The organism is Eisenbergiella tayi (assembly GCF_001881565.1).
GTDB classification, from domain to species: domain Bacteria; phylum Bacillota; class Clostridia; order Lachnospirales; family Lachnospiraceae; genus Eisenbergiella; species Eisenbergiella tayi.
The window spans coordinates 1-57,671 of sequence record NZ_MPDJ01000003.1; the positions used below are offsets into that span (position 1 = coordinate 1).

At 47.9% G+C, this 57,671-nt stretch carries 46 protein-coding genes (1 of these 46 running past the window's edge); 31 read left to right on the forward strand and 15 right to left on the reverse strand.

All coding sequences use genetic code 11. The annotated features are described in order from the left end of the window. The first annotated feature begins 210 nt into the window (after positions 1-210). The 3 genes from BLA28_RS11340 to BLA28_RS11350 all read left to right on the forward strand — a co-directional run bounded on the left by BLA28_RS11340 (position 211) and on the right by BLA28_RS11350 (position 3,309). Positions 211-432: a FeoA family protein gene (locus BLA28_RS11340; protein ID WP_044969534.1), complete on the forward strand. Its 222-nt coding sequence runs from the start codon at positions 211-213 to the stop codon at positions 430-432. A gap of 99 nt (positions 433-531) precedes the next feature. Beyond that, the gene (feoB, locus tag BLA28_RS11345) at positions 532-2,742 is read left to right on the forward strand and encodes a ferrous iron transport protein B (RefSeq protein ID WP_069158851.1); all 2,211 of its coding nucleotides are present in this window, start codon (positions 532-534) and stop codon (positions 2,740-2,742) included. Between the two features lie 60 nt (positions 2,743-2,802). Further along, positions 2,803-3,309 carry a transcriptional repressor gene (locus BLA28_RS11350; protein ID WP_081330172.1) on the forward strand — a complete coding sequence of 169 codons (507 nt, stop codon included), beginning with the start codon at positions 2,803-2,805 and terminating at the stop codon, positions 3,307-3,309. A gap of 73 nt (positions 3,310-3,382) precedes the next feature. On the opposite strand, the gene BLA28_RS11355 is transcribed toward BLA28_RS11350, so the two are convergent. Further along, positions 3,383-4,516 carry a GntR family transcriptional regulator gene (locus tag BLA28_RS11355; protein ID WP_069158852.1) on the reverse strand — a complete coding sequence of 378 codons (1,134 nt, stop codon included), beginning with the start codon at positions 4,514-4,516 and terminating at the stop codon, positions 3,383-3,385. Between the two features lie 322 nt (positions 4,517-4,838). Here BLA28_RS11355 and BLA28_RS11360 point away from each other — a divergent pair, with 322 nt between their 5' ends. The 9 genes from BLA28_RS11360 (at position 4,839) to BLA28_RS11400 (ending at position 21,614) form a co-directional block, all read left to right on the forward strand. Further along, entirely contained in the window at positions 4,839-5,798 is a 960-nt protein-coding gene (locus BLA28_RS11360) for an ABC transporter permease (RefSeq protein ID WP_044972621.1), read from the forward strand. A 13-nt stretch (positions 5,799-5,811) separates the two neighbouring features. Then, positions 5,812-6,696, forward strand: a complete 885-nt coding sequence (locus BLA28_RS11365; RefSeq protein WP_009250980.1) for a carbohydrate ABC transporter permease — start codon at positions 5,812-5,814, stop codon at positions 6,694-6,696. Between the two features lie 82 nt (positions 6,697-6,778). Then, positions 6,779-8,569: a type 2 periplasmic-binding domain-containing protein gene (locus BLA28_RS11370; RefSeq protein ID WP_069158853.1), complete on the forward strand. Its 1,791-nt coding sequence runs from the start codon at positions 6,779-6,781 to the stop codon at positions 8,567-8,569. Between the two features lie 101 nt (positions 8,570-8,670). After that, positions 8,671-10,947: a hypothetical protein gene (locus tag BLA28_RS11375; protein ID WP_069158854.1), complete on the forward strand. Its 2,277-nt coding sequence runs from the start codon at positions 8,671-8,673 to the stop codon at positions 10,945-10,947. Positions 10,948-10,962: 15 nt separating this feature from the next. Continuing rightward, a complete protein-coding gene (locus BLA28_RS11380; RefSeq protein WP_069158855.1) occupies positions 10,963-11,829 on the forward strand; it encodes a glycyl-radical enzyme activating protein in 867 nt (288 codons plus the stop codon). Positions 11,830-11,846: 17 nt separating this feature from the next. After that, positions 11,847-14,036 carry a pyruvate formate lyase family protein gene (locus BLA28_RS11385; RefSeq protein WP_069158856.1) on the forward strand — a complete coding sequence of 730 codons (2,190 nt, stop codon included), beginning with the start codon at positions 11,847-11,849 and terminating at the stop codon, positions 14,034-14,036. Between the two features lie 93 nt (positions 14,037-14,129). Next, positions 14,130-17,255, forward strand: coding sequence for an alpha-mannosidase (locus BLA28_RS11390; RefSeq protein ID WP_330388906.1), 3,126 nt, complete (start codon positions 14,130-14,132; stop codon positions 17,253-17,255). 52 nt (positions 17,256-17,307) lie between these two features. Next, positions 17,308-20,151, forward strand: coding sequence for an alpha-mannosidase (locus BLA28_RS11395; RefSeq protein WP_069158858.1), 2,844 nt, complete (start codon positions 17,308-17,310; stop codon positions 20,149-20,151). A gap of 230 nt (positions 20,152-20,381) precedes the next feature. Beyond that, positions 20,382-21,614, forward strand: coding sequence for a lysophospholipid acyltransferase family protein (locus BLA28_RS11400; RefSeq protein WP_069158859.1), 1,233 nt, complete (start codon positions 20,382-20,384; stop codon positions 21,612-21,614). A 17-nt stretch (positions 21,615-21,631) separates the two neighbouring features. On the opposite strand, the gene BLA28_RS11405 is transcribed toward BLA28_RS11400, so the two are convergent. Both BLA28_RS11405 and BLA28_RS11410 read right to left on the reverse strand, forming a co-directional pair. Further along, entirely contained in the window at positions 21,632-22,954 is a 1,323-nt protein-coding gene (locus BLA28_RS11405; RefSeq protein WP_069158860.1) for an AAA family ATPase, read from the reverse strand. Positions 22,955-23,132: 178 nt separating this feature from the next. Next, positions 23,133-24,122 (reverse strand): AraC family transcriptional regulator, encoded by a 990-nt coding sequence (locus BLA28_RS11410; protein WP_069158861.1) that lies wholly within the window; start codon positions 24,120-24,122, stop codon positions 23,133-23,135. 262 nt (positions 24,123-24,384) lie between these two features. On the opposite strand from BLA28_RS11410, the gene BLA28_RS11415 reads away from it, so the two are divergent. Further along, complete coding sequence (locus BLA28_RS11415) at positions 24,385-27,117, forward strand: glycosyl hydrolase (protein WP_069158862.1); 2,733 nt, start codon at positions 24,385-24,387, stop codon at positions 27,115-27,117. Between the two features lie 58 nt (positions 27,118-27,175). On the opposite strand, the gene BLA28_RS11420 is transcribed toward BLA28_RS11415, so the two are convergent. After that, complete coding sequence (locus BLA28_RS11420) at positions 27,176-27,757, reverse strand: response regulator transcription factor (protein ID WP_069158863.1); 582 nt, start codon at positions 27,755-27,757, stop codon at positions 27,176-27,178. A gap of 36 nt (positions 27,758-27,793) precedes the next feature. Continuing rightward, positions 27,794-28,921 (reverse strand): GntR family transcriptional regulator, encoded by a 1,128-nt coding sequence (locus BLA28_RS11425; protein ID WP_069153644.1) that lies wholly within the window; start codon positions 28,919-28,921, stop codon positions 27,794-27,796. Positions 28,922-29,286: 365 nt separating this feature from the next. On the opposite strand from BLA28_RS11425, the gene BLA28_RS11430 reads away from it, so the two are divergent. The 10 genes from BLA28_RS11430 (at position 29,287) to BLA28_RS11475 (ending at position 40,335) form a co-directional block, all read left to right on the forward strand. Further along, positions 29,287-30,624 (forward strand): extracellular solute-binding protein, encoded by a 1,338-nt coding sequence (locus BLA28_RS11430; RefSeq protein WP_044973263.1) that lies wholly within the window; start codon positions 29,287-29,289, stop codon positions 30,622-30,624. Between the two features lie 69 nt (positions 30,625-30,693). Beyond that, a complete protein-coding gene (locus tag BLA28_RS11435; RefSeq protein WP_050019041.1) occupies positions 30,694-31,611 on the forward strand; it encodes a carbohydrate ABC transporter permease in 918 nt (305 codons plus the stop codon). Between the two features lie 2 nt (positions 31,612-31,613). After that, on the forward strand, positions 31,614-32,501 hold the full coding sequence (locus BLA28_RS11440) for a carbohydrate ABC transporter permease (RefSeq protein ID WP_044973265.1): 888 nt from the start codon (positions 31,614-31,616) through the stop codon (positions 32,499-32,501). Between the two features lie 36 nt (positions 32,502-32,537). Continuing rightward, the gene (locus BLA28_RS11445; protein ID WP_044973267.1) at positions 32,538-33,410 is read left to right on the forward strand and encodes a glycyl-radical enzyme activating protein; all 873 of its coding nucleotides are present in this window, start codon (positions 32,538-32,540) and stop codon (positions 33,408-33,410) included. Positions 33,411-33,454: 44 nt separating this feature from the next. Next, positions 33,455-35,653: a pyruvate formate lyase family protein gene (locus tag BLA28_RS11450; protein WP_069158864.1), complete on the forward strand. Its 2,199-nt coding sequence runs from the start codon at positions 33,455-33,457 to the stop codon at positions 35,651-35,653. Between the two features lie 97 nt (positions 35,654-35,750). Further along, a complete protein-coding gene (locus BLA28_RS11455) occupies positions 35,751-36,563 on the forward strand; it encodes an SDR family NAD(P)-dependent oxidoreductase (protein WP_069158865.1) in 813 nt (270 codons plus the stop codon). A 13-nt stretch (positions 36,564-36,576) separates the two neighbouring features. After that, complete coding sequence (locus tag BLA28_RS11460) at positions 36,577-37,779, forward strand: enolase C-terminal domain-like protein (RefSeq protein ID WP_069158866.1); 1,203 nt, start codon at positions 36,577-36,579, stop codon at positions 37,777-37,779. A gap of 22 nt (positions 37,780-37,801) precedes the next feature. After that, positions 37,802-38,539, forward strand: a complete 738-nt coding sequence (locus BLA28_RS11465) for an SDR family oxidoreductase (protein ID WP_069158867.1) — start codon at positions 37,802-37,804, stop codon at positions 38,537-38,539. Positions 38,540-38,675: 136 nt separating this feature from the next. Then, positions 38,676-39,131: a SpoVA/SpoVAEb family sporulation membrane protein gene (locus BLA28_RS11470; protein WP_069158868.1), complete on the forward strand. Its 456-nt coding sequence runs from the start codon at positions 38,676-38,678 to the stop codon at positions 39,129-39,131. Positions 39,132-39,321: 190 nt separating this feature from the next. Next, positions 39,322-40,335, forward strand: coding sequence for a transglutaminase domain-containing protein (locus tag BLA28_RS11475; RefSeq protein ID WP_069158869.1), 1,014 nt, complete (start codon positions 39,322-39,324; stop codon positions 40,333-40,335). A gap of 77 nt (positions 40,336-40,412) precedes the next feature. On the opposite strand, the gene BLA28_RS11480 is transcribed toward BLA28_RS11475, so the two are convergent. The 4 genes from BLA28_RS11480 to BLA28_RS11495 all read right to left on the reverse strand — a co-directional run bounded on the left by BLA28_RS11480 (position 40,413) and on the right by BLA28_RS11495 (position 45,055). Further along, the gene (locus BLA28_RS11480; RefSeq protein ID WP_044972690.1) at positions 40,413-41,801 is read right to left on the reverse strand and encodes an MATE family efflux transporter; all 1,389 of its coding nucleotides are present in this window, start codon (positions 41,799-41,801) and stop codon (positions 40,413-40,415) included. 121 nt (positions 41,802-41,922) lie between these two features. Next, positions 41,923-42,615, reverse strand: coding sequence for a response regulator transcription factor (locus tag BLA28_RS11485; protein WP_009250964.1), 693 nt, complete (start codon positions 42,613-42,615; stop codon positions 41,923-41,925). Then, positions 42,605-44,152, reverse strand: coding sequence for a sensor histidine kinase (locus BLA28_RS11490; protein ID WP_069158870.1), 1,548 nt, complete (start codon positions 44,150-44,152; stop codon positions 42,605-42,607). The genes BLA28_RS11485 and BLA28_RS11490 overlap by 11 nt, the downstream gene beginning before the upstream one ends. A gap of 48 nt (positions 44,153-44,200) precedes the next feature. Further along, a complete protein-coding gene (locus BLA28_RS11495; protein ID WP_069158871.1) occupies positions 44,201-45,055 on the reverse strand; it encodes a PocR ligand-binding domain-containing protein in 855 nt (284 codons plus the stop codon). Between the two features lie 526 nt (positions 45,056-45,581). Between BLA28_RS11495 and BLA28_RS11500 the strand changes: the two genes are divergently transcribed. From BLA28_RS11500 to BLA28_RS11520, 5 genes are all read left to right on the forward strand, one after another. Continuing rightward, positions 45,582-46,601, forward strand: a complete 1,020-nt coding sequence (locus BLA28_RS11500) for a uroporphyrinogen decarboxylase family protein (protein WP_069158872.1) — start codon at positions 45,582-45,584, stop codon at positions 46,599-46,601. Positions 46,602-46,707: 106 nt separating this feature from the next. Beyond that, positions 46,708-48,273, forward strand: a complete 1,566-nt coding sequence (locus BLA28_RS11505; RefSeq protein ID WP_069158873.1) for a hypothetical protein — start codon at positions 46,708-46,710, stop codon at positions 48,271-48,273. A gap of 187 nt (positions 48,274-48,460) precedes the next feature. Further along, complete coding sequence (locus BLA28_RS11510) at positions 48,461-48,871, forward strand: hypothetical protein (protein WP_069158874.1); 411 nt, start codon at positions 48,461-48,463, stop codon at positions 48,869-48,871. Next, the gene (locus BLA28_RS11515) at positions 48,852-49,106 is read left to right on the forward strand and encodes a UPF0175 family protein (RefSeq protein ID WP_069158875.1); all 255 of its coding nucleotides are present in this window, start codon (positions 48,852-48,854) and stop codon (positions 49,104-49,106) included. The genes BLA28_RS11510 and BLA28_RS11515 overlap by 20 nt, the downstream gene beginning before the upstream one ends. Continuing rightward, the gene (locus BLA28_RS11520; RefSeq protein ID WP_069158876.1) at positions 49,099-49,584 is read left to right on the forward strand and encodes a DUF3368 domain-containing protein; all 486 of its coding nucleotides are present in this window, start codon (positions 49,099-49,101) and stop codon (positions 49,582-49,584) included. Before BLA28_RS11515 ends, BLA28_RS11520 begins: the two co-directional genes overlap by 8 nt. A gap of 135 nt (positions 49,585-49,719) precedes the next feature. Here BLA28_RS11520 and BLA28_RS11525 read toward each other — a convergent pair whose 3' ends face one another. From BLA28_RS11525 to BLA28_RS11535, 3 genes are all read right to left on the reverse strand, one after another. Continuing rightward, positions 49,720-50,469: an ABC transporter permease gene (locus tag BLA28_RS11525; RefSeq protein WP_069159136.1), complete on the reverse strand. Its 750-nt coding sequence runs from the start codon at positions 50,467-50,469 to the stop codon at positions 49,720-49,722. Beyond that, positions 50,466-51,185, reverse strand: coding sequence for an ABC transporter ATP-binding protein (locus BLA28_RS11530; protein WP_069159137.1), 720 nt, complete (start codon positions 51,183-51,185; stop codon positions 50,466-50,468). The genes BLA28_RS11525 and BLA28_RS11530 overlap by 4 nt, the downstream gene beginning before the upstream one ends. A 120-nt stretch (positions 51,186-51,305) precedes the next feature. After that, positions 51,306-52,070 (reverse strand): MerR family transcriptional regulator, encoded by a 765-nt coding sequence (locus tag BLA28_RS11535; protein WP_069158877.1) that lies wholly within the window; start codon positions 52,068-52,070, stop codon positions 51,306-51,308. A 155-nt stretch (positions 52,071-52,225) separates the two neighbouring features. On the opposite strand from BLA28_RS11535, the gene BLA28_RS11540 reads away from it, so the two are divergent. From BLA28_RS11540 to BLA28_RS11550, 3 genes are read left to right on the forward strand one after another with little or no spacing between them, the layout of a single operon-like run. Then, complete coding sequence (locus BLA28_RS11540; RefSeq protein ID WP_009250951.1) at positions 52,226-52,594, forward strand: GntR family transcriptional regulator; 369 nt, start codon at positions 52,226-52,228, stop codon at positions 52,592-52,594. Positions 52,595-52,653: 59 nt separating this feature from the next. Beyond that, on the forward strand, positions 52,654-53,526 hold the full coding sequence (locus BLA28_RS11545) for an ABC transporter ATP-binding protein (protein WP_330388907.1): 873 nt from the start codon (positions 52,654-52,656) through the stop codon (positions 53,524-53,526). Continuing rightward, positions 53,523-54,170, forward strand: a complete 648-nt coding sequence (locus BLA28_RS11550) for an ABC-2 transporter permease (RefSeq protein ID WP_069158878.1) — start codon at positions 53,523-53,525, stop codon at positions 54,168-54,170. The genes BLA28_RS11545 and BLA28_RS11550 overlap by 4 nt, the downstream gene beginning before the upstream one ends. A gap of 44 nt (positions 54,171-54,214) precedes the next feature. Here the strand turns inward: BLA28_RS11550 and BLA28_RS11555 are convergent, their stop codons facing one another. The 3 genes in view from BLA28_RS11555 to BLA28_RS11565 are tightly spaced (at most 10 nt apart) and all read right to left on the reverse strand, a layout consistent with a single transcriptional unit that may run on beyond the window. Beyond that, positions 54,215-55,195, reverse strand: coding sequence for a hypothetical protein (locus BLA28_RS11555; RefSeq protein WP_069158879.1), 981 nt, complete (start codon positions 55,193-55,195; stop codon positions 54,215-54,217). Between the two features lie 10 nt (positions 55,196-55,205). Beyond that, positions 55,206-56,357 (reverse strand): hypothetical protein, encoded by a 1,152-nt coding sequence (locus BLA28_RS11560; protein WP_044970892.1) that lies wholly within the window; start codon positions 56,355-56,357, stop codon positions 55,206-55,208. Further along, positions 56,332-57,671: the end of a hypothetical protein gene (locus tag BLA28_RS11565; RefSeq protein WP_069158880.1), read on the reverse strand. 2,179 nt of this gene lie beyond the right edge of the window; the window shows 1,340 of its 3,519 coding nt (coding positions 2,180-3,519); the start codon falls outside the window, past its right edge — the gene reads right to left on this strand; its stop codon occupies positions 56,332-56,334. Before BLA28_RS11565 ends, BLA28_RS11560 begins: the two co-directional genes overlap by 26 nt.

The window sequence follows — 57,671 nt, forward strand, 5'->3', positions numbered from 1 at the left end:
ATGATTCCGTTTTATATGGTGCTGCGGTCAATGGGGCTTACCAGCAGCTTCTGGTTATATGTCATTCCGTCCATATACAGTTTTTATAACTTTGTGCTGCTGCGCACCAATTTTGCGAACATACCCTTTGAGCTGAGGGAATCGGCCCAGCTGGACCTGTTTCTTATACACCGCTAGATGGGGAGAAGAGGCAGGGGAAAAGGAGATAAGATGAGGACATTAAAAGAAATTCCCTGCGGGGAAACCGTAAAGGTTGCTAAACTGACCGGAGAAGGCGCGGTAAAGAGACGTATTATGGATATGGGAATTACCAGGGGGATTGATGTTTTTGTCAGAAAGGTGGCTCCGCTGGGAGATCCTGTTGAGGTTACCGTGAGAGGATATGAGCTTTCTTTGCGGAAAGCGGATGCGGAAATGATTATGGTTGAATAATTTTTATCCATAAGTTAGTTGATGCTAATAATGAGTAGATTAAACGAATTCAAAAGCATGAAACATACATAGCTGCTATGAGGCGGAAAGAGGTAGAAGATGTCAATTAAAATTGCATTAGCAGGGAATCCCAACTGCGGAAAGACTACATTATTCAATGCGCTGACCGGTTCCAACCAGTTTGTGGGAAACTGGCCCGGTGTTACGGTGGAAAAAAAGGAAGGCAAGCTGAAAAAAAACTTCGGGGGCAATGGTTCCGAGGATGTGATTATCATGGATCTGCCAGGTATTTATTCCCTTTCCCCGTATACTTTGGAGGAAGTAGTCGCCAGAAATTATCTGATTAACGAAAGGCCGGATGCGATTATCAATATCGTGGATGGTACGAATATTGAAAGAAACCTGTATCTCTCCACACAGCTGATGGAACTTGGCATTCCGGTTGTTATGGCTGTCAATATGATGGACGTTGTGGAGAAGAGCGGTGACGTAATACATATTGACAAGCTGAGTAAAAAGCTGGGCTGTGAGGTTGTTGAGATTTCCGCGTTAAAGGGAACCGGTATCCAGAAGGCGGCGGAAAAGGCGATTGGCCTTGCCGGCAAAAAAAATGCGGCTCCTCCGGTTCATTCCTTTGCACCGGAGGTGGAAGGTGTGCTGGATGTCATTGAAAGTAAACTGGGGAGTGATATTCCCGAAGAACAGAAACGTTTCTTTGCCGTCAAGCTGCTGGAAAAGGATGACAAGATTCAGGAACAGATGAGACAGGTTCCTGATGTATCCGCCGAAATAGCACAGATAGAAAAAGAGATGGATGATGATACGGAAAGTATTATCACAAACGAAAGGTACGTATATATTTCTTCCATTATCGGCGAGTGCTTCAGCAGGAACAGAAAAGAAAATATGACTTCATCAGATAAGATTGACCGGATTGTTACCAACCGCTGGCTGGCGCTCCCTATTTTCGCCGTAGTCATGTTTATTATTTACTACATTTCCGTTACTACAGTGGGAACCTGGGCCACAGACTGGGCGAATGACGGCCTGTTTGGGGAAGGCTGGAGCCTGTTCGGACTGGATATCCCCGGTATCCCCGTACTGATTGAAGCCGGATTGAATGCTGTCGGATGTGCCGTCTGGCTGCAGGGGCTGATACTGGATGGTATTGTGGCCGGTGTGGGAGCGGTGCTTGGTTTTGTCCCTCAGATGCTGGTACTGTTCATCTTTCTGGCTTTCCTGGAAGGCTGCGGTTATATGGCAAGGGTTGCATTCATCATGGACCGTGTCTTCCGTAAATTCGGTCTTTCCGGAAAATCATTTATTCCCATGCTTATCGGAAGCGGCTGCGGCGTGCCCGGCATCATGGCGTCCCGTACGATTGAGAGTGACCGCGACCGTAAAATGACTATTATGACAACGACCTTTATTCCCTGCGGAGCGAAGCTTCCTATTATAGCCCTGATTGCAGGCGCTCTCTTCGGCGGCGCATGGTGGGTGGCACCCAGCGCTTATTTTGTGGGTATCGCTGCGATTATCTGTTCCGGCATTATTTTAAAGAAAACCAGGATGTTTGCAGGAGATCCCGCGCCTTTCGTCATGGAGCTTCCCGCATACCATCTTCCCACTGTCGGCAATGTCCTGCGCAGTATGTGGGAACGCGGCTGGTCCTTTATTAAAAAAGCCGGCACCATCATTCTCCTTTCCACCATTGTAATCTGGTTTACCACTTATTTCGGATGGGTGGACGGACAGTTCAAAATGCTGGAGGATATGGAGCTCGATCACAGTATCCTGGCAGCTGTCGGAAATGCGGTTGCATGGATCTTTATCCCTCTTGGCTGGGGAGACTGGAAATCCACAGTGGCGGCCATCACAGGCCTGGTAGCGAAGGAAAATGTGGTAGGTACCTTCGGTATCCTGTACGGCTTCGCGGAAGTTGCGGAAGATGGTTCGGAAATCTGGGGAAGCCTTGCAGGAAGCATGACGACTGCGGCAGCTTATTCCTTCCTTGTATTCAACCTTCTCTGCGCCCCCTGTTTTGCTGCCATGGGAGCTATCAAGAGAGAAATGAACAATGCAAAATGGTTCTGGTTTGCAATCGGCTATCAGACCGGGCTTGCTTATGTGGTATCCCTGTGTGTTTACCAGCTGGGAACACTGTTCACAGCCGGTACCTTCGGAATCGGAACCGCAGCGGCAGTCCTTCTTGTAATCGGCTTCGTTTATCTGCTGGTAAGGCCTTATAAAGAAAGCAAGACATTGAACGTGAAAATAAGGATGGCAGGTGCAAAAAAAATTCGTGCTTGACCTGAAGAAGAGCCTGCATTTTCATGCAGGCTCTTCTTCTGCAAAAAGGGAGGAAGACAAGTGCCGGATATTAAGAATAACCAGGGAAAAAGAAAGCTGCCTGATTCCAGAAGCTATCACAGGTTACAGATGCAGAGAGATATGATTGTGGAAAAGCTCAGAGAGCGGGGCTGCCGGATAACGAAACAGCGTCTGACCTTAATTGATATTATTTTGGAGGATGACTGCTCCAGCTGTAAGGAAATCTTTTATAAGGCTTCCCGGATAAACAGCAATATCGGTTCCGCAACAGTATACCGGATGGTAAGCGTCCTGGAGGAAATCGGGGCGATCAGCAGGAAAAATATGCTCAGGGTAGCCTGTTCCGAGGACTGCAGCATGGAGGATGTCTGTACGGTGGTACTGGATGACAATACGACCTATCATTTGTCAGCCAGAGAATGGAACCAGGTGGTACAGACCGGGCTCAGGGAACGCGGCTACCTGGGAAAAAGAAAAGTGGCTGCGATCACGGTAAGACCCTGCGAATGCGGACAGGAGGACTGTGAGAGGCCGGCGTGTAATTGAGTAAGAACCGAAAAGATCTCATCAGAGGTCTTTTTTTATTGCCCTTTTTTTCAGCCGGAAAAAAGCCGGATATTTACAGACACACACTTCCTGTGGATTCATGTACATGCAGCGTGGGTGTGATCACACGGTGATATGTGTTGATATCATACAGCTCAATTCTGTTTTTAAGCAGTGTCCCGGCCTCCCGTCCCATCAGGTATTCAGACTGGCTGATATGGGTGAAAAAGTCCGGATTTCTGCTGCTGCATACCGGCTTGTCGAAGGACATCAGTGAAACATCTCCGGGAACCTTGACATCCAGAGAGGTCAGCAGGTCGTAAAGGTAGGTGCAGGTGGAGGATTCCGCCGTAATAAATGCCGTAACACGGTTTTGGGTAATCAGGTTCAGAAACAGATCCTGGTAATAACTGAATTTTTTGTGCTTATCCAGAAATTCCACCAGCTGGACGGCATAATCCGGCAGGTTCAGGGAGAGGGCCGTTTCCTGGATCCCTTCAATCCGGTATTTCACGGAGAATGTGTTCCGGTCTGTGGAGGTAACAAAGGCGATCCGCTGATGGCCCAGCTTGTGCAGATGACGGAGACAGAGCTCCCCTGCAGCTTTGTTGTCCGCAATGACATAATTGGTATTCAGGCGCGGAAGATAGCGGTCCAGCAGCACCAGAGGATAATTCTGCAGCTGCATGGCCAGCAGCTGGTTGCTGAAGAAGGGCTGATCCTGGGGAAACAGGACAATTCCGGAGATATTCAGTTCCAGGCATCTTTGAAGCAGATAATTTTCCACAGTGGGATTGTGGCTCTGGAAAATATGGCAGATATAAGTGTCCTCCGGAAAAACGGACTGGACGCCGTTGACCATGGACAGGGAAAAGGAATCTGTGATAGACGGAAGAATGCAGGCGATTTCCGTCATGGACGCGGGCATGGCCGTATGGGAAGAGGGTATCGGCGCGTCCCTGACCAAAGGGGGAAGAAGAACGGATTTGGTCACAAAGGTTCCCTTATGGGGAAAACGGGTGATAATCCCCTCGCTCTTTAATTCGCTCAGGGCCTTGGATACGGTGATGCGGCTGACACCATATTTCTCCATGAGCTGGTATTCCGTGGGTATTTTATCGCCGGGCAGCAGCTGTCCGTCTTTGATTTGGCGAAGAATATCCTCTTTGATTTTTTGATATAAGGGCTGGTCCGGAAAAGTCGGCATGGTGTAATCTCCTGTCTGGCTTATAAATTCTGCCGGTAAAATGATACCTGAAGTATATCGTTTTGTTATGCTAATGTCAATACAAATATTTGAATTATTTGCTATGTTGTATTTGCGATAATGAAGAAAAATGAAAATGTGCAATATTCACAAAATTCACTATTTACGAGAAAAATTAGTTGTAAAAAATATGAAAGATGTTAGACTAATAATTACAAATTAAACGATATATAGTATATATTAAAGGGCGGACTGACAAAATTACGTTGGTTTGTTATGCATGCATATTGGAGCCGGAAAGAAAGGGGAAAGGTGTGGACGTATGGGAGTAAATGAGGGTAAAGGTACGTTAAGCAAAGCGGGGAAGGCTCATAAAAGAAAAGAGCTGTGGCAGCAGGTAAAACGCCACAGGGTATTGTATCTGTTCGCTTTGCCGTGTGTGATCTGGCTGCTTGTATTCTGCTACGCACCGATGGCAGGAATTGTGCTTGCATTTAAAAATTATCGTTTTGATCTTGGGATTTTCGGCAGTGAATGGGCCGGCCTGAAGCATTTTCAGAAGTTTATCACTTCGCCGGAGTTCTGGACAACAATACGCAATACGCTTGTGATAAGCGGCCTGAAAATTCTGATCTGCTTCCCGGCTCCGATTATCCTGGCACTTCTGCTGAATGAGGTGCGGGCGAAACGGTTTAAGCGGGTGGTACAGACATTGAGCTACCTTCCGAATTTCGTCTCCTGGGTAGTGGTGGTGCAGCTGATGACGGTGCTTTTTACACCGTACGGAGGAATTGTCAATCAGATAAGGCAGATGATGGGGCTGGAAACCGTGTTTATCATGGGAGAGAAAAGTGCCTTCTATCCGCTGGTCATTTTCTCCGATTTGTGGAAGGGAATCGGCTGGGGGTCCATCATTTACCTGGCGGCAATCACCGGCGTGGATCAGGAGCTTTATGAGGCGGCGGGAATTGACGGGGCAGGAAGGCTGAAATGTACATGGTATATTACGCTGCCCGGTATCTCAACCACGATAGGGATTATGTTTATCATGGCAATCGGCGGTATTCTGAATGCGGGCTATGATCAGATTCTTCTGCTGCAGCAGCCGGCCAATACACAGATTTCCCAAATCCTTGACACCTATGTAATCCAGACCGGTATTAAGTACGGCAAATTCGAATATGCCACGGCAATCGGCGTGTTCAAATCAGTATTTTCATTGCTGTTGGTTACGACGACGAATCATTTGACAAAGAAATATGCAGAAGTGGGTCTGTGGTAAAGGAGAGGGAAGGATGAAGGAAACAAAGGGGCAAAAAATATTCAAGGTTTTTAATTATACGATTTTGTGTCTGCTCGGACTGGCAACGTTTTATCCGTTCTGGTATGTGCTGGTGGCGTCCTTCAATACCGGGCGGGATTTCCTGAAAGGCGGGGTCTGGCTTTATCCGAGACAGTTCACTCTGGAAAATTATATCATGGCTTTTAAGGATGAAAGGATTTATCAGTCTCTGTCCATATCGGTAAGTGCAACGCTGCTGAGCGTGGTGGTGGGACTGCTGTTTACGGCGCTGATTGCTTATGCGCTGAGTATCCGTACGCTGCCGGGAAGGACTTTCCTTAACTTTTTCTGGTATTTTACAACCATATTCAGCGGCGGGATGATTCCGTTTTATATGGTGCTGCGGTCAATGGGGCTTACCAGCAGCTTCTGGTTATATGTCATTCCGTCCATATACAGTTTTTATAACTTTGTGCTGCTGCGCACCAATTTTGCGAACATACCCTATGAGCTGAGGGAATCGGCCCAGCTGGACGGAGCGAAGGAAACGACAATTCTCATGCGGATTTATATCCCGCTGTCCAAACCGATTCTGGCGACGCTGGCCCTGTTTATCGGCGTGGGCAAATGGAATGACTGGTTTACGGGTGCTTATTATCAGAGCAAGGCCGCGCTGTATCCGGCGGCAACCGTGCTGCAGAAGATTCTGAGCGAGGCGACCGCAAGCTCCCAGGTAAAAGTAGGGCAGGAAACGGCACTTGGTTCCATGACCAGTTATACTTCCCAGTCCCTGCAGATGGCATTTGTTATGATACTGACGATGCCGATTGTCATTATTTACCCATTTTTACAGAAGTACTATGTAAAAGGGGTCATGGTTGGTTCTGTTAAAGGTTAAGCAGCGTCCGCAATGGTACCAGGCGCGGTTTTTACCCTGAATATATGCTTCACATAAATTATCTTAAGGAGGAAATGGGCGTATGAAAAAGAAAAAAGCTTTGGCGTTATTGCTCACAGCAGCGATGACGGTTGGAATGCTGGCAGGATGCGGCGGTTCCGACAGCGCGGCAACAGCGGGAAATGCGGAGACGGCAGACACGGCGGGAGGCAGCACATCCGCAGCCAGTGAAGAGGCTCCGGATGACGGCGAGTATTATGTTGATGAGGACGGCAATAAGTACAAAAAATTTGACGATGTCACTCTCAACATGCTTATCTGCTGGAACGGCGGCTTTAAAACGGCGCAGGATCAGTACAACAACGACGTAGCGGCTGCCATCAGAGAAAAGATCGGCGTAACCGTGGAATTCGAAGGCATCATGATGAGTGAAGCCGAAAAACTGAATATGATGTTTGCTTCAGGAGATATGCCGGACATGGTGAATGCACCTTACTGGGGCGGAACGGCCGGTGAGACGGCGATCATCAAAAAAGCAGGTGTGGAAGGCCGTCTGATTGATATCAAGGATCTGGTGCCGAATTATCCGAATATTGCCGATGCCTATGACATAGGCGTTATCGGGCAGAAATATCTGGAGACAGACATTGATACCCCGGAAAACAACGGCGCGAGATACGTCCTCCCCACGGAGGTGGCAGGAGATGACGCGGATATCGCACAGTGGGGATACGGCGTATTTGTCCGCGGTGATGTTCCCGAAGCGCTGGGCATTGATCCCACTTCCATCAAGACATCCGAAGAGCTTTATGATTTTATGGTAAAAGCAAGAGATTACGGCTTCAAGGATGTTAACGGGAATGACTGTATTGTAGCGACCACCTATCATGACGGCTGGTCCTATGATGATTATATCCAAAGCTTCCAGACAAAAAAGCTGACAAAATTTGAACTGGATGAGAACGGAAATGTTACCTATGACAGGCTGACCCAAAACTATGTGGATAAATATCTGTTCATCTGGAAGCTCGTCAAAGAAGGAATCCTTGATAAGGAATGTTTCAAGACCTCTGATGACAGGGCAAGAGAAAAGGTCGGAAACGGAACCGCACTTTTTACCTGTGCACAGTATGGCGTGACCGTAGATGCGACCAAGCTGACCGGACTGTACGATTCCAATCCGGAAATGAGATATACATGGGTCGGCCCCCTGAACTATAATGATGGTTCTGCGCTGAAGCAGATTGAGCCTGACGGAAGAAACGGTTCCCCGGTTATCTTTTTCCCGAATACCTGCTCCAATATTGACGCGGCGCTTACATGGCTTGACTACGTCAACAGCAAGGAAGGCACAAAACTGATTTGCTACGGCTTCGAAGGGGATACCTATGAAATGAATGAAGACGGACAGCCGAGAATGAATGCGGAATTGACGGAAAAATACAAAGTGGATACCGAAGGCGTCAATGAAGAGCTTCGCCAGAGAGGCATCAACTACATGGCGGCCAGAACTTATGTGGCAAAGAAAAATATGGCATGGTTCGGTGAATCCGGCCCGTTTATGGCAGACGCCGAAAATGAATTTGTAAGAGAGTACAAAACGCTGAGGCCTGTGGAAAAAATACCGGGCTACTCCATAGAAGCATTTGCACCGGGCTTTGACGGTTATCAGGAATTTGCGGAATGGGCGTTTGACGACACGACAGAAAAAGAATACAAGGAACGCGCTTTCTTTGCCGATACGGAAGAGGAGGCGAGAAAGATTCTGGAGGATTATCAGAACTATCTGCTTACCAGCGACGGAGGCAAGATGCAGGCATTCCTTGATTATCTGACGGAACAGTCCAAGACCAGGGATGATATCGCATACTAGAAAGAGAAGATAGTTAATACTTTGAAAAAAGAGATGGAACTTAATGGGAATATATTAAGGGACATCTCTTTTTTTCAGCGGGGGAAAAGGAAGGGAAAAAAATGGCATATATCAGAAATAAAAAAGAGGAATTGACAGGCTATCAGGCAAGCAGGGATTTCCGGCCGTCCGTGGATTTACAGTGTGACTTTGTCATGGTTTACGGAATTGACGATACTATGCCGGACCGGATCAGGCAGTATCGGGAAAAAGGATATGTGCTCCATCTGATGACCGGTATTGCATGGGGGGAGTACCAGGATTATCTGGACGGTAAATGGGACGGAAGAAAGCACTGGGACGAGGGGCAGGTGGAAAGAAGCGGCAAAGATGTGATTCATAATCCCACCGTGCCTTACATGGTGCCTACGGTTTCTTTTTCGGAATATCTGACGGAGCGCATGAAAATTGCCGTGGACATGGGGGTGGAGGCAATCCATGTGGAAGAGCCGGAATTCTGGGACAGAAGCGGTTATTCGGAGGCTTTCAAAAGAGAATATGAAATCTATTATAAGGAGCCCTGGAGACCCCAGCATGAGGATTTGGATGTGCAGTACAAATCAGCCAGGCTGAAGGCTTATCTTTACAGCAGGGCGATAGACCGTGTGAGCGCGGCGCTGAAGGAATACGCGAAGGTGGTCTATAACAGGGATCTTCGGTTTTATGTGCCTACACACAGCCTGCTGAATTATACCCAGTGGAAAATCATGAGCCCGGAGGCTGCACTCATCAACATTCCCACGGTGGACGGCTACATCGCACAGATTTGGACGGGCACGAGCAGGGAGGCCAACGTATACGAGGGGGTATACAAGGAGCGTACCTTTGAAACCGCCTATCTGGAATATGGAGTCATGCAGGAGCTGGTGAAGGGAACCGGGCGCAGGATGTGGTTCCTGAATGATCCCATTGAGGATCTGCCGTCCTATACATGGGAAAATTATGAGTACAATTACAGGAAGACTGCGGCGGCGTCCCTGCTGCATCCGCATATCTGGCATTATGAGATCTGCCCCTGGCCGCACAGGGTATTCGACGGCAGGTATCCCAGGTTCCAGCCCAATATTGCGAAGAAGGATGAAACCAGCTACGAGACGGACCAGTCCAGGCCGATTCCCGGAAGCTATTCCACCCTGCTTTCCGGCATGTTCCAGCTGTTCGGCGATATGGAACAGAAAGAATTCTGTTTCGAAGGCGCGGGAGATTCTGTGGGGATATGTATGTCGGACAGCGGCCTGTTCCAGAGGACCTTCCCGGACGGCATTGTAAACGGCAGAAAGCTGGGAGATCGGTTTGCCATGGCAAAGCACAAAAATACGGGAAATCCGGTGGATGAAGAAGCGGCGGAGGCACTGATGAAGGAAATCCGGGAGGATGAATCGCTGCTGCTCGATTTTATCCAGAGCGATGCGTTCCCCCAGTTTTACGGCATGTCGCTGCCGCTGCTGAAATACGGCCTTCCGGTGAGGCCGGTGCAGCTTGACAATGTACGGCGGTTTGCGGGATATCTGGATACGCTGAAGGTTTTGATCCTCAGCTACGAGTATATAAAACCGGAGGCCCCGGACATCAATACCGCCGTGCTTTCCTGGGTGATGAACGGAGGAACTCTTCTGTATATCGGGGATGGAAGCGACCCTTTCCACAGAATCGATTCCTGGTGGAGAAAGTCCGGCTATGAGAATCCCGCCCGGCATCTGTTCCGCCTGGCCGGCATGGAGGAGACGCCGGAGGACGGTGTCTATCCTGCCGGAAATGGAAAAATCGTGGTTTGGAATATGGTTCCTGCCAAAATCTGCCTCAGCAGAGAGCTGGCGCAGGAATACCGGTATAAGGTGAAGGACGCGCTGGAGAGCCTGGGGCTGTCATGGGAGTTCCGCAATGATCTGACTCTGCACAGAGGGCCATATATTATTTCCGCGGTTATGGATGAGAGCGTTACGGATGAAAAGAAGGTATGGGAAGGTCTGTTTGCGGATCTGGGTGAGAATGATTACCCGGTTATCACGCACAAGGAAATCGGCCCGGATGAAACGGCGCTGCTGTTTGATTTCGATACGATCCGGGAAGAGACGTTCCGTGTGATCGGCACCTCCGCCAGAGTGCTGGATGCGCAGACAGATGACGGCGGCTTTCAGTTAAAGCTGAAGACTGCGGATAAAATCAGGGCATATACCAGAGTACGTCTCCCTCAGAAGGCGGCTGCTGCGTTAGCGGTGGATGAGCAGGGACAGCATGTGCCAATGGAGGTTAATTGGGATGATGCCTCCCGGACCTTGCTGCTGTGCTATGACAGCCATTCGGAAGAAGTGACGGTGACCGGCAGGTGGGAGAACTGAGGACAGGAGCAGAGGATGCAGACAGTTAATATTTTCAATATACAGCATTTTTCCGTGCATGACGGGCCGGGTGTGAGAACCGTGGTATTTTTTAAAGGCTGCAATCTTCACTGCCGGTGGTGCCATAACCCGGAATCCATTCATAAGGAAAAGGAAATCCTGCTGTATCCGGATCGGTGCATCGGCTGCGGGGCATGCGTAAAACAGTGCCCCGCAGGAGCGCACAGCTTTACGGAGGGCGGGCACAGGATAGACAGGAATAAGTGTATCCATTGTTTCCGCTGCTGTGAGGAATGCTATGCCGACGCGCTTGTATGCGTGGGGGAAGAGACGGATACGGAAACGGTTATGGATGAAATCCGGCGGAATAAAGGATACTTCGACCATTCGGGAGGAGGTGTGACCTTTTCCGGAGGGGAATGCATGCTGCAGACAGAACCGCTTCTGGAGTTGCTGAAAAGCTGCAGAAGGGAAGGGATCCATACGGCGGTGGACACGGCGGGAAACGTGCCATGGTCTTCCCTGGAAGAGGTGCTGCCCTGGACCGATCTGTTTTTATACGATATCAAGGCGTTTGATCCTAAGGTACATAAAGCCTGTACCGGCGTCACCAATGAAAGGATTCTCGAGAACTTCAGGAGTCTGGCGGACCGCGGCGCTGTCGTCACGGTAAGGATACCCTATGTACCGGAGCTGAATGGGACACAGCTGGAAGGAATTGCCTCTTTTCTCTCCGGATATCCGCAGATAAGGGCCGAGCTGCTGCCCTATCACAGTATGGGAAATTCCAAGTACCATGCTTTGGAGGAGACATTTTTTGCAGGGACGGCGCCGGATAAAAAAGCGGTGGAACAGTTAAAAAAGAAATATCATTTTTATTGAGTTTAGGAAGGAGGAGAATGGTGAACACAGAAAAAGTAAAAATGTCTCCGTTATACCTGACCTTAATCAGACAGCTACATCAGGATAAGGTGGAGATTAATGACAGAAAAATCGGGCGGCTCGGTTCGATTGATATCGATGATCACGGATTTATCGACTTCCCGGAATTCCATTTTGAACCGGAGGTGTGTGAGGATGGTCTGGTGCACGGCTGTGCGCTGATAGGGAAAAACTTCCGCCGGTTTCTCAATGAGATGCCCAAATATATCAACAGAAGCAGCGCGCTGGCCTGCTGCTGGGTGGGTACCCTGGATCGGTTCATGCCTCTGAGGCTGGCGGAGGAAGACAGACCTGCGCAGCTTCAGGAGACCATCCGCAAATACAGAATTACGCAGGCAGGCTTCGGCGGCATGAATCATCTGTGCCCCGACACGGAAATCGGCCTGAGGCTGGGCTGGAAGGGGCTGCTGGATAAAATAAGGTATTACAGGAAGAGAAACAACCCGGCGGATCCTGATTTTTATGAAGGGGAGGAACAGCTGGTGCTGGGAATCCTGGAGTGGGTGAAGGCCCATCAGCTGCTGGCCGAACAGCTGGCCCGGGAAGAAACGGATCCCTTCCGGAAGGAAAATTATGAGGCGATAGCGGCGGTGAACGAAGCGCTGTGTTTCAGGGCTCCTGAGACATTCCGTGAGGCCGTTCAGTTCCTCGCCCATTTCCAGTCTGTGGACAGGACTTATTGCGGAGGAGGCGCGCTGGGGTCTCTGGATACCCTGTTGGAGGAATATTTTGAAAGGGATACGGCAAAAGGGATTCTGACGGAGGAAGAGGCCGTATGGATGATCGCCAGCCTGTTTTTTAATGATACACACTATACCCAGATAGGGGGACTCACCCCGGCGGGAGACAGGGAGGTGACAAGCAGGCTTTCCTTTGTTATCCTGGATGCCATGCACCTTCTGCAGATTCCCACGAATCTGGCCGTCCGCGTCCATGCGCCGGTGCCGGGACAGACGGAAGAAGCGGAAATCCTTCTGAAACGGGCGGTGGAGTATACGCTGGAGGACGGCAGCGGCGTCTGCTATTCCCTGGAAAAGGGAATCAGTGAAGGTTTTGCGAAAAACGGGTTTCCCCTGGAGCTGGGCCGGATGCGTGTGAAATGCGGCTGCAACTGGGTTGCCATTCCCGGAAGGGAATATCCGCTTCAGGATGTGACCAGAGTCAACATGGCTGTGGCACTGCACTATGCGCTGGAGGATCTGGAAGCGGAGGGGGAATATACGACGGAACGTCTGTGGGAGCTTTTCTGCACCCATCTGGGAATTATGGTGGATTGTATCAAGAAAGGCTATGACAGACATTACGAGGTGATGCAGAAGGGAATGCCGGAAATTGTGCTGAATCTGTTTATGCACGGCCCGATGGAACGGGGACTCAACTGCTCCAACGGCGGCGTGGATATCCTGGATCTGAATATCGACGGAATTGCCCTTGCCACCACGGCGGATTCCTTTGCCGCGATTGAGCAGAGAGTGGTACAGGAAGGAAAGATCACATGGGAAAGACTCTTTGAACTGCTTCATACCAATTATGAAGGAGCGGAGAGGGAACGGCTGATGCTGAAAAATATCAGGCGGTACGGCTCGCCCCAGTCAGCGGCTGAAGCATGGGCGCTGAGAATCAGGGACTATTATGTGAAAATCTGCAAGGAGACTCCGACGCCTGAGCATCATCTGATGATTGTCCCCGGCATGTTTTCCCATGGGGACGTGTACGCCTATGGAAAGAACCTGGAGGCCACACCCAACGGCAGGTTTGCGGGGGATCCCATTTCCCATTCCTCCGAACCGGATCCGGGATTTGCGAGAGGCCTTGATACCTTTTCCCCCGCGCTGAAGGCCAACGCGGTGGCTGTTACGCAGCCCGGCTATGGAAACTCCGCACCGCTGCATCTGGATATCGATACCGGACTTGTGGAAAACGAAGGCGGGGCCGACGCGCTCGTGGCATTGATTCATGCGCATGAACAGGCGGGCGGGACATTAATAAATATGAACTGCATTTCGAAAGAAAAGCTGTTAAAAGCGCATGAGGATCCGAAGGCCTATCCGGATTTGGTGGTACGTGTGACAGGATATTCCGCATTTTTTGCTTCTCTGTCAAAGGAATACAGGCAGCAGATCGTGGATCGTTTCCTGGCGGAATAAAGGAAGAGAATACAGACAGGGTGAGGAGCGCTCCTTTTCGCTCCTCCCTTTTGTAAAGCGCTTTTGGGCGCGGACAGGAGAGAGATGGGGATAATGAACGCAGAATGGCGGGACAGGGTAAAACACTGGCTCCGCACGTTAAAAGATGATTTTTATGAGCCTTTGGGGGAACTGGCATGGGAGGCATTTCCCACCATGGAATATCTAACACAGGAGGAAGCGCTTCAGGGAGCGTTTGCACCGGTGAAGCCCGGTTTTACTTGGGGAAAGACCTATGAATACTGCTGGTTTAAAGGTAGTCTGACAGTGCCGGAAAGAGCGGCGGGGGAAAGAATTGTCATGAACCTGCAGCCGGGAGGGGAATCGGCGCTTTTTGTGAACGGAAAAGCTTTCGGGACTTATCGGGCGTCCTGGGTGGATCAGCCGCATCAGTTCATGGAAGACAATATCCTTACGGTGTCCGGCAGGCCGGGGGAACGTTTTGAGATCCTGATGGAAACCTATGCCGGGCATTACTTCCCGGAATCGCCCACAGGAGGCTGCTGTACCGGGCCTGTGCTGCCCGGTGCCTATACGGATCCCAAACGGGAGGGGGAGAGATGCACGCTGGGGCTTTGCACCTTCGGCATCTGGAATGAAACGGCTTATCAGCTGTTTATAGATGCAGATACCCTGAACAGACTGCTCGCCGTGCTGGATGAAAATTCGCTGCGCGCGGCAAAAATTGCAAAGGCCCTGGAGCAGTTCACGCTGACCGTGGATTTTGAACAGGGAAGGGAAGAGAGAATCCGTTCCTATGAAAAGGCGAGAGAAGAACTGCAGCCGCTGCTGAAAGCGGAAAACGGATCCACGGCTCCCTGCTTTTATGCCATAGGAAATGCCCATCTTGATTTGGCATGGCTGTGGCCAATGGCGGAAACCTATCGGAAAACGGAACGGACCTTCGCGGCACAGCTCAGGCTGCTGGAGGAATATCCGGAATATAAATTCCTGCAGAGCCAACCGGCTTCCTATGAAATGTGCCGCAAAAATTATCCGGAGCTGTTCGAACGGATCCGGGACGCCATCCAAAAAGGCAGATGGATAGCGGAAGGCGCCATGTGGGTGGAGCCGGATACCAATATGGCGGGCGGCGAAGCGCTGATCCGGCAGCTGGTGCACGGCAAAAGATATTATAAAGAGGTGCTGGGCACAGAGAGCGAAGTGCTGTGGCTTCCGGACACCTTCGGCTATACGGCGGCCCTGCCACAGATATTAAAAGGCTGCGGCGTAAAATATCTTGTGACACAGAAGATATTTTGGTCTTATAATGAAGGGGACCCCTTTCCTTATCATTATTTCAACTGGGAAGGCATGGACGGAACAAAGATCGTTTCCTTCCTTCCCACAAGCTATACCTACAGGACGGATCCGGAAGAAATAAACAATATCTGGAACAACCGGACACAGAAACAGGATCTGGACGCATTTCTGCTTCCTTATGGCTACGGCGACGGAGGCGGCGGCCCTTCCCGCGATTTCATCGAGTATGCGAAACGCCAGGAGAATCTGGAAGGCGGCGCGAAGGTGAAGATGGCCGGCCCGGGAGAATTTTTCAGGGATATGGAAAAACAGGGAGGCCCTGTACATACCTATGTGGGAGAACTTTATTTCAGCGCCCACAGAGGAACCTATACCTCACAGGCGAGGACCAAGCAGTATAACCGGAAATGTGAGCTGGCGCTCCGGGAAATGGAGATGTGGGGTGCCCTGGCGGAGGCGAAGGGAATTCCCTATGAACGGGATAAAGCGGACGCGCTCTGGAAGGAGCTGCTGCTGCATCAGTTCCATGATATTCTTCCCGGCTCTTCCATCGCAAGGGTTTATGAGGAAGCGGAGAAGGCGCTGGGGGCCGTGCTTACGGATGCCGGCAAGCTGGCGGAGGGATCGGCAAAGGCGCTGACGGATCAGAGTGCAGGGGAAGCTGTCACGGTCTTTAATTCTCTTGGCTTTGCACGAAAAGAGCTTGTTTCCCTTCCGGAATGCTTTGCCTCCGGCGCGGAAACGGCAGACGGGGAACCGATTCCGGTACAGGCGGCGCAGGGAACCGTAAAAGCTCTGGTGACCATCCCTTCCTGCGGAGCCGTGACACTGGTTCCGTGCGAAACAGCCGAAAGCCTGCCTGAGGGCGCGTCAATTGCCGTGACGGAGGACGGGTATCGTATGGAAAATGCCCTGATAGCTGCAGAGATCAATAGGAACGGTGAAGTTACCAGCTTTGTTCTGAAGGGATCCGGCAGAGAATTTGCTGCCTCGCCCATGAACCGGTTCCGCATGTACAAGGATGTGCCGCGTATGTTCGATGCCTGGGATATTGATTCCAACTATGTGGATCAGGAGGTGGAAGCGGCAGCCGACATAACCACGGAGATCATCGAGGAAGGCCTGGAGGCCGTGCTGAGGGTAAAAGGAAGAATCGGCAGCTCTTTCTATACCCAGGATATCCGGCTGCGTGCGGACAGCAGAAGGCTGGAATTCGAAACGGAGATCGACTGGAGGGAACTGCACAGGCTTCTGAAGACGGTATTTCCGGTTGATGTGTATGCGGAAAACGGGATCAATGAAATCCAGTTTGGTTATGTGCAGCGACCCACACATCGTTCCAGACAATACGACAAAGACCGCTTTGAGGTATGCAACCACCGTTACAGCGCTCTTTGCGACGGCTCCCACGGCGCCGCGGTACTCAATGACTGTAAGTACGGGATCAGCATGAACGCAAATGCACTGGAATTAACACTGCTGCGCGCAGCCGCCAGCCCGGAAATGCGTGCGGACAACAAAATCCACCGTTTTACCTATGGGTTTACGGTGTGGGAAGGAAGCTTTACGGACAGCGATGTGGTAAGGCAGGGGTATGAACTCAATGTGAAACCGCTGGTCACAGCAGGAAGCACAAAAACCTTTCGTGCAGTTCAGGTGGAAAAAGAAAATGTGATCCTGGACACTCTGAAACCGGCAGAGGATGGAAGCGGGGATCTGATTCTCCGCCTGTATGAGTCTAAGAAGGCATCGGTAAGCACTCGCGTGGAATTCAGTTTCGGCTGCTGCAGGGCTTATCTGTGTGATATGCTGGAAAATGCGGAAGAGGAAATTCCAATGGAAAACGGGGGTATCCGGCTGGAATTCAAGGCTTTTGAGGTAAAAACCGTCAGGGTTCAGACCGGTCTGCATACCTGACGCAGGACGAGACAAACGAAATAACTTTTATAAACATAGGGAGGGAAAGAAAATGAGCCAATTGGCATCAAAATTTATCCGGCTGAAAACAATGATTGGCGGCAACCGGGAAAAATATGGCTATGAAGACACCTTCGGTATGCCGCGGGAGGAACAGGCGCATATAACGCGCCCGGGCAGAGCCAACATACGTATCATCAGTGAGCTGGAATTTGCCATAAATCTGTCGGAAGCGGAGAACGGCCGCTATGACGGCGTGCTGGAGGAGGCGCTGGACTACCTGCTTTCCTGTATGCAGGAGCAGGGAGTGCTTACCAATCAGGCCTGCGAAAAGGCGGAGGATATCCTGTCCCCCATGGAAGCCGCGGCGAAGGAGTATAAGCTGATTCTGGCGTCCCATGCCCATATTGACATGAACTGGATGTGGAGCTTTGATGAAACCGTGGCGGTCACACTGGCCACCTTCCGGTCAATCCTGAACATCATGGAACAGTACCCGGATTTCTGCTTTTCCCAGTCACAGGCTGCCGTTTACAAAATTGTGGAAGAATATGATCCGGATCTGATGGAAGAAATCAAGAAAAGGATCGCGCAGGGGCGGTGGGAAGTGACAGCAACAGCCTGGGTGGAAACCGACAAGAATATGCCTGACGGAGAATCCCTGCTCCGCCATATCCAATATACGAAGGAATATCTGTCCCAGGTATGGGGAGTGAAGAATTTTGATATCGACTTTTCTCCCGACACCTTCGGACACAGCGGAAACGTGCCGGAAATCAACTGTTTCGGCGGGGTGAAATACTATTACCACTGCCGGGGCAACAAAAGAAAAGAGATTCTGTACCGTTATCAGGCGCCCTCCGGAAACGAAGTGCTCGCATACCGGGAGCCTAACTGGTATAACGGCGCGATTACTCCCCATATAGGGGCAGGACTCATTGAGATATCCCGCCGGTCTGCCGGTCTGAAAACAGGCCTCGTCATTTATGGAGTGGGCGATCACGGCGGCGGCCCGACAAGACGCGATGTGGAACGAGCCATGGAGATGATGGACTGGAAAATATATCCGGCAATCAAGTTCGGTACGGTGAGGGAATATTTCCTCGAAGCCGAGGCGGTACGTGATAAGGTGCCGGTGGTGAAGGAAGAGCTGAATTATTTTGCGCCGGGCTGTTATACGACACAGAGCCGTATCAAGAGAGGCAACAGACGGCTGGAGGCCGCCCTGCTGGATGCGGAATCCATGGCGGCGCTGGCGGGAAAAACCGCAGGCTTCCGGTTTGAAAAGGACAGGATGGAGAAAGCATGGCAGAATGTACTGTTCACCCATTTTCATGATATCCTTACCGGTTCCTGCGTGCAGGAATCCAGGGAACATGCCATGGGACTGTACCAAACCTCCATGGCGTGTGCCAATACACAGCTGCAGAACGCCATGCGGGTTATCGGGGAACAGATCGACACATCCTCAATCCTTGTGGATATCGATGCCTACAACAGCCAGTCGGAGGGCGCCGGAGCCGGCTACGGCATTGAGAATTTCACGGGAGTTCCCAGCACGGAAAGAGGAAGCGGCCGGACAAGGATTTTCCATATTTTCAATACACAGACGAGAAAACGCAGTGAGGTGGTGGAACTGACCGTATGGGACTGGACAGGAGATCTGCGCCGTCTGCAGGCAAAGGACTGTACAGGGAAAGAAATCTGCTTCCAGCTGCTGGACAAGGAGCTTCAGACCTATTGGGATCATAAATATATCAGAGTACTGGTGGATGTGACGGTTCCGGCCCTGGGCTATACGACCGTAGTGCTGTCCCAGAAGGAGGCGGAGAACTATCCGGTATATCTGCAGGAAAGAGAGCAGGTATCTTCGGTCTTCGATAATTATGTGCTTTCCAATGATCAGATCACGGTTGAAATCGAGGCGGGCTCCGGAAGAATCCGTTCGCTGAAAGGCAGGGAAACACAGGAAGAACTGATAGCGGAAGGCAAAACGGCGGGACTGAATTTTATAGAGACCGAAACCATAACCTCCAGCGCATGGAACATAGGCCGTCATCTGAAAACGATGCCTGTAGACCGCTGCGTGAAGATGGAACGCGTGACACAGGGACCTTTGCGGGAGAGTATAAAGGCGGTCTACAAGACAGCGGATTCAACGGCGGAAGTGCTTTACATTCTGGATAAGCACCAGCCGTCCGTCAGGATGGAGCTTACCATCGACTGGCATGAAAGCGGGAGTGAAATCATTCCGGTACTGGATTATAAGATCCCGGTTGCATATCGCACATCGGAGTACCGTTATGACATACCTGCGGGTACAGTGGTAAGAAAAGAGCGGAACAATGATGTGCCGGCGCTCCGGTATGGTATGGCGGTCCGGGAAAGCGGGGACTGTGCGGTTCTGATAAGCGACAGCAAATACGGCTACAGAGGCACCGACAATACCCTGGCGCTGACACTGATCAACAGCTCTACCAGTCCGGATCCTTATCCGGAAAGGGGAATACATAAAATCAATCTCTGGCTCGGCATCAGCTCCGGCGATCCCAGGGCGACAGAGGAACTGGCGGCGGCCTATAATCACAGCCTGTTTTACCAGCCGTCCAATTCCCACCATGGAACGCTGCCTATGGAGGAAAGCCTTCTGGAAACAGATTCCGACAGCGTTGTGATTTCGGCAGTGATGCCTTCGGCGGACGGGGCGCTTCTGGTCCGCGGCTATGAGACAGCGGGCAGACGTGCGGAGGCTGTTATTATGCTGAGGGAAAAAACGTCTTCGGCAGTACAGACAGACCTGTTTGAACAGGAAATCCCTGCCGCGGCGGAAGTGGATGGCTGTGCGGTTAAAGTGCATGTAGAGCCTTATTCCTTATTCCAGGTTAAGATACGGTAACTGCAGAGGCAGGAATAGAAACGGGAACGGCAGACAATGGAAATTGCTGCCGCTTCCCGTTTTTTGAATAGAAGGATAACCTGCAGCGTATGGCTCTGTTGTTTGTAAAACCCGTTTTATTGGAATTGGCGCAGTAAGAGTTCTGTGTTATACTGTCATAATAAACAGAAAAATACGGAAAACAATCCGCTGCTGCTTTCTTTTGCGGAAACGGCGGGATGGAGGCAGGCATGCTGAACAACAAAAAGAAAGATATGACACCCTTTGACATGAATAAAAAGCCTGTAAAGCAGTATCCCTTCCTGCTTCCCCTTATCTGGGGAGGAGCCTGGCTGATGACCCGAAGCCTGGGGCTGACGGTCGAAAAAGCAGGGATGGAAAAGATGAAACCGCCTTATCTGGTGCTCTCCACCCATCAGGGCTTTTCCGACTATTATATCGCACCGCTGGCCCTGTTCCCCCACAGAGCCAACTATGTGTCCGATATGGAAGGCTTTGCCGCATTCGGGGAATGGCTGTACAGAGGGATTGGCTGTATCGGAAAGCGAAGATATGTTTCCGATATAGCTGTGGTGAAAAATATCTATACTGCTCTGCATAAGAACAGGCAGATAGTGGCTGTCTTTCCCGAGTCCCGGCATTCCAACGCGGGAACCACCGCCTATATCCCGCAGAATATGGGAAAGCTTGCGAAGCTTATGAAGGTGCCCGTAGTGATGCTGTCCGTCCACGGAAGTTATCTTGCCGGACCTTTTTGGGATGAGGCACACACCAGGAAGGTGCCGCTGCGGGCTAAGCTGGAATGCATTTATACGAAAGAAGAGCTGGCGCAGGCACAGGAAGACGATGTTCAGCAAAAAATAGAAGAACATTTGAGGTATGATGAGTATAAGTGGCAGTGGGAAGAAAAGATAGCCATAACCTATCCCCGGCGGGCCGAAGGGCTGCATATGGCATTGTATCAGTGCCGTTCCTGCGGGGAAGCTTTTTATATGAAAAGCAAGGGCAGCAGCCTGTTTTGCGAAGCCTGCGGATCTGGCTGGGAAATGGATGAATACGGGCGGCTGGTTGGAGAAAAGAAGAAAATAACGGCAATACCGGATTGGTATGAGTGGCAGAGGGGCGAGGTGGAAAAAGAGATCCGGAACGGAACCTACCGATGTGAGTTTGCGGTCCGTGTGGAGGCGTTGCCCAACGCGAAAGGCTTTATTCCGATGGGAGAAGGAAGGTTGGTACAGGAGGAGAGCGGGTTTACCCTTTCCGTGCAGAACAGAGAGCTGTTTTTTGACCATCGTTCCAGGGAGTCCGTTCAGACGGAGTATAATTACCGGGACAGAGGGCCGTGTATTGTCCTGTCGGACAAAGACTGCTGTTACTACATATATTCGGACGATCCGGAATTCTGCCCTACGAAGATACAGTTTGCCGGGGAGTACTATTATCGGATGAGGAAGCAGGGGTAAGTTCCTTACGCATCTTATCACACCTCTTTTCCGCGGGAAATAAGCTCTTCAAAGATAGGGGTGAAATCTATATCCTTGATTGCGCCATAACGATCCACAAAATAGTTCTTCATGTAATCTTCATTTTTGCGGACTCCGGATTTTCCTGTTGTCCCGAAGTCAGATAAGGAATAGTGGCTGCTGTAATGAGTGTCCTCATCTCGTTCAACGAATTTTATCTCGTCTCTCCGATATAAATTTGCATTCAAAAAAATGGGATTGTGGGTATTAAAAACTAATTGCGCATGATTTCTGTTAATTTCATCATTGTGAAAAATATTAATGATATTCATCAATGCCATCGGATGGATGGATGCATCAAATTCATCCACCACCAAAGTCCCGCCATTCATAAGAGCGTTTACCACCAAAGGAAACATATTTATAAATCGGATTGTTCCATAGGATTCAAACAATTCTGCGGGAATAGCAGTTCCCTTCTTATCGCCTTTAAATATGGAACAAAGCTTGGCTTCATTACTGTCGCCTTCTACAACGTAGCCCAGTGCATTAGAGCTGATTCCGAAATAGACGGCAGCCTCATTCAATGTTTTTTCAACATATACAGATTCCTTTTTGGGTTTGCTGAATTTGCGAATTAAATGCATGGAATCGGCTCTGTAAATTACCATAAATTTGTTATCAAGCCAATTACTGATAATTTGAACTAACTTGGAGCTGAACATATTTTTGAAACCATTCATCAGGAACAGTTCCTCATCATTTAAGTTTCCTTGTGCCAGGGCTATTGCGCTCTCTGCATTTTGTTCAAAGGCATTTACCAGCAAAGTGCTGATAGTATCAAGTGAATCAAATTTGAGCTCACCATTTCTCTCGAAAATCAGGCGGTCATTAATCTTTAATTGTTCAGATAAAATTTTACGGGAATAATCAACTTCCAGGAATTTGCCAAGGTCAACAGAAAAAGAATATTCTATAAGATAGTTGTCTGTAATAAACTTAATAAAAAAAGATACGGGATCTCTGTTTTCACTTAAATTATTCGGAATTAACTCTAATTCGCAGGCGGCAGTATTCGGGTCATTTTTATCATCGTCATTACGAATATTTCCTCTGAGTACGATGGATTTAAATGTATCCATTGCACCGATGATGTTTGTCTTCCCGGATGCGTTTGAACCATAGATTACCGCAGAACACAGGCCTTTGTAGCTTTTTTTATTGATGTCCTGCTTGAGTACGCTGTAATCCAGTCCTTTTTGTTTGGGAGCAGGGATGAGCGAAAATATCAACTCTTCTTTAAAAGATTTATAATTAGATGTTTTGAATTCTAACAGCATAAATTTGCCTCCATTCTGCAAAAAATAAGCAAAATCATAATGATATTATATGCCATATGATATATAAAAGTCAATTGTTCTATTCGTAATGCATAAAAAGTGCAAAATCAAATATTTCTGCTTCAGAGGAAACTGTATGAAAGGCGTCAGGCTGTAATTTTTAGCTGAATATGGAAAATTAACAGCTTTTCCGATAACCTCCCGGCGTCATTCCCGTCTTTTTGCGGAAAAGATTGGTGTAATTATTTATATCATGAAAACCTGCCGTCAGGGCAATTTTATTGGCTGGAAGGGTGGTGGATCGAAGCAAAAATTTGGCATGCTCCACCCGGAGGCTTATCAGATAATCGTTTGGCGAGTATCCGGTGTACTTCTTGAATTCCCTGGAAAGATAGTACTTGCTGATGCCGGAAAAACGGGAAAGGAAATCCAGCGTCAGCGCCTGTGTAAAATGCTTTTCCATATAAGCGATCAGATAACGCAGATTTTCCGGTACCGGGGAGTCTGTTTCTTTTTCCTCGGACGCGTTCCTGAGAAGATCGGTAAGGATACTGCTGATACAATCGGAAGCCAGCCAGTCCCGGCAGGGCTGTACGGAGCCATAAATGGATAACAGTTCCTCCAGCTTCTTTTGATAATTGCCGGTAAAAGGCTGATAAAAAGAGACGGATCCATTTTCCATATATCGGGAAAACAGGGCGGGTACCAGAGGCCCGTTCAAGTGGAATACGCCATGCTTCCAGACATCCCCCTCCGTGCGGTACAGATGGGGAACGCGGCAGTCAATAAAGAAACCGTCGCCCGGGCCCAGCGAGTAACTTTTTCCCATATATTCCAGAGCACCGTTTCCTTCATATGTGTAAATGATAAGAAAGGACTGATAATCCTTTCTGTTTGTGAAGAACCCCTTCGGGCAGGTGAAGATGCTGAAGGCCTCCATATAGAAAAGGTTTTCCAGGGCAAAATCCGTAACAGGAGGACGTGAAAAGGTGTCCATTTTCCCAAAGATAAAATAATCTGCATTTCTCATATTGGCAGGAAGTTCTTCCTGTGTTACGTTTGCTTTCTCCTGAAGGTTCTGTGCGTTCCGGGACATCTGTCTTTCGACCTCCGCAGGGGTGACAGGTGTAGGAAACTGTACCTGTGTGAAAAAAATCTGATCAAACATATAGCGTCACCTTTTCTCTATAAGAATGAAAGCAATGGCTGCTGTACCGACCGGATACCGTTGCCATGCATAACTGCAGGATACCAGCTGTATTGGGCAATATAATATGATATATTGGCAAAATCAAATGATTACAATTTGATTATAATAGATTATCATTATTTTACAAGAACAAGATTATATGATTACTCTTCGGGTAAAATCATGCAGACAGCCTACGGCCCGGAGAAAGCAATCATACATAGTGCAGGAGGTAAAAAAGGTGAACCGGAAAATAAAAAAGCTTCTTACCAATCAGGGCGGCAACTACATATTTCCTTTTTTCTGGCAGCATAGGGAAGAGGAAGCTGTTTTACGGGAGTATATGAAGGTTATTGACGAAAGCAATATCAAGGCAGTCTGTGTGGAAAGCCGTCCGCACCCGGATTTCTGCGGCCCCAAATGGTGGGCGGATATGGATGTGATTCTGGATGAGGCCCGGAAAAGAGGGATGAAGGTTTGGATTCTGGATGACAGCCATTTCCCTACCGGTTATGCAAACGGCGCAATGGAGGAACAGCCCGATGAACTTTGCAGACAGAGCGTCAGCTGCCGTACGTACCGGTGTTCCGGCGGAGAAACGCTTTGTATCGGAAAGGAGGAGCTGTTCCATCCGGATCCCTTTCAGCCCACACAGATAGAAAGCTATATCGGGGAGAAGGAACCCCGGCATTTTGACGATGACAGGCTTCTGCGATTGTTTGCGGTTCCCTTCGCGGCACAGGGGGATTCAGGCCGGGGAAGCGCAAAAAGCCTGGCGGAAAAAAGTATCGATTTATCCGGACATATCACGGAAAACGGTATTTCATGGAAGGTACCCGAAGGCATATGGAAGGTTTATGCCCTGCATATATCGAGAAACCTCGGTTATCACAGAAGTTATATCAATATGATGGACAGCGCGTCCTGCCGTGTATTGATTGACGCGGTTTATGAGCCTCATTATGCCCATTACGGGGAAGAATTCGGAAAGACAATTGCCGGCTTCTTTTCCGACGAACCGGAGCTTGGAAACGGCCATTTATATGCGACGGATGTGGTATTCGGAAAAGACATGGATTTCCCCTGGAGCGCTCCTCTTGAGGATGCTTTGAAGGAAGCTCTGGGAGTTGATTATGGAATAAAGCTGGCTCTTCTCTGGGAAGAAGATGCGGATCCGGAAGAGAAGGCAAGGATCCGTTACGCTTACATGGATGCCGTTACCCGGCTTGTGAAAAAGTCATTTTCCGAACAGCTGGGTAGCTGGTGCAGGGAGCACGGAGCAGAATATATCGGTCATTTGATCGAAGACAATAACATGCATGCCAGGACTGGTTCCTCCCTGGGCCATTATTTCCGGGGGCTTTCCGGACAGGATATGTCGGGCATTGACGATATTGGCGGTCAGGTGCTTCCCCAGGGAGAGGATTTGAATTATGATGACGGCGTTTTCTCGAAAAGGATCGGGGAGTTCTATCATTACATGCTTGGGAAGCTGGGGAGTTCTTCCGCTGCGATTGAGCCTCTGAAAAAAGGGAATTCCATGTGTGAGATATTCGGGGCATATGGCTGGTCGGAAGGAGTGCGCCTGGAAAAATACCTGGTGGATCATTTCCTGGTCCGAGGGATTAACCATTATGTACCGCATGCATTTTCCCCGATGGCCTTTCCGGATCCGGACTGCCCGCCCCATTTTTATGCCCATGGAAATAATCCCCAATACCGCCATTTCGGATGCCTGATGGCCTATACCAACCGGGTCTGCGAACTGATTGTCCATGGAAGACATGTGGCGGAAATCGCCGTTTTGTATCACGGGGAGGGGGAATGGACGGGAAAATGTATGTTTTCCCATAAACCGGCCCATTTGCTTGCCGATACCCAGATGGATTATGATTTGATACCCCAGGATGTTTTTGCGGACCGGGACGGCTTTAAAACAGTCTTGGAAAAGGGAGTGCTGCGGGTGAATACGCAGGAATACAGGGTATTGATCGTCCCTTACATGGAATATGTGACACAAGCCTTTGCCCGGGCGGCCGGTGAACTGGAGAGGATGGGGATTCCGGTATTTTTCATGGAAGGCTATCCGGCAGGACTCTGCGATTGTGCGGATAAGGAGGAAGAAAAGAAGCTGCTCGCCGGAATGCATGGCTGCAGACTGGTGAAAACGGAACAGCTGATTCCTGCGCTGAAGGAGCTTGATTTTGCGGATATCTCCATACAGCCTGCGGATGACAGGCTTCGTTATTATCATTATGAGCAGGAGGATGGTTCGGCGGTTTATCTGTTTGTGAACGAAGGGACAGAAGGATACAGGGGCAGGATTGCAATAGGTGATCCCAGAAGGTGTTATCTGTATCATGCATGGGAGAACTGCCTGGAAAGGGCGGATTATGATGGTTCGGTGCTGACTGTGGAGGTGGAACCGCTTAAGAGCCTGATTGCCGTATTTGATAAGGAGGAGCTGACACAGGAGGAAGCGGATGCCTGGATCTGCCGTCCGGTTAAGGCGGATGGGGAAAAGCTGGCTTTTGCCGGGGAATGGGAAAGAAGTATCTGCAGAAGCATCGATTATCCCGATTTTAAGGATGGAAGAAAAATTACCCTGCCTGACAGGCTCGCGGAGGAAAAGCCGGAGTTCAGCGGATTTGTACGGTATGAAAATGAGTTTATTTTGTCAAAGGGACAGATGGCTGAAGGCGGACGGATAGTCCTTGCGGTTACGGATGCCTGGGAAGGTGTGGAACTGTTTGTGAACAAAAACAGCGCGGGAATACAGATAGCGCCTCCATTTCTTTATGATATTACCGGATTGTGCAGGGAAGGGGAAAATGAGATCGTGATTGAAGTCGCTACAACGCTGGAACGGGAAATGGCGAAAGTGCCGGATCCTATCAGGCCTAAGCCGGAACCTGCGGCGTTGTCGGGGATTACCGGGGAGGTCCGGCTGTATTATGACCTTACCATGGGTTGAAAATAAAAGGACTGGCATAATCCTTCCTTTGATGAAAGACCAATGAGGATAATGTAAATTATATCAAAGGTTTTTCCATTACCCCATATTTTATCCATGCTCGTGGTGTCATGCCTGTAGCACTTTTAAACAGCTGAATAAAGTATTGGGGATTGTTGGCAAAGCCAACCTTATCTGCTATAGTATAAATTTTTTCGTTTTGACAGCCTTTAAGCAGTACTTTAGCTTTAGCGATACGCAGATTAGTGAGATAATCTGTAAACTTTTGGCCGGTTTGATGTGTAAATTCCCTGCTTAAATAATCAACATTCATATAGAGAATATTTTGAGCAATCCACTTCAGGGATAAATTGGGATCGGCAAAATGGAGGTCTACATAATCCAGAATTTGATTGATATACTCTTTATAATGGTAACGGGATATATTTTCACTGATAACAGCTTCAGGTACCAGTTCTTTTATTTTTTTCCGCCTCCGGATTTCGCCGGAGGCTTTTTTAATTGCATCGATAACCTGACTTTCGTTGCAGGGCTTTAGAAGATAGTTGGAAACTTTATATATTATGGCCTGTTTGGCGTATTCAATAAACGGATTCCAACAGGGATGTTTTATTTGGGGTAAAAATGGCCCAAAAATCATATTAACTTATGCTTTCTTTTTACAATAATATCAAGTCTATTTTACAGGAACCGGCCCTGTGGAATTATGTATTTCCAGTACGGGAGTTAATACCTTACGCTGAACGGTAAAATCCTTTTTCTGAATCATCCGCTTCAGAATCTGCCCCGCCTCCTGGCTGAGAGCATATTCGGACTGATTGATATGCGTAAAAAAGTTAAAATCGGAAACCGCACTAATAGGATTATCAAAAGAGAGCAGGGAAATATCCTGCGGAATTTTGTAGCCGAGCGATGTAATCAAATCGTATAAATAAAGGCAGGCGGCAGATTCGGAAACAATGATAGCTGTAATTCGATCATGCCGGATAAGCATAGTCATAAGTTCGTAATAATAGGATAACGGTTTTTCGATATCAAATCGCTCATAGATCCGGAGATTGGATGCGGAATTGGCATTGTTCTCCATTTCGTTCTGTATCCCCTGGATTCTGTTTTGGACAGGAGCTGTGGACTGATGAGTCTTTGTAAAAAAAGCAAAATTTCTGTGACCAAGCTGGTGGAGATGATTCATGGCCAGCTGACCCGCCTTATAGTTATCAGTGATAACATAGCTGGTATCTATACCGGGCAGAATCCGGTCGATAAGCACAAGAGGATAACTGTTAATTTTCATGTACAGAAGCTGGTCGCTGTAATATGCCTGATCGACAGGAAACAGTACGATTCCGGAAATCCCGATTTCCAGGCAGCGTTTGAGAATCTGATCCTCCGATTTATCGTTTTGACTGGAAAACAGATACAGCCGGTACTGATCCGGTGAAAATACGGATTTAAGACCGTTTATGAGGGAAAGGGAAAAATAATCCTGTATGGTTGGGAGGATGAATGCAATTTCTGTCAACGAAGCGGAGGTACCGGACACCGATCCTGAAGAAGCTGTCTGCAGGGGCAGTATGGGCTCCGGTTTATTCGCCACAAAGGTGCCTTTTCCCGGATAACGTATTATGATTCCTTCATTTCTTAATTCATTTAAAGCCCGGGATGCGGTTATGCGGCTCACATTATATTGTTCCATTAATTCTGATTCGGTCGGAAGTCTGTCGCCTGGTTTTAATTCCTTAAGCTGCAGTTTCTGCAGTATATCCTGTTTGATTGTCTGAAATAACGCCTGGTGATTTTCCATGGATAATGATCCCCCTCCTCATTTATAAGTTATACGCGCGATGTCAGGTGGCTGTTGAATGGGAAGAACAGAACGCTTGAATGGTTGCGAAGTCTGATTTAATTATAATCATTTTCTGATATATGTCAAATTTTCGTCAATACAAAGTATGCATTTTTGACTTCTAAATGCTATGTTTGCTATGTGAGAAATTGTGGTAATGATCAAAGAAATATATTTAATATATACAAAAAAATAAAATATTTGATACTAATATTGACACTATTAACAAAGAATGTTAGCCTTATAATCACAATAAACATATCGATTAGTATAAATATAACAAACATAATATATATGCTTGTTATAGAGAAAGGAAGGGTTTTATGAAAAAGAAGGTATTATCTCTTTTGCTGGCAGGAGCGCTGGCAATGACTGCCTTGACGGCATGTGGAGGGGCTGTTGAAAGTACAGGAACCGATACGGCAGCACCGCAGTCTGATGATGGCGCAGCTTCATCTGACGGCAAAATAAAGCTGGTGGTTCCTAAGGTAGGATATAATGAGGAACAGATTGCAGCTGCGAATGCCAGAGATGAGGGTCCCACTTATGAAGATAAATATTATATGGCGGTAACCGAAAGCATTGCAAAAAACTATCCCGAATATGATGTGGAATATGTGGACTGGGGCTGGGCGGAAACACTGGATGAGAAACAGCGAGCCCTTTTTGCGGCAGGAAGCGCGCCTGACATTGTAGCTGGTGAGACTTTTATGCCGACCTATGCGAACGAAGGTATTCTGGAGACTCTGCCTGATGATATCGTGCAGTCCGTAAATCCGACTTTCCTGCTTCACGATGCAGATGGGAATGCGGTGGGCGTTGCATATAAAACATCTATTTTCCTGATGTTTTACAATAAAGACCTTCTGTCTGCTGCAGGACTGGATCCTGAAAATCCGCCCACAACCTGGGAAGAATGGCAGCAGGCGTCAGCTGCTATCACCCAGAGCGGCGATGATGTATGGGGCGGTGGGATTCCTTCCTTCCCTCATGCCGGCGGGGCACTCAGGGCAACTCCTTTCCTTCGTATGCTCGGAACGGATTTCGGAGTTGACGGTAAGATTAATCTGACAGATCCTCTGGTACAGCAGGGGCTTGAGTATATTCGTGAAATGAACAAAAACTTACCGGAAGGGCTTGGAAATGGTGCGGACGAAAGTCCTATGTGGAGCGCATTCCAGGAAACAAAGAATATCGGTTTTGTAATAAACGGATCATGGCAGGCCAGTGATGCGACGAAGAATGGTGTAAACTGGGGCGTTACGGAATTGCCCACCTATGACGGAACCTTAGGAAATTGTACGGTTGGTTCTGTATATCTGGGAGTACCTAAAAAAGCAGCCAATAAAGAGGCTTCCTTCAATTTAATCAGAGAAGCATTAAGGGTGGAAAATGAAAAATATTGGCTGGAAGGTTCTTATTGTCCGGCAATAAATGAAATTATTGAGGATACCTCTTATTATGAAAATGATCCGGCGTTAGTAATTGAAATGGATGCAATTAAGAATGGTACATTTACAGGAGTAGCGGTATTCCCTAAAAATGATTCTGCTATCTGGGAAATTATCAATCAGAAGGTGCTTGCCCGTACTACAATGACGGAAGATCCCATTGCAACAATCTGTGAAGAAGCACAGAAGGAAATTGAAGCATTGCAGTAGAATGAATAACAATAGAAGAGCCGGCAGAGCAGTTCTGCCGGCTTTTTAAAAGGAAAGGCGGGGATTTTCTTGAAAGATAACGTGCCGGTATACGGAAAAAAGAGAGAGAAAAAATCACGGAACAGAGCACAGATAAGAAGCAGAAGAGCTTACAGTATTATTTTACCTTTTTTTGCCTACATAGCCCTTTGGGGACTGATTCCTCTGATTTACGGGTTGTATCTGGGATTGACGGAATATAATGGATTGGCTGAAAGCCCCAGGTTTGTTGGTTTGAAGAACTATATAAACTTTTTTACCACAGGAGATTATTTACTTCTTTTATGGAGACAGGTGTGGATCGGAGTTATCTGTCTTGGAGCAAATACTCTGATTTCTTTTGCGATAGGCCTGGCGCTGAATGTTACAAGCAGGGCGAGAGGAGTCTTTCGTGCCAGTGTTTATGTGCCGTGCATCGCTTCCACCTCCATAACTTCAGCCATTTTTGTGGCGCTTCTGGAGCCTAATGGTACCATGAACACGTTATTGAAGGACTTTGGAGCTAAGCCGGTTACCTGGAGTTATTCACAGTTCTGGATGGTGTTTTGGGTGGCGGTATATTTTTTATGGAGAAATCTGGGACCTGCGGCTATAATCTGGCTGGGCGGCCTGCAGTCAATTGATGCATCTTTGTATGAGGCGGCAAAGGTGGATGGAGCGAACGCCGTCCAGAGGATACGGTATATTACTCTTCCCGGCCTGCGTTTTGTGACCTCATATATTATGCTGACAGGTATAATCAGTGTCATGCAGATGTTTGATGTGATTATGTTTATTACTAAGGGCAATCCATATGGTAAGACGGATGTGCTGATGTATAAAATATACCGGGATGGTGTCGTTAACTTTAACCTTGGTATGGCAGGAGCCGAGTCTACCATCCTTGGGCTGATTACGGTAGTGTTTGCACTGATTTATTTTAAGGTCGTGCTTAGTAAGGAGGAATGAGAATGAAAAAAACCGGAAAGATTTTAGTCCGCGCGGTATGGCTGGTATTTATGAGCGCTGTTGCACTTATTATGCTGTTTCCATTGATTTATTCTGTTCTTGGAGGGTTTAACACGAAGACGGAATTTACCAGCCTGAGCCGGATACTGCCGATACCAACAAAATGGGTTATGAGCAACTATATTTTTGCATTTTCCACATCTGCAATTAAACCATTAATCAATACATTTATGAGAACAGCGTGGTATACTGTTATTGTATTGGTAATGTCAACTCTGGTGGGATATGTGATGGCAAGATATGAATTCCGATTCAAAAAAACATTCTTTGCAATCATTATCGCGGCACAGGTTATTCCTTCCGTTTTAACGCTTATTCCTACCTTTGTTATGGTTTCCAATATACCTCTTGTAGGCGGCAATAATATTTTAGGACAGGGAGGGCAGGGCCTGTATAACAACCAGCTGATGCTCTATCTTCCGCTGAGCTGGGGATATCTGCTGTGGGTGTTTCTTTTTATGCAGTCCATGAAATCGCTTCCCATTGCCTTTGAGGAGGCGGCGGAGCTGGATGGCTGCGGCTTTTTCAGAACCCTTCTCCAGGTGGTAGTTCCCATGCAGAAGCCTATATTGACGGTAATAGCGGTAAATGTATCGCTGAATACCTGGAATGACTGGATGACGCCCTTCCTTTATATTAACAGCACTCAAAAGTCAACACTGCCGGCTTATCTTGCAACGCTTACCGCGCAGCTTCAGAATTTTGGAGAGAAGGATTATCCGAAGCTGTTTGCACTCGCCACGGTAGCGATTATTCCTCCGGGAATGATTTTCCTGTTCCTGCAGAAGTATATTGTCCAGGGAATCGCATCGGCGGGCGTTAAGGAATGATAGAGTTATATTACCGGGATTACAGGGGAGGATGGAATGCAAAAGGCAAATATATTTAATATCCAGCATTTTTCCGTTCATGACGGGCCGGGGATCAGAAGTGTTGTTTTTTTTAAGGGATGTAATCTTCGGTGCAGATGGTGCCATAATCCGGAATCTGTCAATTTTGAAAAGGAAATATTATTTTATCCTGAGAAATGTATTGGCTGCGGCGCTTGTATAAGAAACTGTCCGGTGCAGGCGAATATAGTGGATTCCAATGGTATTCATAGGATTGATGAAAAAAAATGTATCCGCTGTTTCCGTTGCTGCAGGGAATGCTATGCGGAGGCCCTTGTTTCGGTAGGCGAAGAGCGGACGACAGAAGAAATCATGAGGCAGCTGGAAGAAAACATAATATATTTTGATAATTCCGGAGGAGGAGTCACTTTTTCCGGCGGAGAATGCATGCTGCAGATTGATGCCTTGCAGGAATTGTTGTGTTTGTGCAGGAAAAAGGGAATACATACGGCTGTTGATACGGCCGGCAATGTGCCATGGCTGTATTTTGAAAAAATACTTCCGGATACGGAGCTGTTTCTTTATGATATTAAGGCGATGGACGGAAAGGTACATAAAGAATGTACAGGGACTGACAATAAGCTGATTCTGGAAAATTTCAAAAAGCTGGCTGCCACGGGCGCCCATATCCTGGTCAGGATTCCGTTCGTACCCGGCTGCAATGATATGGAAATCCCGGCTGTTGCAGAATTTATGAAGTCGTACCCTCACGTAAAGGCGGAACTGCTTGCTTATCATGCGATGGGCAATTCCAAGTATGCCGCACTGAGAAAAGAGCTTACATTTGAAGGCACTGTGCCGGATAAAGCATATGTAAAGGAACTGAAAGAAAGATATGGATTTTTATAAATGAAACTGGTGCATAGAAAGGCGGTATGCAGGAGGTAGGGTAAATGAGAAGTAAAATTAATTCTCAAAAAGCAGAGGTTTCTGACAAGTATATAAAGCTGATTAAATCGCTTCAGGAAGATAAGGTGAAAATCAATGAAGAAAAGATATCCCGGTTTGGTTCTATCGATATTGATGACCATGGATATATTGATTTCCCTGATTTCCGGTTTACGCCGGAATGCTGTGAGGATGGACTGGTGCATGGCTGTGCACTGATTGGCCGTAATTTCAGAAGATTTTTAAATGAAATGCCTAAGTATATTAACAAAAGCAGTGCATTGGCAGGCTGCTGGATTGGTAATCTGCAGCGGTACATTCCGTTTGGCGTTGCAAAGGAAGACAGACCTTCCGAACTGGATGAAATTATTGAAAAATATAGAATCCGCCAATCGGGATTTGCCGGTATGAATCATCTTTGTCCGGATTTGGAAATCGGATTGACGTTGGGCTGGAAAGGCCTTCTTGAAAAGGTAAGACATTACAGGGAGAAAAATGATCCCGTCGACCCGGATTTTTATGATGGGGAAGAAGAACTGCTTCTTGGTATTCTGGAGTGGGTAAAGGCACATGCGGATTATGCGGAAGAACTGGCGAAAAAAGAATCGGATCCCTTCCGCAGACAGAATTATCTGGAAATAGCGCAGGCAAATCGAAATCTGACGGAAGCGCCGCCCCGGACATTCCGGGAGGTGTGTCAGTTCCTGGCCCATTTTCAATCCGTAGACCGTATGTATTATGTAGGCGGCGCGCTGGGAAGAATGGATATGCTGCTGCAGCCTTATTATGAAAAGGATACAGAAAACGGCGCTATCACAGAAGAGGAAGCCGTTTGGATGATCGCGTGCCTGTTGTTTAATGATACCCATTATGCACAGATAGGCGGTCTGTCTCCGGCAGGTGACAGAGAAACCTTGAGCAGGATATCTTTTTTGATACTGGAAGCCACACACCTTTTACATATTCCCAGCAACCTGGCTGTCAGGGTACATCAGCCGGTGGGGGATCAGGATGAGGCTGCAGAGGAACTTCTGCACCGTGCTGTGGAATACACGATAAAGGACGGAAACGGCGTGTGTTATTCTCTGGAGAAAGGAACCTCCGAGGGCTATGCTAAAAACGGATATCCTGTGGAATTGGGCAGAATGCGTGTGAAATGCGGCTGTAACTGGACTGCAATTCCGGGCAGAGAGTATCCGCTGCAGGATGTGACAAGAATCAATATGGGAATGGCCCTGCATTATGCGCTGGAAGAGCTGCAGGAAAGCAAAGAGTATTCCATTGAGCGGCTGTGGGAGCTGTTTTCCCGGCATCTTTCCGTTATGGTTGAATGTGTCAAAAGAGGGTACGATCGGCATTATGAAGTAATGCAGCGTAATCTCCCCGAAATCGTATTGAATCTTTTCATGCATGGTACGATGGAAAGAGGGCTGAACTGCTCAAACGGAGGGGTGGATATCCTTAACCTGAATATTGACGGAATCGCGTTGGCTACGGTGGCTGATTCTTTTGCGGCCATAGAGCAGCGTGTCATCGAAGAAGGAAAGCTCACCTGGGAGAGGTTATTTGAACTTCTGGAAACTGATTACGCGGATGCGGAGCGGGAACGGCTGATGCTGAAAAATATCAGACGTTTTGGGACGCCTGATTCCCCGGCGGAAAAATGGGCACTGCGGATCAGAGATAAATTTGTTGAACTCTGCAGGAGGACCCCTACGCCGAAGCATCATCTTCGGATTATTCCCGGATTATTTTCTCATGGAGATATCGTGATGTACGGCAAAGAGCTGGAGGCCACGCCTAACGGAAGACATGCGGGAGAACCGATTTCTCATTCTTCAGAACCGGATCCTGGCTTCGCAAGAGGGATTGATACCTTTTCACCGGCACTGAAGGCAAATGCGGTTGCGAAGACACAGGCCGGATATGGAAACAGCGCCCCATTGCATCTGGATATTGATACGGGACTGCTGGAAAATGAAGGCGGTGCGGATGCACTGGCAGCCCTGATCCACGCGCATGAGCAGGCGGGCGGAACTTTGATAAACATGAATTGCGTATCAAAAGAGAAATTAATGAAGGCCCATGAAAATCCCCAGGCATATCCGGATCTTGTTGTCAGGGTTACCGGATATTCCGCATTTTTTGCTTCCTTGTCCAAAGAATACAGGCAGCAGATAGTGGATCGGTTTCTTGCTGAATAGGGGATAGGAACAGGCGGGTCGGTGTAATCGCGTGCCGGGGCGTGCAGAGTGCAGAAAAATTATCGCACACCCCGGGGCACGCAGTCAGGAGCAAATCATGAAGAAGACATTGTTTATAACAGGAGGCAGCCGTGGAATCGGCAGAGGTATTGCCCTGGTTTTCGCGCAAAATGGCTATGATGTTGCATTCACCTATCATACAGCAGAGGATGCCGCGGTCTCTCTGAAAAAGGAAATTGAACAGCTGGGGCAAAAGGCTTATTACCGGCAGGCTTCTCTTGAAGAAAAAGGAGCTGCGCATCAGGCCGTATCCTGGGCGGCAGAGGTATTGGGAGAGATTTCCTGTATTGTCTGCAATGCAGGATTGACGGTCCATACGGACATCCGTAAAATGAAGGAAGAGGACATAGACTTTGTCTACAGGCTGGATTACGCCGGGTATTTGCTCTGTGCTTCCGAAGCCGCCAAACATATGATATCCGGGGAAATTCCCGGACGGATCTTGTTCGTCACTTCTTCAAGGGGGCAGAGGGTATATCCCGAGGATGCGCTGTATGGCGGAATGAAGGCGGGACTGCACCGGGCCTGTGAATCCATGGCGCTGGAATTATCGGAATATGGCATTACCGTTAACTGTATTGCTCCCGGAAACACGGCTATCCGCGGGAATTTCACCGGAGAAGAACTATCCGGAAGCAAATTCCAGCAGAAAATACCCATGGGCCGGTCGGGAACACCGAAGGAAGTGGGAAAACTGGCGTGTTTCCTGGCATCAGAGGACGCCGGATATATCACCGGAACGGTGGTAAGGATTGACGGCGGACTGATACTGCCTGTGATGCCGGAGGATGTATCGGAGGGCGCGGGGCCCGGCTGGCATGAGCTGCCTGCCTATATGCAGGAAAAATGAGAGGAGAAAAGGTATGGGGAATGTTACAATCAGGGATGTAAGGGTAATTAATACAAGGCCGTCAGGGGCAAACCTGACGGTGGTGAAGGTGGAGACTTCTGAGCCGGGCCTGTATGGTCTGGGCTGTGCCACCTTTGCCTATCGCTATCTGGCGGTGACGGAGCTGGTGGAAAAGTATCTGAAGCCACTGTTGGCCGGCAGGAATGTTTCGGATATTGAGGACATCTGGCAGCTGATGAATTCCAATTCCTACTGGAGGAACGGGCCCGTGACGAACAATGCCATATCGGGAGTGGATACAGCACTGTGGGATATCAAGGGAAAAATGGCAGGTATGCCGGTTTATGATCTGCTCGGCGGAAAATCCAGAGAAGCAGCAGCCGTGTATCGGCATGCGGACGGCAGGACGCTGGAGGAAGTATGGGAAAATGTACAAAAATACCGTGAACAGGGTGTGCGCCATATACGGGTACAGTTCGGAGGCTATGGGGGGAAAGCTGCGGGCCTGAACAAACCGGAGGGAGCGCCTGCGGGAGAGTATTACTGTCCGGATCAGTATGTATACAATACATTGAAGCTGGTGGATTATATAAGGAACAAAGCGGGAAATGAAATAGAACTGCTGCACGATACCCATGAAAGGCTTTCCGCCATCAATGCGGTGAGACTGGCAAAAGAACTGGAGCCGTACCATCTGTTTTTCCTGGAGGATATCCTGCCGCCGGAGCAGGGTGAATGGTACCGGATGCTGCGGCATCAGTGTGTGACTCCCATTGCCCTGGGTGAATTGTTCTGCAATCCGAAGGAATATGATTATCTTATTGCCGAACGCTTAATTGATTTTATCAGATGCCATATCAGCGATATCGGCGGCATCACCCCGGCAAACAAGCTGGCGGTTTTCGGAGAGCATTTCGGCGTGCGTACGGCATGGCACGGTCCCGGGGATGTATCCCCTGTAGGCCATGCGGCGAATATCCATCTGGATCTGCATGCCCATAATTTCGGAATCCAGGAATGGGCCGGAATTGACGAGACACTGGCAGAGGTATTCCCCGGAAGCCCGGAATTAAGGAACGGGTATGTATATCTGAACGGAAAACCGGGACTGGGTATTGATATCGATGAAAAACTGGCGGCCAAATTCCCATGTGATGACTCCGTGACACAATGGACCCAGACAAGGCTGCCTGACGGAACCTATAATCATCCGTGATGGGAGAGAAGAGGTGCAGGAAATGGAATCACAGAAGCGGTCAGGTCAATTTACAGAAAAGAACATTTTGGTAATTGACAGCAATACAGGATATGGCAGTGCCTGCACGGCGGAATTCCGTAAAAAAGGGTATGACGTTACAGAGATTTCAGCAGAAAAAGAATCCGATCTGATAAAACAGGCAGAGGAGCGGTGGGAACAGGAAGGCGGTTTTAACGGCGTGGTGATAACGGTGCCGGGATGGAAGGAAAGTTCCTTTCTGATGCTTGAGGAGGCCGAACTGGAGGAAGCTTATGGACTGCTGTTCCGACAGCCCTTATGCCTGATACAGTCTGCAGCCCTTCTGGGCAGTGCGGACGGAAGGCTGAAATCTATTGTACTCATCTCCGATGCGGACGGCACCCGTGCATCCAAGACTGATTTTCTGGCGGGCTCTCTGCATGCATCTCTGAACAGGGCGGCGCAAAGCTTTGCACTGCAGCTGGCACCGCAAGGGATCAGGCTGAACATGATAGCCGCAGGCATGACAGAGGAATCGGTAACACCAGGTATGGCGGAGGCCGGCCTGGGAAAAAGGCTGCCGTTTGGAAGAGTGGGCAGCGCGGCGGAAGCGGCCGGCCTGGCAGAACTGCTGATGCAGGACGGAGCCGCCTGGGTTACGGGGAATATCTGGACCGCGGACGGAGGCTATAGCCTTGCGGGGATGCCGGAGAATGATTTTGGGTATGGATGGGATGTCCATAAAAAATTTAATGAATGAATTATGTAAATAGTGTAATGGTATGAAGAATAAAATAGTTATACATTCTATATTAAAAAAGTGGCAGCCGTATATTTCAGCGGTTTCCTCCATATACTGACAATGATTTTTCAGATAACAGAAAGGAATGTCAGCTATGGATGAAAAACAGAAAAAAGAGTATCAGGAGTACGTGAAACAGGTAACTCCGACTCATAACTTATGGCTGCAGATGCTCAAGGCTTTCCTGGTAGGCGGAACTATCTGCGTGATAGGGCAGGTGATTTTAAACACCTGTGCAGGAATGGGATTGGATAAAGAAGCTTCAGGCGGCTGGTCCGCGCTGATTCTGATTTTACTCAGCGTATTGCTCACAGGATTTAATATTTACCCTTCCATTGTAAAATGGGGCGGTGCGGGAGCGCTGGTACCGATTACCGGATTTGCCAATTCAGTGGCGGCTCCGGCAATTGAATTTAAAAAAGAAGGACAGGTTTTCGGTGTGGGCTGCAAGATTTTCACCATTGCAGGGCCGGTTATCCTGTTTGGGGTTTTCACAAGCTGGGTACTGGGGGTGCTGTACTGGCTTGGCGGCCTGATGGGCTGGTTTTAACAGAAAAATGTTTTCAAAGGCAGAGTAATGAGATGGCGGCAGCATTTTATTATTCTGTTTTTTTGCATTATTTTATGCCCATATCATAAGAAAAGTAGCCAGTCAGGAAAAGGCATGATAGAATAGATATCAATATCATTGCGGCACAGGCCGGAAGTCTGGATAACACAAATAAAGACCGGAGAATCCTATGGAACCCTACTATTACAGCCAAATGAACAAAGTACAGCAGAACGCCTATCATGCCATGAAAACAGGGCTTATGTCGATGGCCCCTCTTTTTATGGTTCCCAAACTGGAAAACCGGGAGCTGGGGGATATTTTTTTCCAGCTGCGCCTGGACTGTCCGGAAATATTCTATGCATCCGGATTTCATTATCGTTTTTACCCGGAGGCCAATAAGGTGGAAATGATACCGGAATATCTTTTTGAAAAAGGTAAGATAAAAGAACATCAAAAGGCGATGGAATCACGGTTATCCAAGCTGGCGCGTCCGGCGGTGGATTTGCCGGAATGGGAAAAAGAGCTTTACATCCATGATTTTATCTGTTCCTCCGTCCGATATGATAAGCTGAAAAAAGCCTATTCCCATGAGATTATCGGGCCGTTGGGGCAGGGAGTGGGCGTATGTGAAGGAATTGCCAAGACGGTGAAAGCTCTGTGTGATGCGTTGGGTATTTGGTGCATGATCGCCATTTCAGAAGCAAACCCGGAAAAAAAGATCAAATACCGCCATGCCTGGAATATCATCAGAATCGGCGGAAAATATTATCATCTGGACGCAACCTTCGATAATACGCTGGGCAGCAGGGATGCCATACGATATGATTATTTCAACCTGGAGGATGCCCGTTTTTTCCGCGACCATGAGCCTGTTATTTACAGAGCTCCTTCCTGTAACGAAGGCGGTTTTTCCTACTACATAACGAAAAAGCTTTCCTTTACCAAAGCAGAAGACGTGGAAAAAAGAGCCGTCCAGGCAATAAAAAAGAAAAAAATCTTGACCTTTCACTGGCGCGGCGGCTATCTTACGCGGGAGAAGCTGACGGAACTGCTGGAGCTTCTGGAACGAACGGGAAGGGATAAGGGAAAGTATGCCCAGATCCATGTGAATTGGCCCCAGGCGGTTTTGTCCGTCAGGTTTCTTGATGAACTGCCGGAAAAAGAGGTAGTGATGGAAGAGGCTAATGAAGAAGAACTATAAGCGGTGAAGGCCGCTGTAGGAATGCAGAAAAAATAAAGCCGCCGGGTGTATTGATTCCAACCTGGCGGCTCTGTTTTTTACTCCTGCGTTATTTTTTCTTCAAACAGATTATCCCGTGTTATATTATTCAGCCATTTCTCACTCCGGTAATGCTTGAATACCCACGGCCATTTCACAAATTCATCCGTACACAGCAGGAAATAAACCCACATAACAGGAAGCTTAAATACAAAGGCGGCGATAAAGCCAAGGGGAACCGCATAACACCACATGTCGATAGTATCGCAGACGAATCCGAACCGGCTGTCCCCTCCGGCGCGGAAAACACCGGCTATCAGGGTGGTGTTGACGGCTGCGCCCATGACGTAATAGGTGTTGATGAGCAGCATGTACTTCAGATAATGCATGGCTGTTTCGGAAAGCGAGGCGTATTTCAGTACAAAGGGCGTAGCTGCCAGGATCAGAAGACCTCCCAGGGCGCCGCTTATTACGGTCAGCTTCATCAGCTTCTTAGCATCTTCCCTGGCATCTTCCAGACGGTTCTCACCTATGACCTTGCCGAGCAGAATACCGCCGGCGCTGGCAATTCCGAAGCAGAGGATGGTTCCGAAGTTACGCACTACGATAACGAAGGAATTGGCGGCTACCGCATCGGAACCCAGATGGCCGATGATGATGGAATAGGTGGAAAAAGCCACTCCCCATATGACGTCGTTTCCAAGGGCAGGAAGGGAAAGCTTAATAAAATCCTGGAATAATATTTTGTTGCGGGTGAACATATAACGGAAATCAAGCTTAATGTCCTTACTGAAAGTGGAAACAAAGAAGCAGCAAATCAGTTCGACGATACGGGAAATGGCAGTCGCTAAAGCGACACCCTTTACACCAAGCTTCGGTGCGCCGAACAGACCGAAGATAAAAACGGCATTTAATATGATATTCAGGGAAAATGCGAGCACATTAAGAGCCATGCTGACAGTTACTCTTCCGATACTCCGCAGCACAGCCAGATAAACCTCTGTAATACCCCAGCACAAATAAGTGATACTCATAAAACGTAAATAGGAAGCCCCCAGGGTAATCAGTTCCGGATCATTGGTGAATACCTTCATCATGAGCTCCGGAATCAGCAGGGCGACACTGGCAAAGGCCAGGGAAATGACGAGGGAAAAACGCAGGGCAATCCCTTCCACCACTTCGATGGCATGCATGTCCCCTTTTCCGAAATACTGGGCACAGAGCATGGTGGCTCCGGTACCAAGGCCGTAATAAACCATAAATAAAACGCTGGCATATTGGGAAGCCAGGGAAACCGCTGAAATGGAAGACTGCCCCACATAATTCAGCATGACGATATCTGCGGAGCTGACAGCGGCGCTCAGCAGGTTCTGGATGACAATCGGAAGCACCAGCTTGAAAATCTGTCTGTAAAAACCGGTGCTGTCCGTGAAAAATTTCCTGTGCATATAAAATATCCCCCTCCGTATAAGAAGCACTCCTGAAATGCGGGAATGCTTTCTTAATTATACAACCAAAGAGAGGGGAATGTATACCGCAATATGAGCTGCAGGATGTAAATCGTCAGTTTTACTCAGGCCTGTTCTTAATGACCAGTTCCAACAAGTGCAGATCCTCCGTACTGGTAATGATTTCGGAGATGGATTTCTTTTTGAATTTGTGTAATATGCTGTGGATCTGAGACTTAACTGTGGACATTTCCACATGCCGGATCGCACAGATATCAGCGCGGGTATGGCCGGAGGAAAGCAGGTACAGAGTATCAAGCTCCGTTACGGTAAGGGAGGCGAGCAGATTCAGCATATAAAGGAAGCTGGTTTCATAGGTCTTTACCCGTTTGAATTCGCTGCGGATCTTACCGGCGATTTCAGGTCGGATAGGGGAACGGCCTTCATAGGCGGCCTTTATGCCGGAAATGATTTCCTCGTTAGAAGAATTTTTGAGCATATAATCACATACGCCCAGCTGGAAAGCGGAAAAAATCAGTTCATCGTCCTCATAAACGGTAAGGATTATGATTTTGATATCCGGCAGTGAAGCCAGAATTTCCCGGGAGGCCCTGATGCCTGCGTCCTTTGTTTCCATTTCAATATCCATCAGTATGATGTCAGGAGGAGAGGCGAGAGCGGCGGAAACCGCCTCTGTCCCGCTGCTTACACTCCCTGTAAGTTCAATTTCAGGACACTGGCCCAGATAATAGGCGTATTTTACCCGGATCGGTTCCAAATCCTCTGCAATGAGAACCTTTATCTTATTTTCCATTTGTCTGCCTCTTTTCGGTGAAAATCTGTGTGATTTTAGGAAGGAGTATCTGAAAGGAGGTCCCTTTGCCTAGAGTGCTCTGCACTTCGATCTTTCCTTCATGTGCCTGGATGATGCGGTAAGTGAGGGACAGGCCGATTCCCCAGTGTTTGGATGTGGGTTTGGAAGAAAAGAACGGAGTGAATATTTTCTTTATATTATTTTCCGATATTCCCGTTCCCGTATCCTGGATTTCAAGAAGGATCCAGTCGTCCGTATTGCGCAGATTAACAGTGAGCGCGCGCTCCTCCTGCGTATCGGCGCTGATCTCCTTTGCCTCTATGGCATCCATGGCGTTGCATATAATGTTGTGGAGCGCCTGTTCCAGATAAATGGGATCCGCCAGCGCGAGCACCGGATAATCCGCGAAATTTTTCCTGATTTCAATTCCTGAATCTTCTTTGCAGAATGGGGCGAGTATTTTTTCCAGCAAATCCTTCAAATCGATATCAATCAGATGCAGTTCGCTGGTTTTCGTGCTTTTATGTATTTCATCAATCCTGGTATAAAGTTTTTCACAGCGGTCTATGGTATCCTGTATTGTTTTTTCCGGATAATCCGCAGCCGGAAGCAGTTCAAGGCCGGACTGTATGGCGAGCAGCTCATTCTTTACATAATGGCAGAAGACCTTGGAGGTGGTTTCCGTTGCGTCAATCTGCTTGGAGATTTCAAAAGCCTCCGCATTGATCTGGTGGCTGATATGGGTGAGCCGGTACAGGCTGCCGCAGATGAGCAGCAGGAAAATAATGAATACAAAGGGAAAGAGATTATAAAAAATAAGGCTGTTTCCCAGATTAATATACCAAAAATAGTAGGACTGCGCAATTTTTGAGATTCGCAGCAAAAAGGAGGGCGTTCGGGAAATAAAGGTAAAATACAGGGTGCTCAGAGTGAAAAAGCAGACAGTCATCATCAGAAAATTATAACGGATCAGCTGGATTCGGGGCGAGTGGTAAAAGGAAACCAGAAGCATGAGGACACTGAGCAGGACCAGAAGGTTGTTGCCGGATCTGGTAAGCATATAGAGTATATTTTCCGCATCATAAAATTGTTTGGAGCCCATAAATGCCGGATATAAAAAATAATAGAAACGGATATTGAGGGCGGGATCATAAATGATCAGCTGGAGCAGGAGATAAATCCAGATGGCGATTTTAGTTCTTCGTATGGTTTTTGCGGTGAAGGGAGTGTGGAAGTTCAGGGCGAAATAGACGCTTGCCAGCACGATGCTGAGACTGGCGGCATTAATGAGCCTGATTACGTTAAAACGGGAAATAGGAAGGAAGAAAAGATACCGCCATAAAGGATCCGGCAGGTAAAAGTAATTTTTTATCACATTATAGTAATAGGCATCCCTGGAATAATAAATCATCATGCTTAAAATGGCGAAAAAATAAGCAACAAGAACAAGGGTGAAGGGAATCGTATGCCTTTCCTTATGGTGTTGGTAAAGCATAAAGAAGATGATGAAAAGCAGAATAAATAATACATAAAACATAGTTATTTCTCCCATTATAAATGCCGGTCTGAAACGGATTCCTGCCTTTTATTGTGTTTCCTTGCGCAGGCGTCTGCGGTAAGCCGTGGGTGTTTCACCGGTGTGTTTCCGAAACAGCCGGGTGAAATAATTGTAATCCGGTATCCCAACCTGTTCTGCAAGTGTACAAACCGGTATATCTGTTCGTTCCAAAAGCTGTCGGGCTTTATCCAGCCGGGCATTCCGTATCATTTCGCCTGCCGTACAGCCATACTGTTTTTTTACCTGGGAGCAGAGCATTGTTTTTCCTGTGCCCAGTGCATCACACAACCGTTCCAGGGACAGAGGTTCATCCAGATGTGCCGTAATATACTGCTTTGCCCGGCGGGGCAGGCTTTCACACTGCAGCCGGATACAATCCTCCAGCCAGACGGAAACGGCGCAGGCCCGCAGCACCCGGGCACAGGCGAGGATGTGCTCTTCGTCCGCGAGGGGAAGGCTGGAAAAGGCCGACTGAAGGTTATCAGCCGGGATTCCTATTTCTGACAGATCCTTGATGACTTTTCTGCATTGTCCCTGCGGTTGGGAGGTTCGGCGCATCTGGCCGAACATCAGGAAGCCCAATATTTCCTCTCCATTGCATATCGGGGCGGCGGCTTCTGTAAGTCCCGCGTGGCATTGATAAATGTGAATTTCTCCGGGAGCCTTTTCCCCGGAGAGTTCCAGCGCTGCACGGTCACAGGCAAGGCAGCGTTCCAGTCCTTCCGGGCGTGAACGGATAAGCCTGCAGAAGCCGCTGAGCTTTATCGGGAATGCGGCCACCTCTTTGCAGGCCAGATCAAATACCCCCACCCGCAGGCCGGTTATGGTGTGGAAATCCCGGAGAAGCGGGAGAAGTCTCTTTTTGTCGAAGACAATTTCCATGATGTCCTCCCATATATAATGGTAAAATAGTTCGCTACTGAACGATTATGCTAATAATAGCACAATTGTTCCTATTATGCAAAAAATGGTTTTGGTAGAATGAGGGGTGTGGGGGAGTTCCCGCCGCCTCCCCGTCCGCCGCACCGCCTTTCCCTGCCGCCGTCTTTCTTACTGCCTGCCGCCATGGAGTATGTGTTGTCCTCTCCAGCCTCAAAAACGGGGTGTTTCTAAAGGGTTTGTTCTGCCGGAAGGCGGCCAACGCGGCAAAACTCCTCACCCATGCGGCTTTGGCCGCACGGGTTCGTCAGACAGGCCGCTAAGGGCGGCCGTCTTCCGACAGAACAAACCCTTAAGAAACATCACCGTTTTTTCCCATGGAGAGGGCAACACATACTCCACGGCGGCAGGCAGTAAGAAAGACGGCGGCAGGGAAAGGCGGCGCGGCGGACGGGGAGGCGGCGGGAACCGGCAGGTTATGGTGAAGTGCGGTGGGAAGAACATGTATAGAGAAGGGAGAAGATGTATTATGACGCAAAGGGAGTTAGTTATTGCAGCGTTGAATCATGAAGAAACTACTACGATTCCTTATCATATTGATTTTACGGGGCAGTCGCTGGAGCAGTTGATTGCTTATACGGGGAATCGGGATATCGGGGAGCAGCTGGGGGTGTGTATGAATTATATCCAGTATTGGGGATGGCCTTCGGAGATAGATGGGCGTCCTGGTTATTTCCGGGATGAATTTGGGGTTGTGTGGAACAGGAATGGGGCTGATAAGGATATTGGGGTGGTGGAGAAGCCTCAGATAGAGGATTTGGAGGAATGTGATTATCGCTTTCCGGTATGTGATGAGGCGAGGCTGCGGCGGGAGTATGAGGAGCTTGTGGCGGGTAAAGGGGATCGGTTTACGATGGCTGGGTTCGGGTTTTGCATGTTTGAGAGATCCTGGTCTTTGATGGGGATGGAAAATGTGCTTATGAGTATGATTATATGTCCGGAGGAGCTGGAAAGGCTGTATGATCAGATCTGTGATTATTTCTGCGGGCTTGTGGATATCGCGCTGGAATACGATATCGATGGGGTGTATTTCGGGGATGACTGGGGGCAGCAGAAGGGGCTCATTATGGGGCCGGATCATTGGCGTCGTTTCATCAAGCCCAGAATGGGGCGTTTGTATGAACGTGTTAAAAAGAAGGGGAAGTATATTGTGCAGCATTCCTGTGGGGACTGTCATGAAATTTTTCCGGATTTAATCGAAATCGGGCTGGACTGTTATCAGACGTTTCAGCCGGAGATTTATGATATTGAAAAAATGAAGGATCTGTATGGCGGAAAGCTGGCCTTCTGGGGCGGCGTGTCCACACAGCAGTGTCTTCCCTTTGCGTCGCCGGATGGCGTCAGGGCGGAGGCTGTGCGTATCATGAAGGCGCTGCGAAGGGATGGCGGTTTGATTATTGCGCCCACTCATGCACTTCCTTTTGATGTGCCGCCGGAAAATATTCTGGCTCTGCTGGATGTATTCCGGAATCAGGAGCGGTATCTATAGATATCTTTCAACTCCCTATCTCGTTTTGAATTTTGAATTCAATGACATTACCTTCCATTTCGAATATAATTAAACTGTTTCTAAGAAAGTATTGGTGGAGGGAATCATGGGAATATTTATAAATTTGGATGTAGCGTATAATGTAAGCGATGATGAGTGGGAGCCTGTTTATGAAGAAAGTTTATATCTTGCAAAAAAATTTAAGCTTATGGATTTTGATGAGTTGGACTTGTTTGGCGCTCAGCTATATTGTGGTGTACCTGTAGAGGAACAGGCGGAAGCAGACGAGCGATTCTGGAGCACAATAGGGGATTATGAGACTATGGGGCGGGCTGAGTATCAAAGGCTTTATCGAAAGCTGGGAAATTACCAGTCGGAACAGGAGACGGGAAAATGTTATGATCCGCTGCTTTCTATTGCACCGAGCCGGACTATGCTTGACTGGGAGGATGAAAGGTGCCGTAATTGTTACAGCTTTTGGGGAAATAAGACACAGGGAGAAGCTTATCATATGTATTTGCTGGCGATAGGATGTATGATAGAATCGCGGCTGAACGGGAAAGCATGTGTGAGCGGGGATATAACCCTGGGGCAGTGCAGAAAGGCAGTTGATCTTGCAAATCAGTATTTAAGAGAACCGATCGGGCTGCCGGTACAATGTGATCTGGAACATTTATATAGACGTATACGAGCTCTTCCATTAAAAGGGGCAGAGCCATTAAATGTATTGCAAAGATTGTACCTGGGTAAAATGGACAGAGACTATGGGGAATTTGTCAATACACATTTTTCCAAAGAAGAGAGGATTGAATTCTGGCGCAGGGAATTTGAGCATTTAAGGATAGGGACGATAGGTTTTTCTTCCTCACTAAAAGAATATTTCAATCTGGGTAATGACCTGGAAGAACTTTGTGATATTGTAAATTTGTCAGATGAGGAGGGAAAGAAAGACTATGATGGATTTATAAAAGAAATCATGAGTACGAACCTATATTTGGAAGATAAAGATCTTCGGGATTGCCTGGAAATTGACAGAGAATCTGAAAGCCCTTATACAATTTATACATTAATGGCTCAGTTTGCTTTCGCGGGAGCTGCAAATTACAGCGTAGATGCCTATATGCCGATTGAAAAAATACGGGAAATATTGTGTCGTAAATTTGGCGGATTATGTGATGTTCCGAATATAATTGATGAATATATGAAGAATAAGGAGGAAGACAAGGAAGAAAATCCGCCCGGAATATTAAATGATTTTATAGATACGGCTGAAAAAAACATAGAACGTGATCTACAGTCATATGATATCTGCGAAATCAGGGATTTATTGTATTATGAAACAGGTGATAAGCTAAAACCTGTTCTGGAAGAAACCTGTATTAAATATATAACATTTTATAAAAAGGTATGTGAGGAAGAGCACTTTGCTGATTTGATGAAAAAATCTTCTGAAGATAAGTGTGCTTTTCTGGTTCATCAAAACAAGTACCTTTTTCTGATGAAGAATCGATGGTTTGAGATATTTGATGAAATTAAGGAAAATCCGGAATGTTTCAGACGGTATTATCCTATGGTAAGAGTTAGATTAGATGACACTTCCTGCTGGCTGGTATACGCATATGTTGTAAACGATAATTTTTATCGTTATTGTGAAGAAATGCAGGAAAGGTAAGAAGAAAAGATAGGAAGAAAAGATAAGAAGAAGAGGTCCCGGGTTTTGCATCCGGAGCCTTTTCTTTTTGTGCAATACCCCTAAAGGTTTATGAAATTTCAACCTTTGCACTGGTGAGATATACAGATATACTAAGACATGTCAGTGAAATATACGACAAATAAATAGTATTATGGGAGGAAAAAGTATGAAATTCAAACGTGTATTGGCAATGGCAGTAACGGCGGTTATGACCTGCAGCCTGCTTGCAGGGTGCGGCAGTAGTAAGACGGGAGCCGGAAGCTCCGAATCTGCTGACAGCGCCGGAAGCGGAACAGAACAGAATGCAGCGGCGGCGGATACCGGAAGCGGAGAAAAAACAAATCTGAAATTCTATATCTGGAGTGATGAGGAAAATTATATTTCCAAGGTTGTGGAGCAGTATAATGCGCAGAGTGACAGCGTACATGTGGAAATGATCAGCATTGCCAATGACAGCTACGACGGCAGAAAATTAAGCAATGGGATATTCTTGAATGCCGTTTCAAATCATGTTATATTAAAAATAAGAATGGTATTAATGGAAGGAGGAAGAATTTATGTGTCAGATATCAATTAAAATTCCAGATGCTGTTTTATATGATACCCATATGAATCAGGAAGAGGCGACGGCGTTTGCACAACGTATTGTTGCACTTGGTTATTATACACAGAATAATGTATCAATTGGTTATTGTTCACAGATTGCGGGAATGACGGAAGAGGATTTTATTAAATACTTGGGGATGAATCAGGTCAGTATTTTTCAGTTTGACAACAAGGATGAATTTATGGAGGAATTGAAAAATGCGTAGAGTGATTGTAAATTCAACTCCGCTGATAGTTCTATGTAATGTTGGTAAACTGGATATATTAAGAAAGTTGTATACAGAGATTCATATTCCGCAGGCAGTATTTTATGAGGTTACAGAAAAGTCTGATACGGCTTGCCAGGTACTTAAGGAATCTCTTGATTGGATACATGTTGAAAAGATTCATTCCGAAACAGATAAGAAAATGTACAAGGCTAAGCTGCATGACGGAGAAGTGGAGGTTATGATTCTGGCTCAGGAAGATAAGAGGGCCGACTTAGTGATTATTGATGATAATGCAGCGAAAAAAACGGCAAAGTATTTGGGACTTTCCGTGACTGGAACGATGGGTGTTTTATTAAGGGCGAAACGTGAGGGATATCTTACAGAAATTGCTCCGATTGTAGAAGAACTCCGGGGAAATGGATTTTATATTAGTGACAATTTGGCAGAGATGATTTTAGAACAGGCTGGAGAATAGCTATTTTATTTTGTCAAAAGCAGTCAGTTGGTTGAAAAAGAAGACCGACTGGCTGTTTTTTATATATAATTAATATGTAGTTCCATTGAGAAAAAGAGCGTGGGATAATAGGCTACTGTCATCCCACGCCTTCTTTTATTCAGCTTCCCATTTAAAAAACCTGACAGCAATCAGACTGCAGCAGACAAGCAGTATCACAAGTACCAATACCGGCAGCAGCACGTTTCCCATCGGAAGCCCCAGAGAAGAAGCCTTCAGCAGCTTAATTCCCTGTGTAAGAGGCAGAAAATCAGCGATCCGCTGCAATACGGTTGGCATGACCTCGTAAGGCAGGGTGGCTCCGGACAAAAGCAGCATGGGAAAATAAAGGACACATGCCGCAATGCTGGCCGTCTTCGTATCCGGCGCCAGCCCGCCCACCATCATGCCGATGCTGAACATGGACAGCATGACTAACAGATAGCTGAGGAGAAACGCGGCGGTACTGCCCTGCATGCGGCAGCCGAAAAACAGGACGGAACAGGCATAAACCAGAACAAGAGATACCAGGGAATAAGTGGAATAAATGGCAACATGGACCGCAAGGAGCATTACGGGGCTTACCGGGGTAACCTGGAAACGCTTCAGCACTTTTTTCTGCCGGTAGTCGGAAACCAGCAGGGGAAGTCCCATGACACCGCCGGCGCAGACGGCAATGGTAGTCAGAGCCCCGAATGACTGCTCCAGAAAGGTATAGGAAGAACCGGGAAAGGCCGGTTTCTCTCCATAAAGCATCCCAAGGATGAAAACCATGACCACGGGGAGGCAGACTGCAAAAATAACCATATCCATTCCCCGCAGGGAGAGTTTTAATTCAATTTTATAAAGGGTACGAAAAGTTTTCATATTTCCTCCGATTCCATAAACCAAAGATAAGCATCCTCCAGATTGTCATGAGGACTGCGTGCCACAGCATCATCAACCGTGCCTTCAAAAATGATCTGTCCTTTTTTCAGGATGGCGATTCTGTCACAGAGAATGGCGACTTCATCCATAAAATGGGAAGTCAGCAGAATAGTGAGCCCCTTCTGCCGGAGACTTAACAGATGGTTCCAGACCTCACGCCGGGCTTTCGTGTCCAGACCGGTGGTCAGTTCATCCAGAAAAACTACTTCGGGTCCCGGAATAAGGGCGAGTACGATGAAAAGACGCTGCTTCTGCCCGCCGGACAGCTTACTCACCATGAGTTCCTTTTTCTCCGCCAGGCCGAATTGTTCCAGAAGCTTTTCATAATTTTGTGAACTGCGGTACAAAGAAGCGGTTTCCTCACATAATTCGCTTACCCGTATCCGATCCGGATAATAAGGCTCCTGAAACTGTACCCCTACTTTTTGAAAAAGCCTTTTGCGATCCTTAACAGGCTCCATGCCGAGGAGCGATGTGCTGCCGGAATCCGGTCTGCGGGTTCCCAGCAGACATTCGATAGTGGTACTTTTTCCCGCTCCGTTTTCTCCCAGCAGCCCGAAAATTTCACCGGGATTCACCGAAAAGGAAATATCCCTGACGGCAGGAACTCCATGATAGGCTTTCCGTAGCCCCTTTACACTGATTGGTGCTTCCATTTTTTCTCCTTTCTGCGCGCCTAAACGCGCCGGCAGATCGGATGGGAAAAGGATTTCCTTCACCGCAGCCCGGTCTGCCTGTTTTCAGAAAAAAGAATAACACCGGCGCAAAGGCTGGTGTTAAAGTGGAGGGTTATTTTCCTGTTCTTTTTTCAGAGCTTCCAATTCCTCCAGAATCTGAAGAAAGTTTTTCCTGGCATGGGACAAGGATGAGAGCAGGCTGTCACAGGCGCTGAAAATGTCTTCCTGTTCTTTTGGTGTGTCAATGACCGTCCGGATATCGGCGGCAGGATTTACAGTCAGGGTCCGGAGCATGCGCAGGATGGCGGTCAGGGAATAGTCTGCACAGCGAAGGGAGCGAATGATTTTCAGCCGCCGGATATCCTCTTCCGTATAGATGCGGTAACCGTTGCGTTTCCGTTTTACCTCAAGCAGACCGTTTAATTCCCAGTTCCGCAGAGTATCGATGGAAACTCCCAGGTAATCAGCCGTTTCTTTGCGGGTGAGCGAAAGCGTATCGGATGCAGTATTTTTTTCTTCTATTAAATCCCGCGCGATCCGAATCGCTTCCTCGGCGCGCTCTTTTTCCAGGGAGACCTGCTTCAGATATTTTTCTGACAGGGCAATCGCCCCTGAAAAATCACATTGAGCGGCAGTTTTGATGATATCCACCGCCTGTTTTCTCAGTCCGTTCTGAAGCACCTCAACCTGAAAAGCCAGCCGGGCGATACGGAACTGGTGGATATGCAGATCTGTAAAAATGCGGTAGCCGTTGGATTTCCTTTCGGGCGGGGTAATAAGGCCCAGTTCCTCATACAGGCGCACGGTATTGGGATGGATGCCTATTATTTCGGCAGTTTGTGAAGTTGAGTACGTATGTTTCATTTGTCACCTCTCTTGTCGTTCATTATAGCATATGCAGAAAGTCTGGTGTTATAGTGTATGGTTTCCGGTTATCATTTGGTCATTGACAAACTTAATAACAGAGTATATATTGTATATATAAAAATATATACAATATATACTCCGGAGGTACCATATTGAATATCACAATAAGCAATTCCAGCGGGAAGCCCATCTATGAACAGATCACTTCCCAGATAAAAAACTACATTATAACCGGCGAACTGAAGCCGGGGGATGCCCTGCCCAGTATGAGGCTGCTCGCCAAAGAGCTGCGTATCAGCGTTATTACCACCAAACGCTCCTACAACGATCTGGAACAGGAAGGCTTCATTGAAACCATTACAGGAAAAGGCAGCTTCGTAGCGAACCGGGATGTCTCCATTATCAGGGAAGGCAGTCTGCGCATGGCAGAGGAATATCTGACCAAAGCCGTGGAAATTGCCAGGGAGAATGCCATATCCCTGGAAGAACTGACAGAGGTCCTGAAGGTTCTGTACGAATAAGGCGGCAGGCATGCCTGTTCCTGTAAATTGTCCGGCAGGCGGACAGAAAGGTATCAGATATGGAAATGGATAATGCAATGGTAATCGAAAACCTCTCCAAGGCCTATCCGGGCTTTGCACTCAGTGAGGTTTCCATGACTCTGCCAAGGGGAAGCATCATGGGTTTTATCGGAGAAAACGGCGCGGGAAAAACGACCACGATCAAGCTGATTTTGAATATGCTGCACAGGGACAGCGGTTCTGTCCGGATTCTGGGCAAAGATAATATAAAAGAGGAGAAGGCTGTCAAGGAACGTCTCGGCGTGGTTCTTGGCGATTTGAATCTGCCGGAAACCATGAACGGCCTTAAAATAAACAGTATGATGTCCGGGATTTATCCGGGCTGGGAGGAGGACGTCTTTTTTTCCAACCTGGAACGGTTCGGCCTTCCGAAAAACAGGAAAATCAAGGCCTATTCCCGCGGTATGAAAATGAAGCTGTCCATAGCAATTGCTCTGTCGCATGGGGCTGAGCTGCTTTTGCTGGATGAGCCGACAAGCGGATTGGATCCAATAATAAGGGATGAAATTCTGGATATTTTCCTTGATTTTATCCAGGACGAAAACCACAGCATCTTTGTATCCACTCATATTGTGGAGGATCTGGAAAAAATTGCGGATTATATTACCTTTATTCACAAAGGCAGGATTATCTTGTCGGAGGAAAAGGATACCCTCCTGGAACGTTTTGTCATCCTGAAGGGGCCGAAAGAAGGCTTCGCGGCCTTTGAGAGTTCAGAGCTCATCGGATATAAGGAAAACCGATTTGGCGCGGAAGCGATGGCAGAAGCAAAGGTCTGGAGGAAAAAAGAAGCGGGGGCAGCAGGCCTGGTTGCGGATCCCGTGCGTATCCAGGATATCATGCTTTATTATGTGAAGGGAGAACGTATATGATTGGACTGCTCAAAAAAGAATATTACCTCATGGAGGGCCAGATGAAAAGCTGGCTGATCGTTGCTGTTTTCTGCTTCTTTTATTCTTATTTCATGAACGCAGACAGCTTTCTCTTCATGCTTATTATACTGATAGGCATTATGAGTACAATGACCGTATTCAGTCTGGATAAGGCCTGCGGCTGGGATACCTACGCCATAAGCCTTCCCCTGACGAGAAAAGAAATCGTGGAAGCCAGATATCTGTTCGCTTTCCTGATCGATATCGGTGTCAGCCTTGCCTGCTGTCTGCTTATGCTTCTGCGCGGACTGATAAAAGGCGGAGTAAACATTCCGGAAAGTCTGCACTCTTTGTTTCAGATACTGCTGGTCACCATCTTGATGCAGCTCTTGCTTTTTCCGGTCATTTATAAATTAGGCGTGGAAAAAGCCAGATTTGTCTATATGGCCGTTTTCATCTGTTTAAGTCTGGGAGTGCTTGGCCTCAGCCAGTTGGATGATAATGGGGCAGTGTTGGCAGGGATCCGGATTAATGCAGAAAAAATCATGCAGTATGGGGAAATTGCGGCCGTTATTTTGGCTGCTGCAGGCTTGTTTCTTTCCTTGTGGCTTTCTGTCCGCATCTATGAAAAGAAAGAATTTTAAACTGGAGCTAATTCATTTCAAAACAACATATAAATTCGCATTATTTAAACTGGAATCTGCCTGCTGCATGTAATGAGACCTTCCCGGTTTTCAACAGACAGGGTAAAGGAACGAATTTTTTCATCACGCTTCAGAGTGAGGGAACCGATTCCTTCGCTGCCGGCGCAGAGCCGTCCTATGTGAGAGAGGAATATATGGCGGGTATTTATGACCTTCCAGCTGAGAGTGATTTCCGAACCGGAGGCTTCCGATGTTACCTGGAAGGTCTCTATGGAAGCGGTAAGAGGTTCCAATAAAATGCTTTGAGATACCTGTCTGCTATCACAGTATGCGGTCAGCGTATAACTGGCTTTGCCGGTTAATAGCATCCGGCGGGAGCCTTCTTTTTCCAGAATAAGGCCGCCGGGCTGTAAAACCACCTTATCCGCGCCTGTGACACACCACTCCAGACTCACTGTGTCCCGAAAGCCGGTGACCACGTCTGCGGCGGCAGGCACAAAAACACGGATACTTAACGGACATCTTTTTTTATAGATTATGATGGTTCCTTCCTGAATTCTTCCTTCTGTTACATTGACATATTTCACATGGCAGGAAGCTGTGGTATCTCTTGGCAGCGAGGTCCTGAGCCGATCCAGAATAAATTCGATGCCGGAGAAAGGTTCCAGAGAAAAGGTTCGGGAAGGATACAGGATAAAGGTATCAAGGTCTTTTTGGCAGCAGTACCAGTCGTCCGGCTTTGCAAAAAGAACATTTTTAAAGGATTCCTCATCTGTCAGGCAGTCGGCAGATGTTCCTAAGTCAAAGCGCAGATAAATACAGGTAAGTCCTTCCATGACGGCTGCATTATCATAAGAAGGTAATTCAATATATTCTTTTTTTGCATCATTCTTCAGAATTACGGATTCCTCAGGAGAGGGGTTACGCAATTCCATAACAATTCTGTTTTGTATGGGGATTCGGTCGGGTTCTCCGTTTTGGGTATAAAGATAAGCAGGTGTCAGATCCAAATACAAACCAGCCATTTCTATTCTCCTATAGTCTGAAATCCAGAGACTGCGGGGTCCCCGGATCAATAATGAGTTCTGCGGTAACATTGATTTTGCTGTCATACGCGTATTCCCAGTTTCCTTCCGGCAAGGAGGATACGGTATAACAGGCAGTATCCCAGATCTTAACGACGGCCATCCGGCCATCCGGAATTTTCCAGCTTATGCCTATTACCTTATGATTGGAATAACCATGTATATATTTGTTAAAGGTGATATTAGTTCCCGGAAGCACAAGCCGTATTTCTTCTTCCGAAACAGGATCTCCTGTGCAGCGGATTGCAATGCTTGTGGTATCATCCCGCAGTATACGGCTGTCTGCGGGTTCTATTTTGGAATATACGCCGTTTTCGGCCAGTTCATAGCGGGATGCATAGTGGCATTCCCAGGATGCGCTGCGTCCCTCCAGCAAAAGATTGATAACAGGACTGGGTGTGAAGACCTTTACCTCCTTATAAACGCTCTGTGAACTGCCCGAAGCATATAAAAAGAAACTGTTGCTGTCGAAAGGCATGGGAACCACGCAGGAGGATGAGCTCTGTACGCCGCCGGCAAAAATATTATAGCCGCCGGGAAGGATATAGCCGGCATTTACATTAATTACCTTCCATTCTAAAGTGACAGGCTCACCCGGACAGGCACTGGCAGGTGAAGCCGTGAAATAACAGATCTCAGTGGCTGCCAGGCTTTTATAAAGATAGCAGGTATTTTTTCCATCCAATTCATTCCCGAAACCACTTATTTCAACAGTGACAGAACAAATCCCTTCCGAAGCGGTGGAGATGATGCCGCTCCATTCTAAAGTGAGGGAAGCGTTATCGGCGGGAGCCAGCTTATCTTCAGAGAGAGTCAGTGTATAGGACAGCAGATTTCCGTTTCGGCTGATGCCGCGGAAATCAAAACAGGGACAGGTCATTGTTCCATATGTCGTGTCTGTGGATGAAAACATATTGCCGGAGGCTTCTCCCACAGATGCGGTTATTTTTATTTTGGGGCGCGCATTCGACACCGGATCGGGGGCCTGAAAGGAATAATATAAGGTGTTTTCCGAATATAGAGATACTGCACAGGCAGGATCATTGACGGTAAGGTGTGTATCGTAAAAGGTGCCGTTAGAACAGCTGCTGTGTAGGATCATTTTCCCCCTCCTTATGCTTTTGAATCTGTATATAGCCTTCCAGCGCCTTTACCGGATAAGGAATGGAAAAAGCCTGACTGTCCGTCTGTTCAAGTTTTGTGGTTTTCCAGCAGTTTTCAGAAATACCTTTACCGGAAGCTTCGGTTCGGGAAGTCCTTCCTGCCTGATAGAAAAAATAGCTCCTGTCATTTTGATACGCGGCGGGTATGGATAGCTGCTTTTCATTGCTTAGGACAGGTCCGGTGAAATAAGTGGTACGGATATTGTCAAGGGAGGCGTTTACCAGTTCGTCGGGCAGGGATAAGGTACAGGCCGGTAAAATACCGGGTTTAACCGTCAGGCGGGCATAAGCATCCATAAGAACACACAGCTCATCCGGCGGAAGCTCTGCATCAAGGGCCGCCGGAATCAGATTGTCTTCATAAAAATAAGAGGTCTGGGTGCCGCTTCCCGGGTAAATATGAAGGTGATCGAAATCCTTGTTCAGATAAAAGCCGGCCATACCGTCACGATAGTCATTCAGTTCTCCGATTTGGAGTGAGAAAACGGCATTTTTTACATTGGCAGTGTGGCTTGGGTCAGGAATCTGTCCTTCCAGATGGCGGTAGGATTCCGGGTCACCGGCCTGCTCCAGTTTCAGGCTGAGTCTGCACAGAACAAGAGGACGGCCGATAAATTCCACTTCTGCCGGTCCATGAGGGGCAGGGGTAATCCGGCTGTCCAGCCTGTCGATATAAGAGAGAAGGGCTATGAGATTTTCCTTCGGCCCGGTTTGCAGGGAGTATAAAATCCGGTACAGCTGCGGGTTAATATCCTCCGGCAGGTGATGAGATATTTTTTCTCCGGGGGGACTTTTGAAGTCTATGCCGCTGCCGGTCTGGGTTAGTACAAGACTTCCGACGGGAGTCCCTCCGGCAGTGAATGCCATAAGGCTGTTATCCAGTCCGTTTGGCAGCAGAAAGCCGCAAAGGGGAGAGGCTGTCGGCACGAAGGAGGCTTCCGCTCCATCTATATTATCTGCATCGTTTACAGCTTTTGCTGATACGGCACATATCCATTTTGCATGCAGTCTCGTGTATTGCTCCAGCCGGGGCTGGAGCATGGCTTCATGAGGTTTGGCCGGTGCGTTTAAGGAACGCATTTCTTCACTGCAATAGAGATCAGGAGACAGGATATCCTGAAATCTTCCCAGTTTATCCAGAATTCGTATTCTGCCAAAAGCCAGAAAACCGGCACGAATGGGGGAGAAGAGCCGGTCAAATACGGCGGCGGTACCCATTTCATCCGATGGCAGCGCCTGAAGAAGGGAAAGAG

Bases quoted from the DNA above. Each gene is read 5' to 3' on its own strand.
- BLA28_RS11400 (WP_069158859.1), top strand. From the start codon at position 20,382: ATGCTGAACAACAAAAAGAAAGATATGACACCCTTTGACATGAATAAA.
- BLA28_RS11340 (WP_044969534.1), top strand. From the start codon at position 211: ATGAGGACATTAAAAGAAATTCCCTGCGGGGAAACCGTAAAGGTTGCT.
- BLA28_RS11535 (WP_069158877.1), bottom strand. From the start codon at position 52,070: ATGAAACATACGTACTCAACTTCACAAACTGCCGAAATAATAGGCATC.
- BLA28_RS11545 (WP_330388907.1), top strand. From the start codon at position 52,654: ATGGAAATGGATAATGCAATGGTAATCGAAAACCTCTCCAAGGCCTAT.
- BLA28_RS11380 (WP_069158855.1), top strand. From the start codon at position 10,963: ATGCAGACAGTTAATATTTTCAATATACAGCATTTTTCCGTGCATGAC.
- BLA28_RS11450 (WP_069158864.1), top strand. From the start codon at position 33,455: ATGAGAAGTAAAATTAATTCTCAAAAAGCAGAGGTTTCTGACAAGTAT.
- BLA28_RS11500 (WP_069158872.1), top strand. From the start codon at position 45,582: ATGACGCAAAGGGAGTTAGTTATTGCAGCGTTGAATCATGAAGAAACT.
- BLA28_RS11355 (WP_069158852.1), bottom strand. From the start codon at position 4,516: ATGCCGACTTTTCCGGACCAGCCCTTATATCAAAAAATCAAAGAGGAT.
- BLA28_RS11385 (WP_069158856.1), top strand. From the start codon at position 11,847: ATGGTGAACACAGAAAAAGTAAAAATGTCTCCGTTATACCTGACCTTA.
- BLA28_RS11430 (WP_044973263.1), top strand. From the start codon at position 29,287: ATGAAAAAGAAGGTATTATCTCTTTTGCTGGCAGGAGCGCTGGCAATG.
- BLA28_RS11360 (WP_044972621.1), top strand. From the start codon at position 4,839: ATGGGAGTAAATGAGGGTAAAGGTACGTTAAGCAAAGCGGGGAAGGCT.
- BLA28_RS11480 (WP_044972690.1), bottom strand. From the start codon at position 41,801: ATGCACAGGAAATTTTTCACGGACAGCACCGGTTTTTACAGACAGATT.
- BLA28_RS11470 (WP_069158868.1), top strand. From the start codon at position 38,676: ATGGATGAAAAACAGAAAAAAGAGTATCAGGAGTACGTGAAACAGGTA.
- BLA28_RS11410 (WP_069158861.1), bottom strand. From the start codon at position 24,122: ATGTTTGATCAGATTTTTTTCACACAGGTACAGTTTCCTACACCTGTC.
- BLA28_RS11560 (WP_044970892.1), bottom strand. From the start codon at position 56,357: ATGATCCTACACAGCAGCTGTTCTAACGGCACCTTTTACGATACACAC.
- BLA28_RS11520 (WP_069158876.1), top strand. From the start codon at position 49,099: ATGCGTAGAGTGATTGTAAATTCAACTCCGCTGATAGTTCTATGTAAT.
- BLA28_RS11445 (WP_044973267.1), top strand. From the start codon at position 32,538: ATGCAAAAGGCAAATATATTTAATATCCAGCATTTTTCCGTTCATGAC.
- BLA28_RS11510 (WP_069158874.1), top strand. From the start codon at position 48,461: ATGAAATTCAAACGTGTATTGGCAATGGCAGTAACGGCGGTTATGACC.
- BLA28_RS11455 (WP_069158865.1), top strand. From the start codon at position 35,751: ATGAAGAAGACATTGTTTATAACAGGAGGCAGCCGTGGAATCGGCAGA.
- BLA28_RS11490 (WP_069158870.1), bottom strand. From the start codon at position 44,152: ATGTTTTATGTATTATTTATTCTGCTTTTCATCATCTTCTTTATGCTT.
- BLA28_RS11495 (WP_069158871.1), bottom strand. From the start codon at position 45,055: ATGGAAATTGTCTTCGACAAAAAGAGACTTCTCCCGCTTCTCCGGGAT.
- BLA28_RS11475 (WP_069158869.1), top strand. From the start codon at position 39,322: ATGGAACCCTACTATTACAGCCAAATGAACAAAGTACAGCAGAACGCC.
- BLA28_RS11375 (WP_069158854.1), top strand. From the start codon at position 8,671: ATGGCATATATCAGAAATAAAAAAGAGGAATTGACAGGCTATCAGGCA.
- BLA28_RS11395 (WP_069158858.1), top strand. From the start codon at position 17,308: ATGAGCCAATTGGCATCAAAATTTATCCGGCTGAAAACAATGATTGGC.
- BLA28_RS11390 (WP_330388906.1), top strand. From the start codon at position 14,130: ATGAACGCAGAATGGCGGGACAGGGTAAAACACTGGCTCCGCACGTTA.
- feoB (WP_069158851.1), top strand. From the start codon at position 532: ATGTCAATTAAAATTGCATTAGCAGGGAATCCCAACTGCGGAAAGACT.
- BLA28_RS11425 (WP_069153644.1), bottom strand. From the start codon at position 28,921: ATGGAAAATCACCAGGCGTTATTTCAGACAATCAAACAGGATATACTG.
- BLA28_RS11440 (WP_044973265.1), top strand. From the start codon at position 31,614: ATGAAAAAAACCGGAAAGATTTTAGTCCGCGCGGTATGGCTGGTATTT.
- BLA28_RS11370 (WP_069158853.1), top strand. From the start codon at position 6,779: ATGAAAAAGAAAAAAGCTTTGGCGTTATTGCTCACAGCAGCGATGACG.
- BLA28_RS11550 (WP_069158878.1), top strand. From the start codon at position 53,523: ATGATTGGACTGCTCAAAAAAGAATATTACCTCATGGAGGGCCAGATG.
- BLA28_RS11530 (WP_069159137.1), bottom strand. From the start codon at position 51,185: ATGGAAGCACCAATCAGTGTAAAGGGGCTACGGAAAGCCTATCATGGA.
- BLA28_RS11505 (WP_069158873.1), top strand. From the start codon at position 46,708: ATGGGAATATTTATAAATTTGGATGTAGCGTATAATGTAAGCGATGAT.
- BLA28_RS11365 (WP_009250980.1), top strand. From the start codon at position 5,812: ATGAAGGAAACAAAGGGGCAAAAAATATTCAAGGTTTTTAATTATACG.
- BLA28_RS11555 (WP_069158879.1), bottom strand. From the start codon at position 55,195: ATGGCTGGTTTGTATTTGGATCTGACACCTGCTTATCTTTATACCCAA.
- BLA28_RS11420 (WP_069158863.1), bottom strand. From the start codon at position 27,757: ATGATTTTTGGGCCATTTTTACCCCAAATAAAACATCCCTGTTGGAAT.
- BLA28_RS11515 (WP_069158875.1), top strand. From the start codon at position 48,852: ATGTGTCAGATATCAATTAAAATTCCAGATGCTGTTTTATATGATACC.
- BLA28_RS11460 (WP_069158866.1), top strand. From the start codon at position 36,577: ATGGGGAATGTTACAATCAGGGATGTAAGGGTAATTAATACAAGGCCG.
- BLA28_RS11485 (WP_009250964.1), bottom strand. From the start codon at position 42,615: ATGGAAAATAAGATAAAGGTTCTCATTGCAGAGGATTTGGAACCGATC.
- BLA28_RS11405 (WP_069158860.1), bottom strand. From the start codon at position 22,954: ATGCTGTTAGAATTCAAAACATCTAATTATAAATCTTTTAAAGAAGAG.
- BLA28_RS11465 (WP_069158867.1), top strand. From the start codon at position 37,802: ATGGAATCACAGAAGCGGTCAGGTCAATTTACAGAAAAGAACATTTTG.
- BLA28_RS11525 (WP_069159136.1), bottom strand. From the start codon at position 50,469: ATGAAAACTTTTCGTACCCTTTATAAAATTGAATTAAAACTCTCCCTG.